53 protein-coding genes (2 of these 53 cut by a window edge) are annotated in these 55,852 nt (G+C 67.7%); 27 read left to right on the forward strand and 26 right to left on the reverse strand.

The features are described 5' to 3' along the window. Together JYG32_RS17745 and tsaE are read right to left on the reverse strand one after the other, a co-directional pair. A protein-coding gene (locus JYG32_RS17745; RefSeq protein WP_174382603.1) for an N-acetylmuramoyl-L-alanine amidase crosses the window boundary here: on the reverse strand, positions 1 to 354 show its 5' end (the start). 1,173 nt of this gene lie to the left of the window's left edge; the window shows 354 of its 1,527 coding nt (coding positions 1-354); it begins with the start codon at positions 352 to 354; its stop codon lies beyond the left edge, outside the window. Further along, positions 336 to 887: a tRNA (adenosine(37)-N6)-threonylcarbamoyltransferase complex ATPase subunit type 1 TsaE gene (tsaE, locus tag JYG32_RS17750; RefSeq protein WP_213264244.1), complete on the reverse strand. Its 552-nt coding sequence runs from the start codon at positions 885 to 887 to the stop codon at positions 336 to 338. The genes JYG32_RS17745 and tsaE overlap by 19 nt, the downstream gene beginning before the upstream one ends. 17 nt (positions 888 to 904) lie before the next feature. On the opposite strand from tsaE, the gene queG reads away from it, so the two are divergent. The 3 genes from queG (at position 905) to xerD (ending at position 3,622) form a co-directional block, all read left to right on the forward strand. After that, positions 905 to 2,140 (forward strand): tRNA epoxyqueuosine(34) reductase QueG, encoded by a 1,236-nt coding sequence (queG, locus tag JYG32_RS17755; protein ID WP_213264245.1) that lies wholly within the window; start codon positions 905 to 907, stop codon positions 2,138 to 2,140. Between the two features lie 64 nt (positions 2,141 to 2,204). Further along, the gene (locus tag JYG32_RS17760; RefSeq protein ID WP_213264246.1) at positions 2,205 to 2,675 is read left to right on the forward strand and encodes a methylated-DNA--[protein]-cysteine S-methyltransferase; all 471 of its coding nucleotides are present in this window, start codon (positions 2,205 to 2,207) and stop codon (positions 2,673 to 2,675) included. After that, a complete protein-coding gene (gene xerD, locus JYG32_RS17765) occupies positions 2,672 to 3,622 on the forward strand; it encodes a site-specific tyrosine recombinase XerD (RefSeq protein ID WP_213264247.1) in 951 nt (316 codons plus the stop codon). Before JYG32_RS17760 ends, xerD begins: the two co-directional genes overlap by 4 nt. A gap of 61 nt (positions 3,623 to 3,683) precedes the next feature. Here the strand turns inward: xerD and JYG32_RS17770 are convergent, their stop codons facing one another. Next, positions 3,684 to 5,246 (reverse strand): class I adenylate-forming enzyme family protein, encoded by a 1,563-nt coding sequence (locus JYG32_RS17770; protein WP_213264248.1) that lies wholly within the window; start codon positions 5,244 to 5,246, stop codon positions 3,684 to 3,686. A gap of 254 nt (positions 5,247 to 5,500) precedes the next feature. Here JYG32_RS17770 and ybaK point away from each other — a divergent pair, with 254 nt between their 5' ends. Further along, positions 5,501 to 5,992, forward strand: coding sequence for a Cys-tRNA(Pro) deacylase (gene ybaK, locus JYG32_RS17775; protein ID WP_174382597.1), 492 nt, complete (start codon positions 5,501 to 5,503; stop codon positions 5,990 to 5,992). A gap of 108 nt (positions 5,993 to 6,100) precedes the next feature. Continuing rightward, positions 6,101 to 6,739, forward strand: a complete 639-nt coding sequence (gene plsY, locus JYG32_RS17780; protein ID WP_174382596.1) for a glycerol-3-phosphate 1-O-acyltransferase PlsY — start codon at positions 6,101 to 6,103, stop codon at positions 6,737 to 6,739. Between the two features lie 77 nt (positions 6,740 to 6,816). Here the strand turns inward: plsY and JYG32_RS17785 are convergent, their stop codons facing one another. Next, positions 6,817 to 7,302, reverse strand: a complete 486-nt coding sequence (locus JYG32_RS17785; protein ID WP_174382595.1) for a YajQ family cyclic di-GMP-binding protein — start codon at positions 7,300 to 7,302, stop codon at positions 6,817 to 6,819. 137 nt (positions 7,303 to 7,439) lie between these two features. On the opposite strand from JYG32_RS17785, the gene murB reads away from it, so the two are divergent. The 3 genes from murB to JYG32_RS17800 all read left to right on the forward strand — a co-directional run bounded on the left by murB (position 7,440) and on the right by JYG32_RS17800 (position 10,183). Further along, positions 7,440 to 8,489: a UDP-N-acetylmuramate dehydrogenase gene (murB, locus tag JYG32_RS17790; RefSeq protein WP_213264249.1), complete on the forward strand. Its 1,050-nt coding sequence runs from the start codon at positions 7,440 to 7,442 to the stop codon at positions 8,487 to 8,489. A gap of 243 nt (positions 8,490 to 8,732) precedes the next feature. Beyond that, positions 8,733 to 9,104 carry an ArsR/SmtB family transcription factor gene (locus JYG32_RS17795; protein WP_213264250.1) on the forward strand — a complete coding sequence of 124 codons (372 nt, stop codon included), beginning with the start codon at positions 8,733 to 8,735 and terminating at the stop codon, positions 9,102 to 9,104. After that, a complete protein-coding gene (locus JYG32_RS17800; RefSeq protein WP_174382592.1) occupies positions 9,101 to 10,183 on the forward strand; it encodes an SRPBCC domain-containing protein in 1,083 nt (360 codons plus the stop codon). The genes JYG32_RS17795 and JYG32_RS17800 overlap by 4 nt, the downstream gene beginning before the upstream one ends. Before the next feature lie 99 nt (positions 10,184 to 10,282). Here JYG32_RS17800 and argF read toward each other — a convergent pair whose 3' ends face one another. Then, entirely contained in the window at positions 10,283 to 11,212 is a 930-nt protein-coding gene (argF, locus tag JYG32_RS17805; RefSeq protein WP_174382591.1) for an ornithine carbamoyltransferase, read from the reverse strand. Positions 11,213 to 11,625: 413 nt separating this feature from the next. Between argF and JYG32_RS17810 the strand changes: the two genes are divergently transcribed. Next, positions 11,626 to 11,946: a DUF3579 domain-containing protein gene (locus tag JYG32_RS17810; RefSeq protein WP_034178852.1), complete on the forward strand. Its 321-nt coding sequence runs from the start codon at positions 11,626 to 11,628 to the stop codon at positions 11,944 to 11,946. 149 nt (positions 11,947 to 12,095) lie between these two features. Here the strand turns inward: JYG32_RS17810 and rpsT are convergent, their stop codons facing one another. Beyond that, on the reverse strand, positions 12,096 to 12,368 hold the full coding sequence (rpsT, locus tag JYG32_RS17815) for a 30S ribosomal protein S20 (RefSeq protein ID WP_047898858.1): 273 nt from the start codon (positions 12,366 to 12,368) through the stop codon (positions 12,096 to 12,098). A gap of 304 nt (positions 12,369 to 12,672) precedes the next feature. Here rpsT and murJ point away from each other — a divergent pair, with 304 nt between their 5' ends. Both murJ and JYG32_RS17825 read left to right on the forward strand, forming a co-directional pair. Next, complete coding sequence (gene murJ / locus JYG32_RS17820) at positions 12,673 to 14,223, forward strand: murein biosynthesis integral membrane protein MurJ (protein ID WP_213264251.1); 1,551 nt, start codon at positions 12,673 to 12,675, stop codon at positions 14,221 to 14,223. An 8-nt stretch (positions 14,224 to 14,231) separates the two neighbouring features. After that, complete coding sequence (locus JYG32_RS17825; RefSeq protein WP_174382588.1) at positions 14,232 to 15,074, forward strand: SirB1 family protein; 843 nt, start codon at positions 14,232 to 14,234, stop codon at positions 15,072 to 15,074. A gap of 66 nt (positions 15,075 to 15,140) precedes the next feature. On the opposite strand, the gene JYG32_RS17830 is transcribed toward JYG32_RS17825, so the two are convergent. From JYG32_RS17830 to lpxK, 5 genes are all read right to left on the reverse strand, one after another. After that, a complete protein-coding gene (locus JYG32_RS17830) occupies positions 15,141 to 15,899 on the reverse strand; it encodes an SDR family NAD(P)-dependent oxidoreductase (RefSeq protein ID WP_213264252.1) in 759 nt (252 codons plus the stop codon). A 295-nt stretch (positions 15,900 to 16,194) separates the two neighbouring features. Next, positions 16,195 to 16,857: an adenylate kinase gene (adk, locus tag JYG32_RS17835; protein ID WP_213264253.1), complete on the reverse strand. Its 663-nt coding sequence runs from the start codon at positions 16,855 to 16,857 to the stop codon at positions 16,195 to 16,197. 208 nt (positions 16,858 to 17,065) lie between these two features. Next, positions 17,066 to 17,857, reverse strand: a complete 792-nt coding sequence (kdsB, locus tag JYG32_RS17840; protein WP_174382585.1) for a 3-deoxy-manno-octulosonate cytidylyltransferase — start codon at positions 17,855 to 17,857, stop codon at positions 17,066 to 17,068. Positions 17,858 to 17,981: 124 nt separating this feature from the next. After that, positions 17,982 to 18,176: a Trm112 family protein gene (locus tag JYG32_RS17845; protein WP_010090898.1), complete on the reverse strand. Its 195-nt coding sequence runs from the start codon at positions 18,174 to 18,176 to the stop codon at positions 17,982 to 17,984. Beyond that, positions 18,157 to 19,185 carry a tetraacyldisaccharide 4'-kinase gene (gene lpxK, locus JYG32_RS17850; protein ID WP_213264254.1) on the reverse strand — a complete coding sequence of 343 codons (1,029 nt, stop codon included), beginning with the start codon at positions 19,183 to 19,185 and terminating at the stop codon, positions 18,157 to 18,159. The genes JYG32_RS17845 and lpxK overlap by 20 nt, the downstream gene beginning before the upstream one ends. Before the next feature lie 450 nt (positions 19,186 to 19,635). On the opposite strand from lpxK, the gene xseA reads away from it, so the two are divergent. Together xseA and sodB are read left to right on the forward strand one after the other, a co-directional pair. Further along, a complete protein-coding gene (gene xseA, locus JYG32_RS17855; protein WP_213264255.1) occupies positions 19,636 to 21,018 on the forward strand; it encodes an exodeoxyribonuclease VII large subunit in 1,383 nt (460 codons plus the stop codon). Positions 21,019 to 21,244: 226 nt separating this feature from the next. Continuing rightward, positions 21,245 to 21,823 (forward strand): superoxide dismutase [Fe], encoded by a 579-nt coding sequence (gene sodB / locus JYG32_RS17860; RefSeq protein ID WP_114177867.1) that lies wholly within the window; start codon positions 21,245 to 21,247, stop codon positions 21,821 to 21,823. Between the two features lie 104 nt (positions 21,824 to 21,927). On the opposite strand, the gene chrA is transcribed toward sodB, so the two are convergent. Further along, positions 21,928 to 23,139, reverse strand: a complete 1,212-nt coding sequence (gene chrA, locus JYG32_RS17865) for a chromate efflux transporter (RefSeq protein WP_213264256.1) — start codon at positions 23,137 to 23,139, stop codon at positions 21,928 to 21,930. A gap of 86 nt (positions 23,140 to 23,225) precedes the next feature. After that, complete coding sequence (locus tag JYG32_RS17870) at positions 23,226 to 23,933, reverse strand: Crp/Fnr family transcriptional regulator (RefSeq protein ID WP_213265448.1); 708 nt, start codon at positions 23,931 to 23,933, stop codon at positions 23,226 to 23,228. A gap of 81 nt (positions 23,934 to 24,014) precedes the next feature. On the opposite strand from JYG32_RS17870, the gene JYG32_RS17875 reads away from it, so the two are divergent. The 3 genes from JYG32_RS17875 to JYG32_RS17885 all read left to right on the forward strand — a co-directional run bounded on the left by JYG32_RS17875 (position 24,015) and on the right by JYG32_RS17885 (position 26,290). Then, complete coding sequence (locus JYG32_RS17875) at positions 24,015 to 24,539, forward strand: DUF962 domain-containing protein (protein ID WP_213264257.1); 525 nt, start codon at positions 24,015 to 24,017, stop codon at positions 24,537 to 24,539. Then, positions 24,532 to 25,578, forward strand: a complete 1,047-nt coding sequence (locus JYG32_RS17880) for a 2-dehydropantoate 2-reductase (protein WP_213264258.1) — start codon at positions 24,532 to 24,534, stop codon at positions 25,576 to 25,578. The genes JYG32_RS17875 and JYG32_RS17880 overlap by 8 nt, the downstream gene beginning before the upstream one ends. 106 nt (positions 25,579 to 25,684) lie before the next feature. Continuing rightward, a complete protein-coding gene (locus JYG32_RS17885; RefSeq protein ID WP_213264259.1) occupies positions 25,685 to 26,290 on the forward strand; it encodes a class I SAM-dependent methyltransferase in 606 nt (201 codons plus the stop codon). A gap of 19 nt (positions 26,291 to 26,309) precedes the next feature. Here the strand turns inward: JYG32_RS17885 and JYG32_RS17890 are convergent, their stop codons facing one another. Both JYG32_RS17890 and mdtD read right to left on the reverse strand, forming a co-directional pair. Next, positions 26,310 to 27,584 (reverse strand): EAL domain-containing protein, encoded by a 1,275-nt coding sequence (locus tag JYG32_RS17890; RefSeq protein ID WP_213264260.1) that lies wholly within the window; start codon positions 27,582 to 27,584, stop codon positions 26,310 to 26,312. Positions 27,585 to 27,776: 192 nt separating this feature from the next. Further along, a complete protein-coding gene (gene mdtD, locus JYG32_RS17895; RefSeq protein WP_174384329.1) occupies positions 27,777 to 29,213 on the reverse strand; it encodes a multidrug transporter subunit MdtD in 1,437 nt (478 codons plus the stop codon). 222 nt (positions 29,214 to 29,435) lie between these two features. On the opposite strand from mdtD, the gene JYG32_RS17900 reads away from it, so the two are divergent. Beyond that, entirely contained in the window at positions 29,436 to 29,759 is a 324-nt protein-coding gene (locus JYG32_RS17900) for a DUF2917 domain-containing protein (protein WP_213264261.1), read from the forward strand. On the opposite strand, the gene JYG32_RS17905 is transcribed toward JYG32_RS17900, so the two are convergent. Then, positions 29,732 to 30,964 carry a citrate/2-methylcitrate synthase gene (locus JYG32_RS17905; RefSeq protein ID WP_213264262.1) on the reverse strand — a complete coding sequence of 411 codons (1,233 nt, stop codon included), beginning with the start codon at positions 30,962 to 30,964 and terminating at the stop codon, positions 29,732 to 29,734. The two genes, JYG32_RS17900 and JYG32_RS17905, sit on opposite strands and share 28 nt — an antisense overlap. 148 nt (positions 30,965 to 31,112) lie before the next feature. Here JYG32_RS17905 and JYG32_RS17910 point away from each other — a divergent pair, with 148 nt between their 5' ends. After that, entirely contained in the window at positions 31,113 to 32,504 is a 1,392-nt protein-coding gene (locus JYG32_RS17910; RefSeq protein ID WP_213264263.1) for a CoA transferase, read from the forward strand. A 21-nt stretch (positions 32,505 to 32,525) separates the two neighbouring features. Here JYG32_RS17910 and JYG32_RS17915 read toward each other — a convergent pair whose 3' ends face one another. Beyond that, complete coding sequence (locus JYG32_RS17915; protein ID WP_174384412.1) at positions 32,526 to 33,272, reverse strand: GntR family transcriptional regulator; 747 nt, start codon at positions 33,270 to 33,272, stop codon at positions 32,526 to 32,528. Between the two features lie 166 nt (positions 33,273 to 33,438). On the opposite strand from JYG32_RS17915, the gene JYG32_RS17920 reads away from it, so the two are divergent. Together JYG32_RS17920 and JYG32_RS39595 are read left to right on the forward strand one after the other, a co-directional pair. Next, on the forward strand, positions 33,439 to 34,284 hold the full coding sequence (locus tag JYG32_RS17920; RefSeq protein WP_174384413.1) for an aldo/keto reductase: 846 nt from the start codon (positions 33,439 to 33,441) through the stop codon (positions 34,282 to 34,284). A gap of 60 nt (positions 34,285 to 34,344) precedes the next feature. After that, positions 34,345 to 35,409 (forward strand): hypothetical protein, encoded by a 1,065-nt coding sequence (locus JYG32_RS39595; protein ID WP_213264264.1) that lies wholly within the window; start codon positions 34,345 to 34,347, stop codon positions 35,407 to 35,409. 1,126 nt (positions 35,410 to 36,535) lie between these two features. Here the strand turns inward: JYG32_RS39595 and JYG32_RS17930 are convergent. The 5 genes from JYG32_RS17930 to JYG32_RS17950 form a co-directional block, all read right to left on the reverse strand. After that, a complete protein-coding gene (locus JYG32_RS17930) occupies positions 36,536 to 37,555 on the reverse strand; it encodes a HoxN/HupN/NixA family nickel/cobalt transporter (RefSeq protein ID WP_213264265.1) in 1,020 nt (339 codons plus the stop codon). 160 nt (positions 37,556 to 37,715) lie between these two features. Further along, positions 37,716 to 39,827, reverse strand: a complete 2,112-nt coding sequence (fusA, locus tag JYG32_RS17935) for an elongation factor G (protein WP_174380052.1) — start codon at positions 39,825 to 39,827, stop codon at positions 37,716 to 37,718. 220 nt (positions 39,828 to 40,047) lie between these two features. Next, positions 40,048 to 40,548: a DUF192 domain-containing protein gene (locus JYG32_RS17940; protein WP_213264266.1), complete on the reverse strand. Its 501-nt coding sequence runs from the start codon at positions 40,546 to 40,548 to the stop codon at positions 40,048 to 40,050. A 160-nt stretch (positions 40,549 to 40,708) separates the two neighbouring features. Then, positions 40,709 to 40,927 (reverse strand): hypothetical protein, encoded by a 219-nt coding sequence (locus JYG32_RS17945; protein ID WP_072444916.1) that lies wholly within the window; start codon positions 40,925 to 40,927, stop codon positions 40,709 to 40,711. A 280-nt stretch (positions 40,928 to 41,207) separates the two neighbouring features. Further along, the gene (locus tag JYG32_RS17950; protein ID WP_089446272.1) at positions 41,208 to 41,786 is read right to left on the reverse strand and encodes a pseudouridine synthase; all 579 of its coding nucleotides are present in this window, start codon (positions 41,784 to 41,786) and stop codon (positions 41,208 to 41,210) included. A gap of 276 nt (positions 41,787 to 42,062) precedes the next feature. Here JYG32_RS17950 and icd point away from each other — a divergent pair, with 276 nt between their 5' ends. Continuing rightward, positions 42,063 to 43,319 carry an NADP-dependent isocitrate dehydrogenase gene (icd, locus tag JYG32_RS17955; protein WP_006478026.1) on the forward strand — a complete coding sequence of 419 codons (1,257 nt, stop codon included), beginning with the start codon at positions 42,063 to 42,065 and terminating at the stop codon, positions 43,317 to 43,319. Between the two features lie 281 nt (positions 43,320 to 43,600). Further along, entirely contained in the window at positions 43,601 to 45,829 is a 2,229-nt protein-coding gene (locus JYG32_RS17960) for an NADP-dependent isocitrate dehydrogenase (RefSeq protein ID WP_213264267.1), read from the forward strand. A gap of 123 nt (positions 45,830 to 45,952) precedes the next feature. On the opposite strand, the gene JYG32_RS17965 is transcribed toward JYG32_RS17960, so the two are convergent. Continuing rightward, positions 45,953 to 46,177, reverse strand: a complete 225-nt coding sequence (locus JYG32_RS17965) for a hypothetical protein (RefSeq protein ID WP_047898835.1) — start codon at positions 46,175 to 46,177, stop codon at positions 45,953 to 45,955. A 669-nt stretch (positions 46,178 to 46,846) separates the two neighbouring features. Between JYG32_RS17965 and JYG32_RS17970 the strand changes: the two genes are divergently transcribed. Further along, positions 46,847 to 48,445, forward strand: a complete 1,599-nt coding sequence (locus JYG32_RS17970; RefSeq protein ID WP_213264268.1) for a multicopper oxidase family protein — start codon at positions 46,847 to 46,849, stop codon at positions 48,443 to 48,445. Positions 48,446 to 48,626: 181 nt separating this feature from the next. On the opposite strand, the gene JYG32_RS17975 is transcribed toward JYG32_RS17970, so the two are convergent. Next, positions 48,627 to 48,830, reverse strand: a complete 204-nt coding sequence (locus JYG32_RS17975; protein ID WP_006478030.1) for a cold-shock protein — start codon at positions 48,828 to 48,830, stop codon at positions 48,627 to 48,629. Between the two features lie 544 nt (positions 48,831 to 49,374). Here JYG32_RS17975 and clpS point away from each other — a divergent pair. From clpS to JYG32_RS17995, 4 genes are all read left to right on the forward strand, one after another. Further along, entirely contained in the window at positions 49,375 to 49,689 is a 315-nt protein-coding gene (clpS, locus tag JYG32_RS17980) for an ATP-dependent Clp protease adapter ClpS (protein WP_006398529.1), read from the forward strand. Continuing rightward, the gene (gene clpA, locus JYG32_RS17985) at positions 49,686 to 51,986 is read left to right on the forward strand and encodes an ATP-dependent Clp protease ATP-binding subunit ClpA (protein ID WP_174380056.1); all 2,301 of its coding nucleotides are present in this window, start codon (positions 49,686 to 49,688) and stop codon (positions 51,984 to 51,986) included. Before clpS ends, clpA begins: the two co-directional genes overlap by 4 nt. A gap of 103 nt (positions 51,987 to 52,089) precedes the next feature. Further along, entirely contained in the window at positions 52,090 to 53,472 is a 1,383-nt protein-coding gene (locus tag JYG32_RS17990) for an amino acid permease (RefSeq protein ID WP_433960834.1), read from the forward strand. 148 nt (positions 53,473 to 53,620) lie between these two features. Continuing rightward, on the forward strand, positions 53,621 to 54,391 hold the full coding sequence (locus JYG32_RS17995) for a COG4705 family protein (protein WP_174380058.1): 771 nt from the start codon (positions 53,621 to 53,623) through the stop codon (positions 54,389 to 54,391). A 54-nt stretch (positions 54,392 to 54,445) separates the two neighbouring features. On the opposite strand, the gene dut is transcribed toward JYG32_RS17995, so the two are convergent. Both dut and coaBC read right to left on the reverse strand, forming a co-directional pair. Beyond that, the gene (gene dut / locus JYG32_RS18000; protein ID WP_174380059.1) at positions 54,446 to 54,892 is read right to left on the reverse strand and encodes a dUTP diphosphatase; all 447 of its coding nucleotides are present in this window, start codon (positions 54,890 to 54,892) and stop codon (positions 54,446 to 54,448) included. A gap of 55 nt (positions 54,893 to 54,947) precedes the next feature. Then, a protein-coding gene (coaBC, locus tag JYG32_RS18005) for a bifunctional phosphopantothenoylcysteine decarboxylase/phosphopantothenate--cysteine ligase CoaBC (protein WP_213264270.1) crosses the window boundary here: on the reverse strand, positions 54,948 to 55,852 show its 3' portion. 307 nt of this gene lie beyond the right edge of the window; the window shows 905 of its 1,212 coding nt (coding positions 308-1,212); its start codon lies beyond the right edge, outside the window; its stop codon occupies positions 54,948 to 54,950.

A 55,852-nucleotide genomic window follows, 5' to 3' on the forward strand; every position in this document is an offset into this window, starting at 1 on the left:
GACGCGCACCGACTGGATCTGCGGATCGTTCGGCGCGATCTTCGACACGAGGTCGCGCAGCGCCTGGTCGAGATCGAGGCCGCTGAGGTCGACGACGAGACGGTCGGGACCCTGCAGCAGTTGTTGGCTATTCTGCAGCGGCTGGTCGGATTCAATCGTGACGCGCGTGTAATCGCGCGCGGGCCACACACGCACGCCGAGCACCGACGACGCGTGTGCGAGCCGCGGTGCGACGAGACCGAGCACCAGCGTCGACGCGCCCGCGCGCAGGATCTGGCGGCGCCGCCAGTTATGCGTCGCGGTGGCCGCCGATTCGATCGAGCGGAACGGTTTGATCAACATCTTTCGAGACATGCCTTTCCTGAAGCGCTATACGCCCGGACGGTGAGGGCGCGGCCGTCGCCATCCACGTCGAGCGAGAAAACCAGATCGGGCACGCCGAGCAGTGCGCCCGCCTGTTGCGGCCATTCGACGAGGCAGATCGCGCTGGAATTGAAATACTCGCGAAAGCCTGCGTCGGACCATTCGGCCGGATCGTTGAATCGATACAGATCGAAGTGATAGACCTCGAGTTCCCCATCGCTGCGTTCGAGCGCGTAAGGCTCGACGAGCGTATAAGTTGGGCTGCGCACGCGTCCCTGGTGGCCGAGGCCGCGCAGGATCGCGCGCACGAGGCTCGTCTTGCCCGCGCCGAGATCGCCGACCAGCTGGATCTGCAGCCCGTCGAACGCATGCGCGCGGGCGAGATCGATGCGCGCCGCGTCGAGCGCGTGCGCGAAGCGCGTGCCGAAGGCCTCGGTCGCCGCTTCGTCGGCGAGCGCGATCACGTGCTCCGCGAACGGGGCTGGCAGCATGACGGCATGAGGCGTATGGGACGTGGCTGGCATTCTCGTAAAATAGTGCGATGAACCGATTACCGGAACTCGCCGCATCCGACAGGCCTTCGACTCGTGCCGAGGGCGCGGCGCCGTGCGCGCTCGACGAAGCGGCTTTGACTGCGCTCGCCGCTCGCATCAGGGCGTGGGGGCGCGAATTGGGTTTCGGGGCGATCGGCATCAGCGATACCGATCTCTCGGATGCCGAAGCAGGCCTCGCCGCCTGGCTGGAAGCCGGATACCACGGCGAAATGGATTATATGGCGAAACATGGGATGAAACGCGCGCGTCCGGCCGAACTTGTGGCCGGTACGCGACGCGTGATTTCCGTGCGGCTCGCCTACCTGCCGGCCGAAACGCTCGCTGCCGGCGCGCCCGACGGCGAGCCTGGCGCGCACGCGCCGCACGACTGGCGCGCACGCGAACGGGCGCGGCTCGACGATCCGCAGGCGGCCGTCGTGTCGATCTATGCGCGCGGCCGCGACTATCACAAGGTGCTGCGCAACCGGCTGCAGACGCTCGCGGAGCGCATCGAGCGCGAGATCGGCGCGTTCGGCTACCGCGTGTTCACCGATTCGGCGCCGGTGCTCGAGGTCGAGCTCGCGCAGAAGGCCGGCGTCGGCTGGCGCGGCAAGCACACGCTGCTGCTGCAGCGCGACGCGGGTTCGCTGTTCTTCCTCGGCGAGATCTACGTCGACCTTCCGCTGCCGACCGACGCGCACACGTCGCCCGACACCGCCCCCGAGGCCCCCGGCGCGCACTGCGGCAGTTGCACGCGCTGCATCGACGCGTGCCCGACCGGCGCGATCGTCGAACCGTACCGTGTCGACGCGCGCCGCTGCATCTCGTACCTGACGATCGAACTGAAAGGCAGCATCCCCGAGCCGCTGCGGCCGATGATCGGCAATCGCGTGTACGGCTGCGACGACTGCCAGCTCGTGTGCCCGTGGAACAAGTTTGCGCAGGCCGCACCCGTGGCCGATTTCGACGTGCGGCACGGCCTCGATCGCGCGACGCTCGTCGAACTGTTCGGGTGGGACGCGCAAGCGTTCGATACGCGGATGCAGGGCAGCGCGATCCGGCGCATCGGCTACGAAAGCTGGCTGCGCAATCTCGCGGTCGGGCTCGGCAATGCGCTGCGCGCAAACGCGGACCGGCTTGCGCCGCAGGCGCGCGACGCGATCGTCGCCGCGTTGCGCGCGCGGGCCGACGATCCGTCGCCCGTCGTGCGCGAGCATGTCGAATGGGCGCTGCGTGCCGCGTGAAGGCGGCGTAAAGTGTCGTCGGCGCGCGGCGGTGCCGCGCGCATCCATCGGTCAGGAGAAGGCAATGTTCAACGCAGTCATCGACGCGCCGTTCGGCAAGGTCGGCATCCGTACGGACGCCGCGGTGGTGCGCGAGATCGTCTATCTGCCCGAGTCGGTGAAGTCGGTCGATCCGGATTCGCCGCTCGCGAAGCGCGCGGTCAAGCAGATCGAACGTTATTTCGAGCGCGCGTCGGCGCGCTTCGACCTGCCGCTCGCCGAAGTCGGCAGCGCGTTCCAGCACCGCGTGTGGGACGTGATCAGCGATATCCCGCCCGGCACGGTGCTGACTTACGGCCAGGTCGCGAAGCGGATCGGCAGTGCGCCGCGGGCGGTCGGCCAGGCGTGCGGCGCGAACTACTTTCCGCTCGTGATCCCGTGCCATCGCTTCGTCGCGGCGGGCGGCCTCGGCGGCTTCGCGAACCACGACGACAACGGTTATTACCAGAAGGTGAAGCGCTGGCTGCTGGCGCACGAAGGCGTGCCGTACCGATGAGCGAACCCCTGATTTCCACCGACGCCGACGGCGATGCCGCCGCCGCATCGCCCGCGCTGCTCGCGAGCCGCGCGTCGATCGACGTGTTCTGCGATGCGCTGTGGCTCGAGCACGGGCTCGCGCGCAACACGCTCGACGCGTACCGGCGCGATCTGGTGCTGTTTTCCCAATGGCTGGCCGCGACGCACGATGCGCCGCTCGATTCGGCCGACGAGGCGATGGTGACGGGCTACATCGCCGCGCGCAGCGACGGCAAGGCGACGTCGTCGAACCGGCGGCTGTCCGTGTTCCGTCGCTATTACGGTTGGGCCGTGCGCGAGCATCGCGCGAGCGCGGACCCGACGCTGCGGATCACGTCCGCGAAACAGGCGGCCCGGTTTCCATCGACGCTGTCCGAGGCGCAGGTCGAGGCGCTGCTCGGCGCGCCCGACATCGGCACGCCGCTCGGTCTGCGCGATCGCACGATGCTCGAACTGATGTATGCGAGCGGGCTGCGCGTGAGCGAGCTCGTGACGCTGAAGACCGTCGAGGTCGGCCTCAACGAAGGCGTCGTGCGCGTGATGGGCAAGGGTTCGAAGGAGCGGCTCGTGCCGTTCGGCGAAGTCGCGCACGGCTGGATCGAGCGCTACCTGCGCGACGCGCGGCCGGCATTGCTCGGCGCACGCGCGGCCGACGCGCTGTTCGTGACCGCGCGCGGCGACGGGATGACGCGCCAGCAGTTCTGGAACATCATCAAGCGCCACGCGCAGCAGGCCGACGTGCGCGCGCACCTGTCGCCGCACACGCTGCGGCATGCGTTCGCGACGCACCTGCTGAACCACGGCGCCGACCTGCGCGTCGTGCAGTTGCTGCTCGGCCACAGCGACATCTCGACCACGCAGATCTATACGCACGTTGCGCGCGAGCGGCTGAAGACGCTGCACGCGCAACACCATCCGCGCGGCTAGCGCATCGGGCGCGCGAATCCGGCACGGCGCGGGCTTTGCCGCGTGCGCCGGCCGGCTGGCGTCAGGCCAGGTCGCGCAGCTTGTGCTTCAGCACCTTGCCGGTCGATGCGGCTGGCAACGCGTCGAGCACGCGGATGCGAGCGGGGCGTTTGTAAGGCGCCAGGCGCTCCGCGCACCATGCGTGCAATGCCGCTTCGTCCGCCGCTGCGCCCGGCACCAGCTCGACGAACGCGAGCACTTCCTCGTTGCCTTCGATCGCGCGACCGATGACGGCCGCCTGCACGACGTCCGGATGCGCGTTCAGCACCTGTTCGACTTCGACCGGATACACGTTGAAGCCGGAACGGATGATCAGTTCCTTGCTGCGGCCAGCGATCGTCACCGCGCCGTCCGCTTCCTGCCGCGCGAGATCGCCGGTGCTCAGCCAGCCGTCCGGCGACACGGCCGCGCGCGTCGCATCCGCGTTGCGGTAGTAGCCGAGCATCACGTTTGGCCCGCGCACGCGGATCTCGCCGACTTCGCCCGGCGGCACGTCGGTGCCGTCCGGCGCGACGATCCGCATGTCCACGCCCGGAATCGGTACGCCGACCGAGCTGTCGGCACGCGGCGCGTCGAGCGGCGTCTGCGTGATCGTCGGGCTGCTTTCGGTCATCCCGTAGCCGTTGTGCAGCGCCACGCCGTACACGCGCTCGACGCGCGCTTTCAGGTTCGCGTCGAGCGGCGAGCCGCCCGAATACGCGAAGCGCAGGCGCGGCGCGTGCCATGCGTGGCCGTGCGTGTGCAGGTGTTCGAGCAGCTTCGCGTGCATCGCCGGCACGCCCTGGAAGATCGTGACGCCTTCGTCGGCGAGCGCGACGCGCACGGCCTCCGGCGCAAAGCGCGGCGCGAGCCGCAGCGTCGCGCCCGCATACAGGCTGCCGAGGCAGACCGACGCGAGCCCGTACACGTGCGACACCGGCAGCACCGTGTAGACGACGTCGTCCGGCGACACGCGGCGCAGCGTGCTCGACGTCGCCGCGATGAACAACAGGTTGCGGTGCGACAGCATCACGCCTTTCGGCGCGCCGGTCGTGCCGGTCGTGTAGATCAGCGCCGCGCATTGCGCGGCACCGTCGGCGGCTACCGGTTCGCTCGGTGCGCTCGCGTCGACGTGATACGACCATGCGCCGATGTCGACCGGCAGCGCGCCGGCGGGCGTCGCGCCGAGTCGCGCCGCGTGGGCACGGGCGTCGGGCGATGCGTCCGTCGCGAACGCGATCAGCTTCGGACGCGCGTGCGCGGCGATCGCATCGAGTTCGCCGGCCGACAGCCGCGCGTTCGACACGAGCGCCCACGCGTCGACGCGGGCGACCGCGAACAGCAGCACGATCTGCGCGACGCAGTTTTCCGCGACGATCATCACGCGATCACCGCCTTGCACGCCGAGGCTCGCGAGCCGCGCGGCCGCCGCATCGACGGCCCGCGACAAGTCGCCGTACGACAGGCGGCGCGCGTCTTCGATCAGCGCCGGATGCGCGGGCGCCTGCGCGGCCCGGCGCGCGGGCACGTCGGCGATGCGGCCGGGCAGCGCGGCCAGCAGCGCTTCGACGTCGAGCGGCTCGGATGAACGGATGGACGAGGGCATGGCGTCTCCAGAAAAAGGCGGGCGGCGGCTTGACGATGTTTGCGAACGATCGTGCCATGACGGCGCGCGCGCCACAATCGGCCGATCGGGCAATAGCGCTTCGCGATGTCCGCAACGATGATGAGCGGAATCGTTGCGGCGATGTCGCCGGTCGCCCGGCGGATGGCCGCCCCGCGGAAAACGGGCCGCGAGTATACCGCCGGCGCGGGCACGCCATCGCGCGCCCGCCGGTCGTTCGCCATTAGAATGCCGCCATGAGCAAATCCAGACACGTGTCCGAAACCCCTGCGACCCAGTTGTTGCGCCGCCACGGCGTCGCATTCGGCGAGCATCCGTACGAATACGTCGAACACGGCGGCACCGGCGAATCGGCACGCCAGCTCGGCGTCGAAGAGCACAGCGTCGTGAAGACGCTCGTGATGGAGGACGAACACGCGAAGCCGCTGATCGTGCTGATGCACGGCGACCGTACCGTGTCGACGAAGAACCTCGCGCGGCAGATCGGCGCGAAGCGCGTCGAGCCATGCAAGCCCGAGGTCGCGAACCGCCACTCGGGTTATCTCGTCGGCGGCACGTCGCCGTTCGGCACGCGCAAGACGATGCCCGTCTACGTCGAGGCGACGATCCTCGAATTGCCGACGATCTACCTGAACGGCGGCCGCCGCGGCTACCTCGTCAGCCTCGCGCCGGCGGTGCTCACGTCGCTGCTCGGCGCGCAGCCCGTGCAGTGCGCGAGCGTCGACTGAGGGTTTCACCTTCGTGGCAGGCCGCGCTCGTTCGGTAGAATGGGCGCCGTTTCGGCTTGCCGCGCACAGCCGTCCCTTTACCGATACGTTGAAAGAAGAGTCCTCCGCATGCAGATCCTGCTCGCCGCCCTCGTTGCCTACCTGATCGGTTCGGTGTCGTTCGCCGTCGTCGTCAGCACCGCGATGGGCCTGGCCGACCCGCGTTCGTACGGGTCGAAGAATCCCGGCGCGACCAACGTGCTGCGCAGCGGCAACAAGAAAGCCGCGATCCTGACGCTCGTCGGCGACGCGTTCAAGGGCTGGGTTGCCGTCTGGCTCGCACGGCGCTTCGGCCTGCCCGACGTCGCGGTCGCATGGGTCGCGATCGCCGTGTTCCTCGGCCACCTGTATCCGGTGTTCTTCCGCTTCCAGGGCGGCAAGGGCGTTGCGACCGCGGCCGGCGTGCTGCTCGCCGTGCACCCGGTGCTCGGGCTCGCGACCGCGCTGACCTGGCTGATCGTCGCGTTCTTCTTCCGCTATTCGTCGCTCGCGGCGCTGGTGGCAGCGGTATTCGCGCCGGTGTTCGACGTGTTCCTGTTCGGCACGGGCCACAACCCGGTCGCGTGGGCCGTGCTCGCGATGAGCGTGCTGCTCGTGTGGCGTCACCGCGGCAACATTTCGAAGCTGCTCGCGGGGCAGGAGAGCCGGATCGGCGACAAGAAGAAGGCGGCCGCGGACGGCGGCGCGCAGGACGGCGGGAAAGCCTGACGAAGCGGCGGCTGCCGCGTGCCGGGCGCGCCGCGTGTGCGGGGCCCGGCGGGATGACGGGACGGATCGGCCCGCGATCAGTCGCGGAAGTTGTTGAAGTCGAGCGGCGTATCGGTCACGTCCTTGCGCAGCATCGCGATCACGCCCTGCAGGTCGTCGCGCTTCGTGCCCGACACGCGCACCGCGTCGCCCTGGATGCTCGCCTGCACCTTGATCTTGCTGTCCTTCACGAGCCGCACGATCTTCTTCGCGAGATCGCCCGTCACGCCTTTCTTCACGGTGACGATCTGCTTGACCTTGTCGCCGCCGATCTTCTCGACCTTGCCGTAGTCGAGAAAGCGCACGTCGACGTTGCGCTTGGCCAGCTTGCTGATCAGCACGTCCTTGACCTGGCCGAGCTTGAAATCGTCGTCGGCGAACAGCGTCAGCTCGCGTTCCTTCTGCTCGACGCGCGCGTCGGAGCCCTTGAAGTCGAAGCGCGTCGAAATTTCCTTGTTCGACTGCTCGATGGCGTTCTTCACTTCGATCATGTTCGCTTCGGAAACGACGTCGAACGATGGCATGGCATTCTCCCTTGAGATGCGGGCACCCGGCTCGCGCGCGGGCACTCGCTATAATTGCGGACTGTTTGCCATTTTACCGATGCCCCTCCGTTTGCCCAAGACCGGCCGTGCGCCGGCCCGGGCCGACGTGACCGCGAATGCCGATGCCTCCTGACGATTCCGCCCTGTCGCTGCTTCCCGACCATCCGCTCGCCGCGCACAACACGTTCGGCATTGCCGCGAACGCGCGCTTCGCCGCGCGCATCACGCATGCGTCGCAGTTCGAGGCGCTGCATCGCGACCCGCGCGTCGCGAACCTGCCGCAGCTCGTGCTCGGCGGCGGCAGCAATGTCGTGTTCACGCGTGATTTCGACGGCGTCGTGCTGCTCGACGAGATCGCGGGCCGCCGCGTCGTGCGCGAGGACGACGACGCGTGGTACGTCGAGGCCGGCGGCGGCGAGAACTGGCACGCGTTTGTCGCGTGGACGCTCGAGCACGGGATGCCGGGCCTCGAGAACCTCGCGCTGATTCCGGGCACGGTCGGCGCCGCGCCGATCCAGAACATCGGCGCGTACGGCCTCGAGATGAAGGCGTATTTCGACTCGCTGGTCGCGGTCGAGCTCGCGACGGGGCGCAGCGAGCGCTTCGACGCCGCGCGCTGCGCATTCGGCTATCGCGACAGCTTCTTCAAGCGGGAAGGACGCGGCCGGTTCGCGATCGTGTCGGTGACGTTCAGGCTGCCCAGGCAATGGACGCCGCGGCTCGGCTACGCGGACGTCACGCGCGAGCTCGACACGCGCGGCATCGCGCCCGATGCGGCGACGCCGCGCGACGTGTTCGACGCGGTCGTCGCGATCCGCCGCGCGAAGCTGCCCGATCCGCTCGCGCTCGGCAACGCGGGCAGTTTCTTCAAGAATCCGGTGATCGATGCCGCGCAGTTCGATGCGCTGCGTCCGCGCGCGCCCGATGTCGTGTCGTATCCGCAGCCGGACGGGCAGGTGAAGCTCGCGGCCGGCTGGCTGATCGACCGCTGCGGCTGGAAGGGGCGTGCGCTCGGCGCCGCAGCCGTGCACGACCGCCAGGCGCTCGTGCTCGTCAATCGCGGCGGCGCGACGGGCGCCGACGTGCTCGCGCTGGCGCGGGCGATCCAGCACGACGTGTTCGCGAAATTCGGTGTCGAGCTGGAGCCGGAGCCGGTTTGCCTGTGAGCCGGGCCACGACGCCCGCGTAACGGAACCGCGCCGGTTTTTGCCGATTCCACACGGCAAACCGTCCCTTTTTCTCGACGCGCGCCGCCGTGTCCCGCATCGCGCAGCATCGCGCCGCACCGCTCGGCGGCGAGGCGCGCGTCGTTCCGTTCCGCCGCCCGTCCATCCACGCCGTCGCGTCATCGCGGCCGCCACACCCGTCATCCCCTTGACTCTCATTTAACCGTGAGGTTAAATGAAATCATGCGTTCCACATCCGATTCCCTTTCTGCGGTGTTCTCTGCGCTGGCCGACCCCACCCGGCGCGCGATCCTGGTGCGGCTGGCCGAGGGCGCGGCGCCCGTCAGCGAGCTGGCCCGGCCGTTCGACATGTCGGCGCCGGCGATTTCGAAGCACCTTCGCGTGCTGTCGGAGGCGGGGCTGATCGAGAGGGAAGTCAATGCGCGCTGGCGAATCTGCCGGTTGCGCGCGGACGGGATGCGCGATGCGCATGGATGGCTCGAAGCCTATCGGCAATATTGGGAAGAGAGCCTCGATCGATTGACGGCGTTCGTCGAATCGTGCGCGGGCGGCACGGCCGGCGACGACGCCTCACCTCGGCGGGAGAAGTCATGAGTCAGGCAGCGACGTTTCATCTCGAATTGAACCGGTTCATCCGCGCACCGCGCGAACGTGTTTTCGACGCGTTCACGAACGAAACTGCGCTGGCGACCTGGCATTGTCCGCGCGGGATGAGCGTGATCGAAGCGAGCGCCGACGCGCGGGTCGGCGGCAAGTACCGCATCGTGATGGGCGGGCGCGACGGTTCGCGCCACATCGCGGGCGGCGAATACCAGAAGGTCGATCGCGTCGACTTTCTGGCATACACATGGGCGTGGGAGGCCGGGTCGATGCCGGCCGACCTGAAGACGCTGATCGAGGTCACGTTCACCGACAAGGACGGTGGCACGCATCTGCACATGCGTCACAGCGGTTTTCCGGGCGAGGCCGAGCGCGATTCGCACATGGGCGGGTGGCAATCGGTGTTCAACCGGCTCAGCGATCTGCTGGACCCGGAAGGCAGCGCGGGTACCGTCGTCGTGATCGGCGATCCGCGCAGCAGCTATTGCCGGACCGTGCGCATGGCGCTCGCGGAAAAGGGCGTCGCGTACACGTTGCAGCCGCTGCCGCCGCATTCGCCGGAAGTGCTCGCGCACAACCCGTTCGGACGCATCCCGGCATTCTGCGACGGTCCGATCGAGTTCTACGAAACGCGTGCGATCCTCGGCTATATCGACGAAGCGTTCGACGGCCCGAGCCTGCTGGCCCAGTGGGGCGCCACCGCGCATGCGCGCGGCGAGCAATGGATCAGTCTGATCAACTGCCACGCGTACGACGCGATGGTGCGCCGCTACGTGCTGCAATACGTCTTCCCGAAAGGCGAGGGCGGCCAGCCCGATCGCGCGGTGATCGACGCGGCGCTGCCTGAAATCGACAAGCATCTGCAGGTGTTCGACGCGGCGTACGGCGGTCGCGATTACCTGGTCGGCAGCGAGTTGTCGATGGCGGATCTGTTCCTGGCGCCGATCCTGGCTTACGTGGGCATGTTCCCCGAAGGGGCGGAATTGCTGCGGAAATACCCGAACGTCACGCGTGCGCAGGCGGTGATGCGTGAGCGGCCAAGCTTCGCCGCGACACAGCCGACGCCGGGCTGACGGGGGCATCGGCATGAGCGCGCATGCCGCGCGGGTGGCGGGAAAATAAAAAGCGCCGGGCTGTGCCGGCGCTTATCGCTTGCGACGAGGCCGCGCGCGTCAGTGCTTCAGCCGGCCGAGCAGCAGGAACTCCATCAGCGCCTTCTGTACGTGCAGGCGGTTTTCCGCCTCGTCCCACACGACGCTCTGCGGGCCGTCGATCACGCCGGCCGTCACTTCCTCGCCGCGGTGCGCGGGCAGGCAGTGCATGAACAGCGCGTCAGGGTTCGCGTGGCCCATCATTTCCTCGTCGACGCACCAGTCGGCGAACGCCTTCATCCGCGCTTCGTTCTCGGCTTCGAAACCCATGCTCGTCCAGACGTCGGTCGTGACGAGATCGGCGCCCTTGCACGCTTCGTTCGGATCGTCGAACACCTCGTAGAACGGCGCGCTGTCCGGCGCCACGAGCTTCATGTCGAGCGCATAGCCCGGCGGCGTCGACAGGCGCAGCTTGAAGCCGAGGATCTGCGCGGCTTCGATCCACGTGTAGAGCATGTTGTTCGCATCGCCGACCCACGCGACCGTCTTGCCGGCGATCGGGCCGCGGTGTTCGTAGTACGTGAAGATGTCGGCGAGCACCTGGCACGGGTGGTATTCGTTCGTCAGGCCGTTGATCACCGGCACGCGGGAGTTTTCCGCGAAGCGCTTGATGACCTCCTGCTCGAACGTGCGGATCATGATGATGTCGACCATCCGCGAGATGACCTGCGCGGAATCCTCGACGGGCTCGCCGCGGCCGAGCTGCGTGTCGCGCGTGCTCATGAAGACGGCGTGGCCGCCGAGCTGGAAGATCCCGGCCTCGAACGACAGGCGCGTGCGCGTCGAGCTCTTCTCGAAGATCATCGCGAGCGTGCGGTCGTGCAGCGGGTGATAGGTCTCGTAGTTCTTGAACTTGCGCTTCAGGATACCCGTGCGTTCGAGCACGTACTCGTAGTCTTCCAGCGAGAAATCCTTGAACTGCAGGTAGTGACGAATGGTTTTGGCGGTCATGAAGCGAAATACGACGGGTTTCACCCGGCAGCGAGGCCGGACGGCGCCGCCGTCGGGTGTGGATAACTCAAAGCAGCATAAAGGATTTTCTGTGCTTTGACGAGCCGCGGAGCGAAGCGGGGCGCGATCGCCGCGCGCGGCCGGCGGCGCGGGAAGGGGGCCGTCGGGACGACGCGCGATGGCGCGCTGCGGTATAATCCAAAAGTTTTCTCCAGCCCGGCAGGCAAGCCTCCTCGCGCTCTGCCGGACACAAGCCGTGCGCTGCACAAATCCGGTGCAGCACGCCGGCGGCGCGCATCGACATCCTGTTTTCGGGATATCGGAATGCTTGTGCCGCCGCGCATTCCAGCTTTGTGTTCGCGTATCCAGGCGCCATCGCCTGGGCATCGCCGGGCCGTCACTTGGGTAACCACATGGCTGAAACCCCTCCGACCGAATTTTTCATCCAGGGCATCACGAAAGACGGGAAAAAGTTTCGCCCGAGCGACTGGTCGGAACGTCTGGCCGGTGTGATGGCCTGCTTCGGGCCGGGGGCCAGCGGGCCGAATGCGCGTCTCAAGTATTCGCTGTACGTGCGCCCGACGATGCTCGGCGACCTGAAATGCGTGATCCTCGATTCGCGGCTGCGCGACATCGAGCCGATGGCTTTCGATTTCGTGCTGAATTTCGCGAAGGACAACAACCTCGTCGTCACCGAGGCGTGCGAGCTGCCGGACTACGGCGCGAAGAAATGATGCCGACGGGCGAGGGCGCCTGGTGCGCCCGCCCTGGCTGTCGTCAGCCGGCGTGATGTCCGGACGACAGACGACAAAAAAGCCCGCCTAGGCGGGCTTTTTTGCGATCGCAGGAAACAGGAACGCCCGCGCGAGCGGGCGCACCGGATTTACGCTGCTGCCTGCAGACCCTTGACGGCTGCGGCCAGGCGGCTCTTGCTGCGAGCGGCCTTGTTCTTGTGAACGATCTTCTTGTCGGCGATCGTGTCGATCGTCTTCACGGCAGCCTTGAACAGATCGGCAGCCTTTGCGTGGTCGCCGGCTTCAACAGCCTTGCGAACCGACTTGATCGCGGTACGGAATTTCGAGCGCAGCGCCGAGTTGTGCGAGTTTGCCTTCGCGGCCTGGCGGGCGCGCTTGCGTGCTTGTGCGGAGTTAGCCATGACGGTTCCTTATCCTGTCCTGTTTCCAGAGCTTGGAGCCTGACGGCCAAGCGCTGCTTTTCGATCCGTCCCCTGAGAACGATTGCCCAGGGGCGCATAAAAAAACGGTGATTTTAACCGAGGCCGGGACATGGAGACGGCAGTTGCCGTGCATGTACGAGCCCAGAAACCGGCGATTATAGCAACAAAATCAAGCGAGTGGCAAGTTCAACGTGATGCCCGCCGGGTGGGCGGCCGGCGGCGTGCGCGCTTTTCGGCATCGGCCGCTGGCCGGGCCGCGCAACGTCCGTATAATAAGTGCCCCATGAATCTATTCCGAGCCCTGCTGACGGTCAGCGGCTTCACGCTGCTGTCGCGCGTGACCGGACTGGCCCGCGAGACGCTGATCGCCCGTGCGTTCGGCGCCAGTCAATACACCGACGCATTCTACGTCGCCTTCCGTATCCCGAACCTGTTGCGGCGTCTTTCTGCGGAAGGCGCGTTCTCGCAGGCGTTCGTGCCGATCCTCGCCGAGTTCAAGAACCAGCAGGGGCACGATGCGACGAAGGCGCTCGTCGACGCGATGTCGACCGTGCTTGCGTGGGCGCTTGCCGTGCTGTCGGTCCTCGGGATCGCCGGCGCGTCGTGGGTCGTGTTCGCGGTCGCGTCCGGCCTGCACACAGACGGCCAGGCGTTCCCGCTCGCGGTCGCGATGACGCAGATCATGTTCCCGTACATCGTGTTCATCTCGCTGACGACGCTCGCGTCCGGCGTGCTGAACACGTACAAGAGCTTCTCGCTGCCCGCGTTCGCGCCGGTGCTGCTCAACGTCGCGTTCATCGCCGCGGCCGTGTTCGTCGCGCCGCACCTGAAGGTGCCGGTGTTCGCGCTCGCGTGGGCCGTCATCGTGGGTGGCGTGCTGCAGTTCCTCGTGCAACTGCCGGGCCTGAAGAAGATCGACATGGTGCCGCTGATCGGACTCAATCCGCTGCGCGCACTGCGTCACCCCGGCGTGAAGCGCGTGCTCGCGAAGATGGTGCCCGCGACGTTCGCGGTGTCGGTCGCGCAGCTTTCGCTGATCATCAACACCAACATCGCGTCGCGGCTCGGGCAGGGCGCCGTGTCGTGGATCAACTACGCCGACCGCCTGATGGAATTCCCGACGGCGCTGCTCGGCGTCGCGCTCGGCACGATCCTGCTGCCGAGCCTGTCGAAGGCGCATGTCGACGCCGATTCGACCGAATATTCGGCGCTGCTCGACTGGGGGCTGCGCGTCACGTTCCTGCTCGCGGCGCCGAGCGCGCTCGCGCTGTTCTTCTTCGCGACGCCGCTGACCGCGACCCTCTTCAACTACGGCAAGTTCGACGCGCATACCGTCACGATGGTCGCGCGTGCGCTCGCGACCTACGGGATCGGCCTGGTCGGCATCATCCTGATCAAGATCCTCGCGCCGGGCTTCTATGCGAAGCAGGACATCAAGACGCCCGTGAAGATCGCGATCGGCGTGCTGATCGTCACGCAGATCTCGAACTACGTGTTCGTGCCGCTGATCGGCCACGCGGGCCTCACGCTGAGCATCGGCGTCGGCGCGTGCCTGAACTCGCTGCTGCTGTTCCTCGGGCTGCGCAAGCGCGGCATCTACCAGCCGTCGCCGGGTTGGCCGCGCTTCTTCATGCAGCTCGTCGGCGCGACGCTGGTGCTCGCGGGCGTGATGCACTGGTTCTCGATCAGCTTCGACTGGACCGGGATGCGCGCGCAGCCGCTCGATCGCATCGTGCTGATGGCCGCGTGCCTCGTGCTGTTCGCTGCACTATATTTCGGTATGTTGTGGGTGATGGGCTTCAAATACGCTTACTTCAGAAGGCGCGCCAAGTGACGACCGCAATGACCCGCGTCCTCGACTACTTCAGCACGCTCGTGGCGGACGACGACAGCCTGCCCGTCACGGAGGCCGCGTTGTCGCTGGCGCAGGACGCGTATCCCGACCTCGACCTGCAGGGCACGCTGGCCGAACTCGACATGCTGGCGGCGCGGCTGCGCCGGCGGCTTACCGACGATGCGGACCTGAAAGGCCGCGTCGCCGCGCTGAACGATTTCTTCTTCCGCGAGCTCGGCTTCGCGTGCAATCACAACGATTACTACGACCCCGATAACAGCCACCTGAACGCCGTGCTGAAGCGGCGGCGCGGGATCCCGATCTCGCTGTCGGTGCTGTACCTGGAGCTCGCCGAGCAGGTCGGCGTGCCGGCGCGCGGCGTATCGTTCCCCGGCCATTTCCTGCTGCGCGTCACGCTGCCGGACGGCGACCTGATCATCGATCCGACCAATGGCCATTCGCTGTCCGAAGCCGAGATGGTCGAGATGCTCGAGCCGTACGTCGCGCGCGCGGCCGGCGCGGTCGACAGCGCATTGCGCGCGCTGCTGCAGCCCGCGACGAGTCGCGAGATCATCGCGCGGATGCTGCGCAACCTGAAGACGATCTATCTGCAGACGGAACGCTGGCAGCGGCTGCTCGCGGTGCAGCAGCGGCTCGTGATCCTGCTGCCCGAGCACCTCGACGAGGTGCGCGACCGCGGTTTCGCGTATGCGCGGCTCGACTACCTGCGCCCCGCGCTCGAGGATCTCGAGCAGTATCTCGGCGAGCGGCCGGAAGCGGACGACGCGACCGTCGTCGAGTCGCAGGTGACCGAATTGCGGCAGCGGATGCAGCGCGACGGCGAGGACTGAGCCGGCCGCGCGACTGCCGGAACCCGGAATGAAACGCCCGCATCGCGGGCGTTTTTTCATGCGCGCTTACTTCGGCTGCATCCGGATCGCGCCGTCGAGGCGGATCACTTCGCCATTGAGCATCGGATTCTCGACGATCTGGCGTACCAGCATCGCGTATTCGGCCGGTTTGCCGAGCCGCGGCGGGAACGGCACCATCGCGCCGAGCGCGTCCTGCACGTCCTGCGGCATGCCGAGCAGCATCGGCGTCTCGAACAGGCCGGGTGCGATCGTCATCACGCGGATGCCGTGGCGCGACAGGTCGCGCGCGATCGGCAGCGTCATGCCCGCGACGCCGGCCTTCGAGGCCGCGTACGCGGCCTGGCCGATCTGTCCGTCGAACGCGGCGACCGACGCGGTGCTGACGATCACGCCGCGCTCGCCTTCCGCGGTCGGCGCGCTCGCGGCCATCGCGGCGGCCGCGAGCCGGATCATGTTGAACGTGCCGACGAGGTTCACGTTGATCGTCTTCGCGAATACGTCGAGCGGATGCGCGCCGTCCTTGCCGACGGTCTTCGCGGCCGGCGCGATGCCCGCGCAGTTCACGAGGCCGCGCAGCGTGCCCGCGCGCGTCGCCGCGTCGACGGCTGCCTGCGCGTCGGCCTCGCTCGACACGTCGCACCGTACGAAGATGCCGCCCAGCTCGGTCGCGAGCGCGACGCCTGCCGCCTCGTTCAGGTCGGCGAGCACGACCTTGCCGTCTGCCTGCGCGAGCATCCGCGCCGTTCCGGCGCCGAGGCCCGATGCGCCGCCCGTGATCAGAAAGACGTTGCCGCGAATCTCCATGACTGTCTCCTTTGTCGACCGCCCTTGGCGCTTCAGCGCTTAGGGAGGTCCCATGCAAAAGCGGTCGACCGCCCTTGGCGCTTCAGCGCTTGGGGAGGTTCCATGCAAAGCGGTTGTGCTGTCCGATGCGAAGCGATCGGTTCAAAAGCCGTGCGCCGGTTGGCGGGCGCATGCATTCGACCGATTGTACGGGGCGCCATTGCGCGGCGGCGAGACAAGAACGATCGTGCGAATCTCGGTCGGGCGAAAAAAAAAGCCGCCCGGACAGGGCGGCTCGCGGTGCGCGACGCAGTGCTTACTTCAGTGCGTCGAACGCGCGCTCGCGGATTTCCTCGACGCTGCCGAGGCCCGAGATCTTGCGATACTGCGGCGCCTTCAGGCCGTTTTCCTCGCCGCGCTGCGCCCAGTCGCCGTAGTACTTGATCAGCGGCTTGGTCTGCGCTTCGTACACTTCGAGACGCTTCTTGACGGTTTCTTCCTTGTCGTCGTCGCGCTGGATCAGCGGTTCGCCCGTTACGTCGTCGTGGCCCTCGACCTTCGGCGGGTTGAACTTGACGTGGTAGGTGCGGCCCGATGCCGGGTGCGTGCGGCGGCCGCTCATGCGCTCGATGATTTCCGAGAACGGCACGTCGATTTCGAGTACGTAGTCGATCGCGACACCGGCGTCCTTCATCGCATCGGCCTGCGCGATCGTGCGCGGGAAACCGTCGAACAGATAGCCGTTCGCGCAATCGGATTCCTTCAGGCGCTCCTTGACGAGGCCGATGATCAGGTCGTCGGTCACGAGCTTGCCTTCATCCATGAAACGCTTCGCTTCGATGCCGAGCGCCGTGCCGGCCTTCACGGCCGCGCGCAGCATGTCGCCCGTCGAGATTTGCGGGATGCCGAACTTTTCCTTGATGAAGTTTGCCTGGGTGCCCTTTCCCGCGCCGGGCGCGCCCAACAGGATCAAACGCATGGTGATATCTCCAAGTATGTAGATTCGTGTGGCGAGACGCAAAGGCGTCGGCGACAGCGGGCGCGGGGCTTGCCTGGCGCGTGGCGGACCGGTCTGACGCGGCGCGTCGGCTTCGGCGACGCGCGGCTGCCGGCAGGGCCGCGGGCGGGGTCAAGCGAGGACGCGCTGGTCGCGGACGGCTCGCACAATCGCCTGATTATGCCACGGGTTATTTTGAACCCGGCTGAAAAAGGGCCTGCACGCGCGCGAGATCGGCCGGCGTGTCGATGCCGGCTTCGGGCGCGGACTCGGTGATCAGCACTGCGATGCGCTCGCCGTGCCAGAGCGCGCGCAGCTGTTCGAGCTGCTCGGCCTGTTCGATCGGCGCCTGCGCGAGCGACGGATACGTGCGCAGGAAACGCGCGCGATATGCATAGAGGCCGATGTGCCGGTAGACCGGAAATGCAGGGGCCGGCATCGCCGCGACGTCCGGCCAGTGCGGCTGGTACGCATCGCGGCTCCACGGAATCGGCGCGCGCGAGAAGTACAGCGCGACGCTCTGCGCGTCGAGCGCGACCTTCACGACGTTCGGGTTGAACACGTCGGCCGCGTCGTGGATCGGGTGGGCCGCGGTCGCGATCGCGCAGGCCGGATGCGCGGCCAGGTGCGACGCTACGTCGCGCACGAGCACGGGGTCGATCAGCGGCTCGTCGCCCTGCACGTTGACGACGACGGTGTCGTCGCTCCACCCGAACGTCGCCGCGACTTCCGCGAGGCGGTCGGTGCCGGACGGATGATCGGCACGCGTCAGCACCGCTTCGAAGCCGTGATCGCGCGCCGCATCGAGCACGCTCTGCGCGTCGGAGGCGACGAGCACCTGCTGCGCGCCTGCTTCGCGCGCGCGCTCGGCGACGCGCACGACCATCGGCTTGCCGCCGAGATCGGCGAGCGGCTTGTTCGGGAGGCGCGTCGACGCGAGCCGGGCGGGAATGACGGCGATGAAGGGTTGCGGGTGAGTCATCGGGGGAGCGGTGAGAAGGACGGGGCGGGTGGCGTGTCCGGAGCCGGTCGCCCGGCGGCGTTCGGCGACCCGGCCGGGGCCGGGTCGCCTTCGAATCGTTGCGCCGCTCGAGCGGCCTGGCGGCTTAGCGGCCGGCCGGGTCGACCGGCGTGCCTTCGACGGTCTGGCGCGCTTCGTCGACGAGCATCACGGGGATGCCGTCGCGGATCGGGTAGGCGAGCTTGTCCGCGTTGCAGATCAGCTCCTGCGCGGCACGGTCATAGTGGAGCGGGCCTTTGCAGATAGGGCACACAAGGATTTCAAGCAGGCGAGCGTCCACGGAGTTTCTCCACAACGAGGGCAATGAGGCGAGGGTCGAGCGCGGCTTCGACGGGGACGACCCAGAGTCGAGCGTCGCGCCAGGAAGCGCCCAATTTTACTGCATCCTTCTCGGTGATCAGGATCGCATCGACGGCGTCGTCGACGAACGGATTGTCGGCGAACGCGTAGTGGTCGGGCAGCGCGCGCGTCGCCGGCGCGAGGCCGGCCGCGCGCAGCGTCGCAAAAAAGCGTTCCGGCGCGCCGATGCCGGCCGCGGCGAGCACGCGCTCGTGCGCGAACTGCGACAGCGGGCGGCGCAGCGCGGGCTGGTCGAGGTGCCACGCGGCGCCCGGCGCAAGCGCGAGCGCGTAGGTGTCGGGCCACGGCGGCAGCGCGCCGCTGTACGGATCGTTGACGAGCGTGGCGTCGCGGTGCCGCGACAGCGGCTCGCGCAGCGGGCCGGCCGGCAGCAGGAAGCCGTTGCCGCCGAGCCGGTGGTCGAACACGACGAGCTCGACCGTGCGCGCGAGGCGGTAGTGCTGCAGGCCGTCGTCGCTGACGATCACGTCGACGTCCGGATGCGCGGCGCGCAGCGCCTGCGCGGCCGCGACGCGGTCGGGGCACACCCAGACGGGCGCGCCGGTGCGGCGCGCGATCAAGAGCGGTTCGTCGCCGGCCGCGCCCGCGCGCGACGCGGGCGTGACGGCGGTCGGCGCTTTCACGTTCGCGCCGTAGCCGCGCGACACGACGCCGGGCGTGAAGCCGGCCGCGCGCAACGCGTCGACGAGCGCGATCACGGTCGGCGTCTTGCCGGTGCCGCCGACGGTCACGTTGCCGACCACGACGACGGGCACGCCGACGTCGACCGGCTTCTTCCAGCCCTGCGCATAAGCGGTGCGCCGCAGCGCCGCGCACAGGCCGAACACGCATGCGAACGGCGTGAGCGCCCACGCGAGCGCGCCGCGCCTCTGCCATTCGCGTGTCAGGCGCGTTTCGAGCCGGGCGAGCGGGCCGCCGGGCGCGCTCATCGGGCCGGGCGCGGCGCGTCGTGCGCCGCGGCGTGGGACGGATTCGTCAAGGCGGGTTCTCCGTTGGGCGGCGCATGCCGCGGGGTCTGCGGAAGGCGGCACTCTAGCGCGCCGCATGCGGACGCGGCAAGCGCGACCGGCCGACGCAGCCCGCGGGGCCGGATCGCAAAGGGCTGTGGATAACTATGTGAAGAACTCCCCGGTCGATGGCCTCAAACGCCCGCCGGGCGGGCATCGAATCGGATGAGAATCATTCCGAAAGGTTTAAAAAACTATAAAAATCAATGCGTTATAGCGAATCGTCTGGTTTTTTTCGCGGTTTTAAAGCGTTTCACGCGGACGATTGCCAAAGTGTGGACACCTTCTGCGCGTCGCGATGCATGCGGTCGGCGCTGGACGCCGCGCGCGTGTCGGACTATCGTGTCGCCGCCAGCATTCATCCGACCGTCCATGCCTTCCGACTCCCCTTTTGCCGCACCGGGCGCGACCCGCGGCGGCGACGAAGTGATTCCCGTTTCGGCGCTCAATCGCGCGATTTCGACGATGCTCGAGCGCTCGTTTCCGCTGCTGTGGATTTCGGGCGAAGTGTCGAATTTCACGCGCGCCGCGAGCGGCCACTGGTATTTCTCGATCAAGGACCAGCAGGCGCAGATGCGCTGCGTGATGTTCCGCGGCCGTGCGCAATACGCGGAATTCACGCCGCGCGAAGGCGACCGGATCGAGGTGCGCGCGGTCGTCACGATGTACGAGCCGCGCGGCGAAGTGCAGCTCAACGTCGAGGCCGTGCGGCGCACCGGGCAGGGGCGCCTGTACGAAGCGTTCCTGCGGCTGAAGGCGCAGCTCGAGAGCGAGGGCCTCTTCGCGCCCGAGCGCAAGCGGCCGCTGCCGGCCCACCCGCGCGCGATCGGCATCGTCACGTCGCTGCAGGCCGCCGCGTTGCGCGACGTGCTGACCACACTCGCGCGCCGCGCGCCGCACATTCCGGTGATCGTCTATCCGGCGCCCGTGCAGGGTGCCGGTTCCGCCGAAAAGCTCGTCGCGGCCGTCGAGGCCGCGAATGTGCGTCGCGAGGTCGACGTGCTGCTGGTGTGCCGCGGCGGCGGCTCGATCGAGGATCTGTGGTCGTTCAACGACGAAGCGCTGGCGCGCGCGATCGCGGCGAGCGAGCTGCCGGTCGTCAGCGGCGTCGGGCACGAAACCGATTTCACGATCGCGGACTTCGCGGCCGACGTGCGCGCGCCGACGCCGACCGGCGCGGCCGAACTCGCGAGCCCGCAGCGCGCGCTGCTGCTGCGCGAGGTCGGCGAGCGCCAGCGTGCGCTCGCGCGCGGCATGGAGCGCCGGCTCGAACAGCGCGCGCAGCAGCTCGACTGGCTTGCGCGCCGGCTCGTGAGCCCCGCCGAGCGGCTGCAGCGGCAGCGCACGCACGTCGAGCAGCTCGCGGTGCGGCTCGCGTCGGCGGCGTCGCGGCCGGTACGCGATGCACGCGCGCGTTTCGCGCTCGCGCAGTTGCGCTGGCAGCGCGCGCGGCCCGATCCGTCACAAGCACGCCAGGTGCTCGCGGGGCTGTCGCAACGTCTTGCGGTTGCATTGCAGCGCCGTCACGAACGCGACACGGCACGTGTGTCAGCCTGTGCGGCACGGCTCGAGGTGCTGAGCCCGCAGCGCACGCTCGAGCGCGGCTATGCGGCGCTCATCGATGCGCAGACGGGCCGCGCGGTGCGCGCGCCGAACGCGCTGAAGCCGCAGCGTCGCCTGACCGTGCATCTTGCCGACGGCTCGGCCGACGTAACGCTTGCCGACGTGCAGCCGCGCCTCACCGATACGATCTGACGTTAACCGGCGCAAGCGAAGCGACGGGTCGAAACGAGTATCCTGCGGACGGGAACGGATGCTGCGCGTCGCCGGCTCGTCCTGCCGGACGTTGCGCAAACATCGCTTTTCCGCATACCGCGGATAAATGGCCCGTGAGTTTGCGGGGTTATTCGTCCTCGCCTACAATCGGACGCTCGGCAGCATTCAACACAAGCCCCCCTACATACTCAACGAAGGAATCGCCATGGCTCATACGCTCCCGCCGCTCCCGTACGCTGAAGACGCACTCGCGCCGACCATCTCGCTCGAGACGATCCAGTACCACTACGGCAAGCACCATCAGGCTTATGTGACGAACCTGAACAATCTGATCCCGGGCACGGAATTCGAAACCCTGTCGCTGGAAGAGATCGTGAAGAAGTCGTCGGGCGGCATCTTCAACAACGCCGCGCAAATCTGGAACCACACGTTCTTCTGGAACAGCCTGTCGCCGAACGGTGGCGGCGCACCGACGGGCGCGCTGGGCGATGCGATCAACGCGAAGTGGGGTTCGTACGACGCATTCAAGGAAGCGTTCACGAAGGCTGCAGTCGGCACGTTCGGTTCGGGCTGGGCATGGCTGGTGAAGAAGGCTGACGGTTCGCTCGACATCGTGTCGACGAGCAACGCAGCGACGCCGCTGACGACCGCCGACAAGGCACTGCTGACGATCGACGTGTGGGAACACGCGTACTACATCGACTACCGCAACGCACGTCCGAAGTTCGTCGAAGCGTTCTGGAACATCGTGAACTGGGACTTCGCAGCGAAGAACTTCGCGTAAGGTCCGGCGCCTGCGCGCCGCTATGGCGCGCGGTACCCAGAAAAAGCCCTCGAAACGAGGGCTTTTTTGCTTTTGTCCGGCAGGATCGTGCCGTTCTTGCCGGATCAGGCGACCAGGCCGAGCACCCAGCCGAGCGCAGCGCTCGCGATCACGACGGCCCACGGCGGCACGCGCCAGAACACGAGCGCGACGAATGCGACGAGCGCGGCGGCCAGGTCGTGCGGCGCCACGATCGTGTCGGTCCAGACCGGGTGATAGAGCGCGGCGAGCAGCAGCCCGACGACGGCCGCGTTCACGCCCGCGAGCGCGGCCTGCATGCGCGTGCTGCGGCGCAGGTTCTCCCAGAATGGCGCGGTGCCGCCGACGAGCAGGAACGACGGCGCGAAGATCGAGACGAGCGCGATTGCGCCGCCGAGCCAGCCGTTCGGCGCATCGCGCAGCGAAGCGCCGAGGAATGCCGCGAACGTGAACAGCGGCCCCGGCACGGCCTGTGCGAGCCCGTACCCGGCGAGGAACGCCGAATCGCCGACCCAGCCGGGCGCGACCACGGCCGCCTGCAGCAGCGGCAGCACCACGTGCCCGCCGCCGAACACGAGCGCGCCCGTGCGGAAGAACGCATCGACGACGGCGAGCGTATCGGAGCGGAGCGCGCGGGCCGCGAACGGCAGCGCGACGAGCAGCGCCGCGAACAGCGCAAGCCACAGCACGCCCACGCGGCGCGATACGTGCAGCGGCAACGGCTCGTGGGCGTCGCGCGCCGGTTGCGGCAGTAGCACGAGGCCGGCTGCACCGGCCGCGACGATTACTGCAACCTGCGTCCACGCGGCCGGCGCGAGCAGCACGACGCACGCGGCCACGGCCATCAGCGTGACGCGGCGCGCATCCGGGCACAGCGTACGTGCCATGCCCCAGACGGCTTGTGCAATCACCGCAACCGACACGATGCGCAGCCCGTGCAGCGCGCCGGCTCCGATCGGCGTGCCCGTCGCGTGAACGCCGAGCGCGAACGACATCATCAGCAGCGCCGACGGCAGCGTGAAGCCGAGCCACGCGGCGAACATTCCCGCATAGCCGGCGCGCGCAAGGCCGATCGCCATCCCGACCTGGCTGCTCGCCGGCCCCGGCAGGAACTGGCACAGTCCGACGAGATCCGCATACGTGCGTTCGGTGAGCCAGCCGCGCCGCGTGACGAATTCGGCGCGAAAGTAGCCGAGATGTGCGACCGGGCCACCGAACGACGTGAGGCCGAGCCGCAGGAACGCGACGAACACCGGCCACGGATGACGGGAAGGGGCGGGGACGGTCGACGTGTTCAAGACGGGGCGCGGGGCGGATGGACGAGCCGCCACGATAGCGCAACGCGGCGACGGCGGGGTGTCGCGTGGCGGCCGTTGCGCGGCGTTCAGTGCGTACCGTCGCCCAGCCCGCTCGCGCGGCGCAGCGCGTCGATGTCGACGAGTTCGATCTCGCCGACATGCAGCCGCACGACGCCGTCGGCCTGCAGCGCCTTCAGCAACTGGTTGGTGGTCTGCCGCGTCAGCGACAGCATCGACGCGAGCGTTTCCTGCGACAGCCGCACGCGCGTGCGCCCGGCGCTGATACCGCCATAGCCTTCGGCGATCATCAGCAGGCGCGCGGCGAGTCGCTGCGCGGCCGGCATCACGCTCATCGCTTCGACGGTCAGGAAGCTCAGGCGCAGCTTTTGCGCCATCAGCAGCGCGAACTGCCGCCAGTATTGCGGCGTCGCGTCGAGCATGACGAGCAGCGCGGCCTGCGGGACGTGCAGCAGCAGCGCGTCGTCGAGCGCGATCGCGTCGTGCGTGCGCGGCTGGCCGTCGAACAGCGCGATTTCGCCGAACCATGTGACGGGCTCGGCGACCGTCAGCAGCGCTTCCTTGCCCTGCGGGTCGACCGCACCTATCGTGAGTGAACCGGCCAGTACCGCGTACAGCCCGCACGGCGGGTCGCCGCGCCGGAACAGCGCGTGGCCGGCCGGCAGGCGCCGCAGCACCGCACGGGCGAGCAGGTCCGCGCGCAACGCGAGCGGCAGCGCGGCGAACCACGGGTTCGCTTCGATCTGCGGCAGGTAGGGGGCGAGCGACGAGGGCATGGGCACGCGATGTCGGGTAGCTGACAGAGGTTCTCGGGCGTGACGCGCATCATAGCGCTCGGCGACCGACCAGGAGACGCGATGAAGACGCTCGAAGACCATCTTTCCCAGTATGCGGCCTACCATCGCGACGCGCGCAACATCGCGACGCATCTGGTCGGCATCCCGATGATCGTGTTCGCGGTCGAGGTGCTGCTGTCGCGGCCGGCGATCGGGATGCTGGCCGGCATCGCGCTGTCGCCGGCGCTGCTGCTTGCGATCGCGTTCGCGGTGTTCTACCTGCGTCTCGACCTGCGGTTCGGGATCGTGATGACCGCGCTGTTCGCGCTCGGCCTGTGGGCCGCGCGGGCGCTCGCGTTGCTGCCGACCGCGCAATGGCTCGCGATCGGCATCGGCGCGTTCGTCGTCGGCTGGATCGTGCAGTTCGTCGGGCACTGGTTCGAAGGGCGCAAACCCGCGTTCGTCGACGATCTGGTCGGCCTGATGGTCGGACCGCTGTTCGTCGTCGCCGAAGTCGCGTTCTTCGCGGGGTTGCGCGGCGACGTGCGCCGCGAAGTCGAGCGGCGGGCCGGGCCCGTGCGTGGCGGCGCGCACTCGCATGTCTGATGCGCCGGTCTGCGTGTTCGGCGCGGGCGCCGTCGGCTGCTATCTCGGCGGCCGGCTCGCGGCAGCCGGCGCGAACGTGACGCTGGTCGGCCGCGCGCGGATCGGCGACGCGATTCGTCTGCGCGGGCTCACGCTGACCGGCCAGCGCGGCTATCGTGCGACGCTCGCGCCGGCCGATGTCGCGTTCGCGACCGATCCGGCTGCGGCGGCCGCCGCGCGGCTCGTGCTCGTCGCGGTGAAGTCGGCCGCGACGCGTGACGCGGCCGCGCAGCTTGCCGGCGTGCTGCGGCCCGGCACGATCGTGATCAGCTTCCAGAACGGCCTGCACAATGCCGACGTGCTGCGCGACGCACTGCCGCAAGCGATCGTGCTGGCCGGGATGGTGCCGTTCAACGTGATCGAGCGCGGGCCCGGCGCGTTTCACCAGGGCTCGGCCGGCGCGCTCGCGGCCGATGCGTCGCCCGCGCTGCAGCCGTTCACCGGCGCATTCGCGCGCGCCGGGCTGCCGCTCGCGCTGCATCGCGACATGCCGGCCGTGCAGTGGGCGAAGTTGCTGCTCAACCTGAACAATGCGGTCAATGCGCTCGCGAACCTGCCGCTGCGCGACGAACTCGCGCAACGTGCGTACCGCCGCTGCGTCGCACTGGCCCAGCGCGAAGCGCTGCACTGGCTCGCGCGGGCCGCGATCCGCCCGGCGCGGCTGACGCCGTTGCCGGCCGCGTGGATTCCGGCCGTGCTCGATCTTCCCGACGCGGCTTTCCGCGTGCTCGGCGGCCGGATGCTTGCGATCGATCCGCTCGCGCGTTCGTCGATGTCCGACGATCTCGCGGCGAGCCGTGCGACGGAAGTCGAGTGGATCAACGGCGAGATCGTGCGACTGGCCACGGGTTTTGGCGCGCAGGCGCCCGTCAACGCGCGACTGTGCGCGCTCGTCCATGACGCGGAAGGCGCCGCGGCCCGTCCGGCGTGGCGCGGCGACGCGCTGTGGGCCGAGCTGACCGCACCGGCGCCGCGCGCGGGCGCCGTGCGAGCCGCGTAGGGGCGGGATTTACCCGCCGTCGCGCGGGCCGTGCGTGCGACGTCACGTCAGCCGCGCAACGGCTAAGATGGGGGACGTCTTACGACGCCTATGCGGAGCAATCGCCATGGTGGATCGCCCGACTCTCGACGCCTACGATGCCCATGCCGCGCAATATGCGCAGGACTGGCTCGACCAGGCCGCGCCCGACGACATGTACGCGCTGCTCGAACAGCATTTCTCGCCGGGGCCGACCGCCGACGTCGGCTGCGGAGCGGGGCGCGACACGGCCTGGCTCGCTTCGCGCGGCTTCGACGTGCGCGGCTACGACGCGAGCGCCGCGCTGCTCGACGAGGCGCGGCGGCGCCATCCCGACCTGAGCTTCGAACTGGCCGCGCTGCCGGCGCTGGCCGGCGTGCCGTCCGGCGCGTTTCGCAACGTTCTGTGCGAGACGGTCGTCATGCACCTCGAACAGGCGGACGCGGCGGCCGCCGCCGCGCGGCTGGCCGATCTCCTGATGCCGGGCGGCACGTTGTACCTGAGCTGGCGGGTGGCCGGAATCGGCGCGCTGCGCGACGAGCGCGGCCGCCTCTATACGCCGCTCGACTCGGCACGGATGCATGCGGCGCTCGGTGCCGGCACGCACGTGATCGACGAGCATGAAGTCGTCAGCGCGTCGTCCGGCAAGCGCGTGCACCGGCTGATCGTGCGCAAGGCGGCCGCTGCCGCGTGAAAGCAGCGCGCCGTCGCGTTCATTCGCGGTTGAGCGCCGCTTCCCAGTTGATGTCGACGCAGAGCACCTGCATGCCGGCCGCGACGGGTGCGGCGATCGACGCGGTCACGCACAGGTGTGCCTCGTTGATCGACAGGTACGGCGGCGTCAGATGCACGCGGCCCGGCGCGCGCATTGCGTCGATGAAGTACGGGCGGCGCTCCCAGCTCGCGCCTTCGGAATGCAGCAGCGGCCGGAAGCGCTTGGCGCGCTGCGACACGCTGCCGCGTGCGAGCACGTTGTCGCCGATCTGGCGCCCCGATGCGTCGAGCAGGAAGCAGCGCGCGGTCTCGGGCAGCCCGAGCACCGCGGCGGCCGCGTCGATGAGCGATTCGCCCGCGCCAAGCTTCCGGCTTGCCTTCTCCAGCGCGGCGACATACGGCGCGAGCCGTTCCGCCTGCTTGCGCTCGCGTTGCGCGACGCGCCGCCGCAACGCGGCCGACAGCGTGTCCATGCAGCCGGCGGCGGCCTGCGGCTGCACCGGGTCGACGCTCGGCCCCGCGAAATACTGGCCCTGCACGAAATCGACGTTGCACTCGAGCGCGATCATTGCGTCGCGCTCGGTCGCGAGGCCGCCCATCAGCACGAGCTGGCCGGATTCGTGCAGCAGCGACACGAGCCCCGGCAGCACGCGTTCGAGATGCGAGTGTTCGCTCGCCTGCGCGAGGATGCCGCGGTCGAGCGTGACGATGTCGGGATGCAGGTGCCACACGCGGTCGATGTTCGAATGCTTCGCGCCGAACCCGCCGAGCGCGATCAGGAAGCCGGCCTTGCGCAGCCCGTCGACGATCGCCGCGTAGCGCGGCGTCTCGCCGCCCGCCTGCTCGGGCACCTCGAGCACCACGCGGTGCGGTGGCAGCCCGAGCGCCTTCAGGTTCGCGAGCAGCGCGTCGCCGTAGATGGTGTCCATCAGCGCGGCCGGATGCAGGCTCAGGAAGAGCCATTCGTCGTGACTGTCGAACGCGTGGAAGTTGCCGAGATGCAGCGATTCGGCGAGCCGGCCGAGTTCGAGCAGGTCGCCGCGCCGTGCCGCCTGCGTGAACACCTCGTGCGACGCCACCTGGTGGCTTTCCTCGTCGTGCGCACGCAGCGAGGCGTGATAGCCGATCGCGCGGCGGTGCGACACCGAGAAAACGGGCTGGAACACGCTGAACACGGTGTAGCCGCCGTACAGCACGGTGCGCCGGTTCCCGTCGTCGCCGGCGACGGGGCGGGGCGGCTGAAAGCCGGGGGGATCGATTTCGATCATGCTCATGATGTCGGCCGAAGGAAGACTGCCAGTTTACCTAGAGAATAGGCGAGCAAGAAGCATGCACGGCGTCGCGTCACATGCGGCGGCCCGTCGCGGCGGGAGGACGGGGCATCGCAGCGCGCAGCGCAGGGGCGGGGTGCACCGTGATGGTGCGCGCGGTGGCGGTACGGCGCCCGAAACGGCGCGCGCCGCGCGTCATGCGCGCTCGGACGGGTCCGTCTTGCGCGCGCCGCCGCGGATCTCGGGCGCGAGCTGCGCGAAGATCCATGCGGATGCGGCCGTGATGATCCCGACGCAGATGAACGTCGCATGGAACGCGGGCAGCGTGTTGCTCGGCGTCACGGTGCGCAGCATGCCCGTGAACGTCGCGAGCAGCGCGCCGGCGACCGTGACGCCGAGGCTCATCGACAGCATCTGCACGAGCGAGAACAGGCTGTTGCCGCTGCTTGCGCCACCCGTGCCGAGGTCCTTCAGCGTCAGCGTGTTCATCGCGGTGAACTGCATCGAGTTGAAGCCGCCGAACAGCGCGAGGTGCACGACCTTCACCCACACGGGCACCGTGTCGCGCATCAGCGCGAAGCTCGCCATCATCACGCCGACCATGATCGTGTTCGCGAGCAGCACCTTGCGGTAGCCGTGCTGCGTGATCAGGCGCGTGATGATCCGCTTCGAGAACATCCCGGCCGCCGCCACCGGCAGCATCATCAGCCCGGCCTCGAACGCCGAATAGCCGAGGCTCACCTGCAGCAGCAGCGGGATCAGGTACGGCATCGCGCCGCTGCCGATCCGCGCGAACAGATTGCCGAGCAGCCCGACGCTGAACGTGTGGATCCTGAACAGTTCGAGCGAGAAGATCGGTTGCGGCGCGCGCACCGCATACAGCCCGTACGCGACGAAGCACGCGAGGCTCAGGATCAGCAGCACGAGCACGGCTGCGTGCTGCATGCCGAGATCGGCGAGCCCGTCGAGCGACAGCGAGATCGCGACCATGCCGATCGTCAGCAGCAGATAGCCCTTCAGGTCGAAGCGGCCGACGGCCGGGTTGCGCGAATCGGGCATCGAATAGAAGGTCGCGATGCAGCCGGCGACGCCGACCGGCACGTTGATCAGGAAGATCCAGTGCCACGACGCGATCTTCACGAGCCAGCCGCCGAGCGTCGGCCCGATCAACGGGCCGATCAGGCCGGGAATCGCGACGAACGACAGCGCGGACAGGTAGCGTTCGGCCGGAAAGGTGCGCAGCACCGCGAGCCGCCCGACCGGCAGCAGCATCGCGCCGCCGACTCCCTGCACGACGCGGAACGCGACGAGCTGCGTCAGCGTATGCGCGTTCGCGCACAGCAGCGAGCCGAGCGAGAAGACCAGGATCGCGCTGAAGAACACGCGCCGGGTGCCGAACGTATCGGCGAGCCAGCCCGACACGGGGATCATCACCGCCATCGTCAGCGAGTACGCGATCACGACCGATTGCATCCGCAGCGGCGATTCGCCGAGGCTCGCGGCCATCGACGGCAGCGCCGTATTGACGATCGTCGAATCGAGCGTCTGCATGAAGAAGCCCGTCGCAACGAGCCAGAGCATCACGGTGAGGTTCTTTTCGCCGGGAGCGGCGGCGGGCGGGCGTTGGAACATGAAGGCGGGGCGGTGGCGCGGGACAGCCGACATTGTAGGGAAAGCCGCCGCGCCGTGCAGTTTCGGTACGGGCGCAGCGCAGCGCGAAGTCCGGCCGCGGATCCCCGTCCCCGTCGGTTGCCCAGTACAGTTCAGCCAAAAGTGTCTGCAGGCGTATCTGTTCGTGTGCTGCCACTGTCCGAAATACTGGTGCCATCGAACCCGTGCGACCAGGAGGCTGCCATGCGCGAACTGCGATTCTATGTGATGGACGGTGACGAGCCGGCCGGACGGTGGCGGATCGTCGATCGCACCGTACTCGAGGTCGCCGAAGGCGACGCGTGGGTGACCGTCGAGGGCCGGCCCGACGACCATTGGCTCGGTGCCGGCGATTCGCTGACGTTGATGCCCGGCATGCGCGTGTGGGTCAGCGCGGGGCTGCACGGCGCGACGTTCGCGTTCGGTCCGCTCGCGGCGCCGGCCGCACGCGCCGCGCAGGCGTGGTGGCGGCCGCTCGTCGCGTGGCGCAACGGCCGGCGTCACGCGGCCGCGTCGCTGCCGACGTAGCGTGCCCGGGGCCGGATCAGCTTGCCGTCCGCGTATTGTTCGAGCGCATGCGCGATCCAGCCGGCCGTGCGGCCGGCTGCGAACAGCGTGAACGCCGCGCCGTCCGGCAGCGCGAGCGTGCGCTCGAGCACCGCGAGCGCGAAATCGATCGCCGGACGCAGGCCCGTCGCCGCTTCGACACGCGCGGCGAGCGTGCGTGCCATGCGTAGCGCCGGGCGGTCGGGCACCGCCGCGTGCAGCGCATCGAGCAGCGCCAGCGCGCGCGGATCGCCGTCCGGATAGAGCGGGTGCGCGAAGCCGGACAGTTCCGTGCGGCCGCCGTCCGCGCGTTCGTCGTGCGCCAGCCGCAGCGCGAGGTAGCGATCGAGGTCGGCGGCGCGGGCCGCTTCGTCGAGCAACGTGCCCGCGCGGAACGTCTCGCCGCCGTGGCGCGGCCCCGACAGCGCCGCGAGCCCGCCCGCGATCGCACCGAACAGGTGGGTGCCGGTCGACGCGATGCAGCGCACCGCAAAGGTCGACGGATTCAGTTCGTGATCGGCGCACAGCACGAGCGCGCGGCGCAGCAGGTCGGCTTCGTCGCGCCGTCGCACGCGCCACGCGGCAGCGAGCTGCCGGTGCACGGGCGCGTCGCCCGCCGCGATGCCGGCGAGCGCCGCCGTCGCGACACGCAGCAGCAGCGTGGCCGAATCGAGTTGCGCGTCGCGCCCCTGCGCCCACAGGCGCGGCAGCGCCGCGGCCGCGGCCGGCAGCAGCACCAGCGTGCGTTCGAGCGGCGCGAGATGCGCCCAACGACGCGCCCAGTCGTCCCACTGCGCGGCGTCGAAACCGGTCGACGCGAGCGACGCGGCGGCAAGCCGTGCGGGCGGACAGTCCCAGAGCCTCGCGGCCGTTTGTTCCAGTGTCGCCTCGTCGGCAAGCGCGATCGCATCGGCGCCGCGGTAGCGCAGGCGGCCGTCGGCGATCTGGGTGATCCGCGATTCGAGCACCGGCACGCCCCAGTCGAGCGACCGCTCGGCGACGCCGCCCGCGCGTTTCGCGTCGGCGCGGCGGCGCGCGAGCAGGCGCACCTCGTCCGCGTCGTAGCGGCGGCGCTTGGTCGCGCCGTCGGGCAGCGAGCGCAGCAGGCCGCGGCTCACATACGCATAGAGGGTGCTCACGCTGACGCCGAGGGTGCCGGCGGCTTCCTGCGCGCTGAGGGATGTCATGCCGGTCGCTCCTGTCGGGGCGCATGAAGCGCGGCCCCGCTACAACTATTCGTTATGTATTGATTCGCGCAATCAAGATTGATCGCGCCTGTCGCGAATTCTAGACTCGATTCCATCTCCCCTCCGACGCTGAGGCGCTCACTTCACCATGACACCCGAACTCGCATTGACGCATCTGTGGCAACTCGCACACGGCGACCGCGGCGCGCTGGCCCGCGCGACCGTGACGGGGCAGGACCCGACGCTGCCGTCGACGCTCCATGTCGGCACGCTTGCCGCGGCAACGATCGCGGCCGCCGGGCTCGCGGCGGCCGAATGCCACCGGCTTCGCACGGGCGTCGCGCAATCCGTCGACGTGTCGGTGCGCGACGCGCTCGTCGCGTTCCGCAGCGAACGCTACCTGCGCGTGGACGATGGCCCGCCGCCGGAGTTGCGTCATCCGGTGACGGGCTTCTTCGAGACGCGCGACGGGCGCTGGATCCAGTTGCACGCGAACTTCCCGCATCACCTGCACGGGATCCTCGACGTGCTCGGCTGCTGCGCGCAGCCGGCCGACGTCGCCGCGGCGATCCGCACGTGGGACGGTGTGGCACTCGATACCGCGCTGGCCGAGGCCGGCCTGTGCGCGGCATTGATCAGAACACCTGATGAATGGGCGGCGCACGAGCAGGCGCGCGCGATCGCGTCGCTGCCGCTGTTCGAGATCGAGCGGATCGGCGACGCGCCGGTCGAGCCGATCGGCTGCGGCGAGGCCGGCCAGCCGCTCGCGGGCGTGCGCGTGCTCGATCTCACGCGCATCATCGCGGGGCCGGTCGCGGGCCGCACGCTGGCGTCGCACGGTGCGCAGACGCTGCTCGTCAACGGCCCGCACCTGCCGAACATCGAGCCGCTCGTGATCGACAACGGGCGCGGCAAGCGTTCGACGTGGATCGACCTGCGCGACGCGGCAGGCATCGATACGCTGCACGCACTCGCGCGCGACGCGGATGTGTTCCTGCAGTCGTACCGGCCCGGCGCGCTCGCGGCGCGCGGTTTCGCGCCGCAGGCGCTGGCGGAGCTGCGGCCCGGCATCGTCTGCGTTTCGGTGTCCGCATACGGGCATGCGGGACCGTGGGCGAAGCGGCGCGGTTTCGACAGCCTCGTGCAGTCGGCGAGCGGGATCGCATGGCAGGAGCAGCAGGCCGCGCACGCGGACGAGCCGCGCCATCTGCCGTGCCAGGCGCTCGATCATGCGACGGGTTATCTCGCGGCGTTCGGCGCGATGATCGCGCTCGCGCGGCGGGCGCGCGAAGGGGGGAGCTGGCACGTGCGGCTGTCGCTCGCGCAGACGGGGCGCTGGCTGCAGTCGTTCGGCGCCGTGCCGGACGGCTTGCAGGCACCCGATCTCGCGGCTGCCGACGTGCGCGACCGGATCGACCGTATCGCGTCGCCGTTCGGCACGATCGACGCCGTGCGGCCGGCCGAGCGGTTGTCGGCGACACCGCCGTCGTTCGCGCGGCCGCCCGTGCCGCTCGGCACCGACGATGCGCGCTGGTCGTGAGTGCCGGCGGCGCGGCTCGCGTTACTTGCGCAGCTCGACGACGAAGTCGTAGTAGTCGTTGCGGCAGTAGGTATCGGTCAGCTCGATCGCGCGCTGGTCTGACGTATAGCCGATCCGCGTGATCAGCAGCAGCGCGTCATGCGGCGCGATGCCCATTTGTTCGGCGATCTCGTCGGTCGCGTTGACCGCGCGGAAATGTTGCAGCGCGCGCACGATCGGCGTGCCGCGCGCTTCGAGATAGCTGTACAGCGAACCGCCGATCGCCTGCGGATCGGGAATCAGCGTCGCGGGGAAGGTCGAGTTCTCGACGGCCATCACGATGCCGTCTGCGAGGCGCAGGCGCTTCAGGCGCGTGACCGACGCGGCCGGCGACAGCCCGAGCTGGATCACCTCGTCGCGGTTCGCGGGCTGGATCTCGCGTGCAAGCCATTGAGAACTCGGCTTGAAGCCGCGGCGCTCGAGCATTTCGCTGAAGCTCGACAGCCGCGACAGCGGATCCTCGTAGCGCGGCTGGATGAAGTTGCCCGCGCCTTGCGTGCGGCGGATCAAGCCCTGCTCGACGAGCAGCGCGATCGCCTTGCGTGCGGTGATGCGCGACACGCCGAGCGCATCGGACAGCACGCGCTCGGACGGCAGTGCCTCGCCGGCCGTCCAGCGGTTGTCGTGGATCGCGTCGCCGAGCTTGCGGGCGAGTTGCAGGTAGAGCGGCGTGTCGTTGTCTGGGTCGGGGCGCAGGTCCTGCCAGCGGTCGTCCGTGGGTGACTTCATGGAGTGGGTATCGATCAGGTTGCGGCCATTCTAAGTCATCATGCGGCGCCGTTATAGCCGGTTTTTGCCGTGCAATAGGCCGCCGGCGCGCCGATTGACTACACTGACGTGTCGTATTCGATGCTTCGGCCGCCGCGTGCGGCCCACCATCCGCAGCGAGGAGCGCATGACAGACACGATCGCCACGGTCGTCCTGCCGGACGGCGAGACGATTCCGAAGCTCGGCCAGGGCACTTGGGAAATGGGCGAGCGGCCGGCCCGCCGCGCGGACGAGATCGCCGCGTTGCGCGAAGGTGTCGAACTCGGGATGACGCTGGTCGACACCGCCGAGATGTACGGCGAAGGCGCGACCGAGGCGCTCGTCGGCGAGGCGCTCGCCGGGCTGCGCGACGACGTGTTCCTCGTCAGCAAGGTCTATCCGCACCATGCGGGCCGGCGCGGCGTCGTCGCCGCGTGCGATGCGAGCCTCAAGCGCCTGCGTACCGATCGCCTCGACCTGTACCTGCTGCACTGGCGCGGCTCGGTGCCGCTCGAGGAGACGGTCGAGGGCTTCGAGGCGCTGCGGCGAGCGGGCAAGATCCGTCACTGGGGTGTGAGCAACTTCGATACGGCCGACATGGCCGAGCTCGTCGACGACGCAGGCGGCGGCGCGTGCGCGACCAACCAGATCCTCTACAACATCGCGCGGCGCGGCCCGGAATTCGACCTGCTGCCGTGGTTGGCCGAACAGCGGATGCCGGCGATGGCGTACAGCCCGGTCGATCACGGGCGGCTGCCGAAGCGCTCGCCGCTCGACGAGATCGCGCGGCAGCGCGGTGTGTCGGTGATGCACGTCGCGCTGGCATGGGTACTCGCGCAGCCGGGTGTATTCGCGATCCCGAAGGCGTCGCGGATCGAACATGTGCGCGACAACCGTGCCGCGCTCGATTTCGTGTTGAGCGATGACGAGCGCGCGCAGCTTGACGCGTACTTCCGTCCGCCGCGCAGCAAGCGCGCGCTCGAGATGCTCTGACGGCACCCGGCCGGGCAACGCTTCCGGTCAGTGGTTGCCTCCGGACGATCCGCCGTTGCCGTGACCGCCGCCGTTGCCGTTGCCAGTGCCGTTGCCATTGCCGTTGCCATTGCCGACCCCGTTGGCACCGCCATTGCCCGCGCCACCACTGCCGTTGCCATTGCCATTGCCGTTGCCGTTGCCGCCGCCATTGCCGTGGCCACCGTTGCCGCCGGCACCACTGCCGTTACCGCCACCGTTACCCGCGCCGCCATTGCCGTTGCCGCCGCCATTGCCGTGGCCACCGTTGCCGCCGGCACCACTGCCGCTACCACCACCGTTGCCCGCGCCGCCAGTGCCGTTGCCACCACCATTGCCGTGGCCACCGTTGCCGCCGGCACCACTGCCGTTACCGCCACCGTTACCTGCGCCGCCAGTGCCGTTGCCGCCGCCATTGCCGTGGCCACCGTTGCCGCCAGCACCACTGCCGTTACCACCGCCGTTACCTGCGCCGCCATTGCCGTGGCCACCGTTGCCGCCGGCACCACTGCCGTTACCACCGCCGTTACCCGCGCCGCCAGCGCCGTTGCCACCGCCACTGCCGTGGCCACCGTTGCCGCCGGCACCACTGCCGCTACCGCCACCGTTACCCGCGCCGCCAGCGCCGTTGCCACCGCCACTGCCGTGGCCACCGTTGCCGCCAGCACCACTGCCGCTACCGCCACCGTTACCCGCGCCGCCAGCGCCGTTGCCACCGCCACTGCCGTGGCCACCGTTGCCGCCAGCACCACTGCCGCTACCGCCACCGCTACCCGCGCCGCCAGTGCCGTTGCCACCGCCATTGCCGTGACCACCGTTGCCGTGGCCACCGCCGTCACCGTCGCCATGACTGCCGCCACCGTTGCCGTGGCCACCGCCGTCACCGTCGCCATGACTGCCGCCACCGTTGCCGTGGCCATTGCCATCACCGGCGCCGTTGCCGCCGCCATTGCCGTGGCCGCCACCGTCACCATCGCCATGGCCACCACCACCGTTGCCGTGACCACCGTCGTCACCACCGCCGTGACCGCCGCCGTCACCGCCGCCGTCACCGCCGCCGTCACCGCCGCCATGGCCACCATGTCCGCCATGGCCTCCGCTACCTGAGGTACCGCCACCCGAAGTGCCGCCACCCGAAGTGCCGCCACCCGAGGTACCGCCACCCGAGGTACCGCCACCCGAAGTGCCGCCACCCGAGGTACCGCCACCCGAAGTGCCGCCACCCGAGGTACCGCCACCCGAGGTACCGCCACCCGAGGTGCCGCCACCCGAAGTGCCGCCACCCGAGGTGCCGCCACCTGAAGTACCGCCACCTGAAGTACCGCCACCTGAAGTACCGCCACCCGAGGTGCCGCCACCCGAGGTGCCGCCACCCGAAGTACCGCCACCCGAAGTGCCACCACCCGAAGTGCCACCACCCGAAGTGCCACCACCCGAAGTGCCGCCACCCGAGGTACCGCCACCCGAAGTGCCGCCACCCGAAGTGCCGCCACCCGAAGTGCCGCCACCCGAAGTACCGCCACCCGAGGTGCTTCCACCCGAACCACCGTCGCCGGACGCATTTCCTCCGCGACCCGTACCGCTCGTACCGCCGGACGTTGCGCCTGTCGCTCCGCCGACACCAGCAGGTCCGACAGCGCCGTTCCCGTTATTTCCTCCGCTACCGCTACCGGGACTGCCGCCACTACCGCTCGCACCATGACCGCCACTTCCACCGCCGGCATAGACATGCGCCGCGCATGCAGCCGGATTGGCTGCACACGACGAAGCGTCCTCGACCAGCGTCATGACGGTGTCCGCGCTGGCAACCGCGTCGGGCGCGGAGTCAGGCGCGGTGTTCTGCGCGACTGCATACGAGCAGCAGCACGCAAACGCGGCTGCGGCGATCAAGGTCGCGCGATAGCACCGTCCCGCCGCGCGGAACGGCTGTTTCGTCTTAAGCATCATGGCCTCCCCATGCGCGCGATGCCTCGTTGCCGCGCGGCTATCTACGTGTGGTGCAGGGGGCCAGCAAAGATTCGTTGTCCTTTCGGCGGCCGATTACCTTCGTGCTGGCGCTTGAAGCCAGCCGCGAACGCGGATCGGCACGCGGGCCCGCCTTGCGAAGCCCTATCAGCGAGATTCGTGCCACCGGCCGCTTACGCCCGTGGCGCAAGGCGCGCGCATGCATGCGACGGCGCATGAGGCGTCGATGCGGGCGTTTTGTTTCCGAAATGAAACGTCTGAGCGATGCTCAGCGCGCCGGTGCGTCGGCCGCGCGCTGCCAGCGGTGGAACAGGATCGATGCGATCCAGCAGACGAGGAACAGCGCGACGATGCCGTAGCCGATCGAGCCGAAGCGTTCGCCGAGCGCATCGAGCGCATCGAGCGCGTCGCGCACGGGGCCCGTCAGCGACAGCTTGTCGGCGAGCAGGCCGGCCGCCTCGATCCCGCCGATCGCAAGCGCGACGGCCGCCGACACGAACGTGATGCTCGCGTTGTAGAGCAGTTTGCGCTGCGGATCGTCCATCGCCCAGCCGTACGCATGAATCATCAGCACGTTGTCGGTCGAGTCGATCAGCGTCATGCCGGCCGTGAACAAGGCGGGAAACAGCATGACGGTATAGACCGGCAACCCCTGGCTCGCCTGCGCGGCGGCAATCGCGAGCAGGCCGATTTCGGTTGCAGTATCGAAACCTAGCCCGAACAGCACGCCGACCGGATACATGTGCCAGCTCTTCGACACGAACCGGAACAGCGGGCGCAGCAGCCGCGACACGAGTCCGGCCGGGCGGTGCACATGCGCGGCGCCGTGCGCATGCTCCGGCGCGCCGCGATAGCGCCGCCATACGTCACGCAGGATCATCAGGTTCACACATGCGAGTACGAGCAGGAAGGTCGCCGACACCGCCGTTCCGATCGTGCCGCCGATCTCGCGGAACGCATCGAACCGGTCGCGCAGCGCGAACGCGGTCAGCGCGATGCCGAGCGTCGCGGCGATCACGATCGTCGAATGGCCGAGCGAGAAGAACAGCCCGACGCTTACCGGACGCTGGCCATCCTGCATCAGCTTGCGCGTCGCAACGTCGATTGCGGCGATGTGATCGGCGTCGACCGCATGACGCAGCCCGAGCCCGTACGCGATCGCCGCGGTGCCAAGCAGCAGCGGATGGTCGTGCAATACCGCGAGCGCCCACAGCCAGACGGCGACGTTCGCGGCGATCAGGCCGGCATAGAGGACCAGCAGGCGGCGCAGGGCAGGGGTGGGCGGCATCGGTGCGGTTCCATCTGACGAATCGCGATGCATTGTGGCATGCGCAAAAAACGCGTGGCGTACCGATCAAAAAGCCGCGAGCCGTGCGCATCGGACAAAAAAAGCCCGTCCGGACGAACCGGACGGGCCTTGCACGCGGCAGGGCGCAGTCGCCCGGCGCTTACTTCGTCTTCGCGCTGATCACGCCTTCCGATACGTTGGCCGGCGTTTCCGCGTAGTGCTTGAACTCCATCGTGTACGTCGCGCGGCCCTGCGTTGCCGAACGCAGCGACGTCGAATAGCCGAACATCTCCGCGAGCGGCACCTCGGCGCGCACGAGCTTGCCGCCGCCGCCCGCGATGTCCTCCATCCCCTGCACGATGCCGCGCCGGCTCGACAGGTCGCCCATCACGTTGCCCATGAAGTCCTCGGGCGTTTCGACCTCGACCGCCATCATCGGCTCGAGCAGCACGGGCTTCGCACGGCGCATCGCTTCCTTGAACGCCATCGAGCCGGCCATCCGGAACGCGTTTTCGTTCGAGTCGACGTCGTGGTACGAACCGAACGTCAGGTGCACCTTCACGTCGACGACCGGGTAGCCCGCGAGCACGCCGCTCTTCAGCGTTTCGGTGATGCCCTTGTCGACGGCCGGGATGAATTCGCGCGGAATCACGCCGCCCTTGATCTCGTCGAGGAACTCGTAGCCCTTGCCCGGGTTCGGCTCGAGCGTGATCACCGCATGGCCGTACTGGCCGCGGCCGCCCGACTGCTTGACGAACTTGCCCTCGACATCGGACGCCGTCGTGCGCACCGTCTCGCGATACGCGACCTGCGGCTTGCCGACCGTCGCTTCGACGCCGAATTCGCGCTTCATCCGGTCGACCAGGATTTCGAGGTGCAGCTCGCCCATCCCCGAAATGATCGTCTGGCCGGACTCTTCGTCGGTCTGCACGCGGAACGACGGGTCTTCCTGCGCGAGGCGGTTCAGCGCGAGGCCCATCTTTTCCTGGTCGGCCTTCGTCTTCGGCTCGACGGCCTGCGAGATCACCGGCTCCGGGAATTCCATCTTCTCGAGGATGATCGGCTTGGTCGGGTCGCACAGCGTGTCGCCGGTGGTCGCTTCCTTCAGGCCGACGGCCGCCGCGATGTCGCCTGCGCGCACTTCCTTGATTTCCTTGCGCTCGTTCGCATGCATCTGCAGGATCCGGCCGAGCCGTTCCTTCTTGTCCTTCGTCGCGTTGAGCACCGTGTCGCCGGATTCGACGACGCCCGAATACACACGGAAGAAGATCAACTGGCCGACGAACGGGTCGGTCATGATCTTGAACGCGAGCGCCGAGAACGGCTCGTCGTCGCTCGGATGACGTTCCGCCGGCTTTTCCGGATCGGCGAAGTCGTGGCCGAGGATCGCCGGCACGTCGACCGGCGACGGCAGGTAGTCGATCACCGCGTCGAGCATCGCCTGCACGCCCTTGTTCTTGAATGCGCTGCCGCACAGCATCGGCACGATCTCGTTCGCGATCGTGCGCTTGCGCAGCGCGCCCTTGATCTCGTCCTCGGTCAGCGACTCATGGTCGTGCAGATACTTCTCGAGCAGTTCCTCGCTCGCTTCCGCCGCGGCCTCGATCATCTTCTCGCGCCATTCGTGCGCGAGCTCGACGAGATTCGCGGGGATCTCCTCGTACGTGAACTTCACGCCCTGGCTTTCGTCGTCCCAGACGATCGCCTTCATCTTCACGAGATCGACGACACCCTGGAAATGATCTTCCGCGCCGACCGGAATCTGGATCGGCACGGCGATGCCCTTCAGGCGCTCGCCGATCTGCCGCTGCACGCGGAAGAAGTCGGCGCCGACGCGGTCCATCTTGTTGACGAACGCGATGCGCGGCACCTTGTACTTGTTCGCCTGGCGCCACACGGTTTCCGACTGCGGCTGCACGCCGCCGACCGAGTCGTAGACCATGCACGCGCCGTCGAGCACGCGCATCGAACGCTCGACCTCGATCGTGAAGTCGACGTGCCCGGGCGTGTCGATGATGTTGATCCGGTGTTCCGGATAGTTGCCGGCCATGCCCTTCCAGAAGGCCGTGGTCGCCGCCGACGTGATCGTGATGCCGCGTTCCTGCTCCTGCTCCATCCAGTCCATCGTGGCCGCGCCGTCGTGCACTTCACCGATCTTGTGGCTCACGCCGGTGTAAAACAGGATGCGCTCGGTCGTCGTGGTTTTGCCGGCATCGATGTGAGCGCTGATCCCGATATTGCGATAGCGCTCGATGGGGGTTTTGCGGGGCACGTGAACCTCCTGGTGGTTCGGATCGTAAGCGGGGCGGCTGGGCCGGCCCGGGCTGGAACAAGACAGACTTAAAGCATAGCGCTTGCGCGTGGCTTTTGCAGATGCGGCCGGCACCGGCGGAATCAAGGCGGGCGTCGCCGCCGGCAGGCGAAAAAAAAGCCGGCGCGCAACGGGCGGCCGGCTTCGGTCGGTGCGCGGCGCAAGGCCGCGGCGCTCGCCGTTACTGGGCCTTCGGCAGGCCGTCGAGCTTCATGCCGGGCTTGATGCCCTTCGCCGCGAACCAGCCCTTGCTCATTTCGAGCGCATAGACGCCGTTGTTGCGCGGGCAGTGGTTGTCGGTCGTCTCTGCCTTCATCTCGTCGATGTCGGTGATCGTGCCGTCCGCGCGGATGAACGCGATCGACAGCGGGATCAGCGTGTTCTTCATCCAGAAGCAATGCACGGCATTCTCGTTGAAGACGAACAGCATGCCTTCGTTCGGCGCGAGCTGCGAACGGTACATCAGCCCCTGTTCGCGGTCGGCGTCGTTCGCGGCGACAGCCGCGTCGATCACGTACATGCCGGCGCGCAGCTTCACGTGCGGGAACTCGCCCGGCTGCTTGGCGCCGGGCGGCATCTGCGCGCTGGCGGCCTGCATGCCGAGCGCGAGGACGGCGAGCGCGGCGGGAAACACGGCGGCGCGCGCAAGGCGGCCGAGCGACGAGCGCAGGGAGAATTGCACAGCAAGGCTCCTATCTGGAAAACGAGACCCGCATGGTACGCGATGCGCGCTGGCGGGCACAAAAAAGAAAAAGGCAGATCGCCTTGCGGTGACCTGCCTTTCAACGCCGTAAGAACGGCAGAACTGCGTGTTCTTGACTGCGTTATTACAACTAGCTTGCTTAGTTCGAAGCAGCTGCCGGGGCTTCGGCTTCGCTCGCTGCCTTCTTAGCAGCGTGGTGCTTCTTGGCAGCGTGGTGCTTCTTGTGCGTTGCCTTCTTCGCCGGTGCCGAAGCAGCTTCTGCCGGAGCAGCAGCAGCCGGAGCGGCCGGAGCCGAAGCTTGTGCGAAAGCAGCCGTTGCGAAGAGACCAGCGACCAGAGCGGCGATCAGTTTGTTCATGTTGTGTTCCTCAGCTTTAGTTAATTAACCAAATGACCCGGCATAGGAGTCATGACGTCTAACGGTGCCATCCACCTTTCGGTTGACAGACGCTCCGAGAAATTTCTCATTGCGCTGCGGGCGCCGAATCGTATTCGAAGAAAACGTCGCTTTCGTGACGCAAACACGGGTTCGGCTGCCAATGCCGGATAGCTCAGGGTGGCATCTGCGTGATTTAACGCGCGATCTTCGCAGGCGGTTGACGAAAAAGATGACGAAAAATTCGCGCGTCCCGAATCCGTCATCCGGCGGGCGCGAAACCGTCCCACGGCGCGCGTGGCGGTAGCGCGATTGTTTCGCCTGGCGCAATGCCGAGCGCGAATATGTCGAGCGCACCGATGCCGACGCGCACCAGACGCAACGTCGGGAAGCCGACGGCCGCCGTCATCCGGCGTACCTGCCGATTCTTGCCTTCGGTGATCGCGAGCTCGATCCACGTGGTCGGGATCGCTGCGCGGTAGCGGATCGGCGGATTGCGCGGCCACAGCGTGTCGGGCGGCTCGATGAACTCGGCGCGGCACGGGCGCGTCACGTAGTCGCCGAGATCGACGCCGCGTGCGAGCGCCTTCAGGTCGGCCGGGCCCGGCGCGCCCTCGACTTGCGCCCAGTAGCGCTTGACGAGCTTGTGGCGCGGCTCCGCGATGCGCGCCTGCAGCGCGCCGTCGTCGGTCAGCAGCAGCAGGCCCTCGCTGTCCGCGTCCAGCCGGCCGGCCGCATAGACACCGGGCGTTTTTACCCAGTCGCCGAGCGACGGTCGCGTCTCGTGCGCGGAAAACTGGCAAATCGTGCCGAACGGCTTGTTGAGGGCGATCAGGTTCATGGCAGGGCGCCCGCCCGGCGTGCCGCGGGAAGCGGGGCGGGCGGTCTATGGCAAATGGCGGAATCTTAATGCATAATACGGAACGGCAAGTCCTCTGTCTTATATAAGACATAAGTGAGGTCTTGATACGCAGTGCCGCGCTTCGTGCCGAAGTGCCCGGTTGGGGCGCTAGAATAGCGGCTCGCTGTTGCCGTCACGGGGTGGCCATGCCGCGCCCCCGCCGCGCGCGCAGCTTCGACCAGCATCACCTGCTCAGCCACGTCACTGGAGTCGATCATGCCGTATCAGCACATCAAGGTTCCGGAAGGCGGTGACAAGATCACCGTCAACAAGGACTTCTCGCTCAACGTTTCCGATCAGCCGATCATTCCCTATATCGAAGGCGACGGTACGGGCTTCGATATCACGCCGGTCATGATCAAGGTCGTCGACGCGGCGGTCGCGCATGCCTACAAGGGCAAGCGCAAGATCCACTGGATGGAGATTTTCGCGGGCGAGAAGGCGACGAAGGTGTACGGTCCGGACGTGTGGCTCCCGGACGAAACGCTGCAGGTGTTGAAGGAATACGTGGTGTCGATCAAGGGGCCGCTCACGACCCCGGTCGGTGGCGGCATCCGTTCGCTGAACGTCGCGCTGCGCCAGGAACTCGACCTGTACGTGTGCCTGCGCCCGGTCCAGTACTTCAAGGGCGTGCCGTCGCCGGTGCGCGAGCCGCAAAAGATCGACATGGTGATCTTCCGCGAGAACTCGGAAGACATCTACGCGGGCATCGAATGGGCCGCGGGCTCCGAGCAGGCGAAGAAGGTGATCAAGTTCCTGCAGGACGAGATGGGCGTGAAGAAGATCCGCTTCCCGGAAACCTCGGGGATCGGCGTCAAGCCCGTGTCGACCGAAGGCACCGAGCGTCTCGTGCGCAAGGCGATCCAGTACGCGATCGACAACGATCGCAAGTCGGTCACGCTGGTGCACAAGGGCAACATCATGAAGTTCACGGAAGGCCTGTTCCGTGACGCCGGCTACGCGCTGGCCCAGAAGGAATTCGGCGGCGAGCTGATCGACGGCGGCCCGTGGATGCGCGTGAAGAACCCGAAGACGGGCAACGAGATCGTGATCAAGGATTCGATCGCCGACGCGTTCCTGCAGCAGATCCTGCTGCGCCCGGCCGAATACGACGTGATCGCGACGCTGAACCTGAACGGCGACTACATCTCCGACGCACTGGCCGCGCAGGTCGGCGGCATCGGGATCGCGCCGGGCGCGAACCTGTCGGATTCGGTCGCGATGTTCGAGGCGACGCACGGCACCGCGCCGAAGTACGCGGGCAAGGATTACGTGAACCCCGGTTCCGAGATCCTGTCGGCGGAAATGATGCTGCGCCATCTCGGCTGGACGGAAGCGGCCGACACGATCATCGCCGCGATGGAGAAGTCGATCCTGCAGAAGCGCGTCACGTACGACTTCGCGCGTCTGATGGAAGGCGCGACGCAGGTGTCGTGCTCGGGCTTCGGCGAAGTGCTGATCGAGAATATGTAAGACCCCTTGCGGGGTGGGCCGGAGCGTTTCCGGCCGCCCCGGCGCCACCTGCCGGCGCCGGGGCGTTTCGTGGATGGCAGGTTTGGTTTGACAGGGCGGTCCGGCGTGCGGGCCGCGGCGCCGCGAAGCGGCCCGGAGGCCCTGCAAGGTAGAACATGACGGCCCTCGCAACACCATCGCCCGGCTGAACCCGGCGCCCCTTTCGCGACCGACCCGGTCGCTCCCCGCCGGTTATCCGCCGGCGCTCCTCAGTCCCACTTTCACGTAGCAACGCATTGACCATGTCCACTTCGCCCAAGATCATCTACACCCTCACCGACGAGGCGCCCGCGCTCGCGACCTATTCGCTGCTGCCGATCGTCAAGGCCTTCACGCGCTCGTCCGGCGTCGCCGTCGAAACGCGCGACATCTCGCTCGCCGGCCGCATCGTCGCGGCATTCGCAGACGTCCTGCCGCCGGAGCAGAAGGGTTCCGACGATCTGGCCGAGCTGGGCCAGCTCACGCTGAAGCCGGAAGCGAACATCATCAAGCTGCCGAACATCAGCGCGTCGGTGCCGCAGCTCAAGGCCGCGATCGCCGAACTGCAGGCGCAGGGCTACAAGCTGCCGGCCTATCCGGAAGATCCGTCGACGGACGAAGAGAAGGCCGTCAAGGCCCGCTACGACAAGATCAAGGGCAGCGCGGTGAACCCGGTGCTGCGCGAAGGCAACTCCGACCGCCGCGCGCCGCTGTCGGTCAAGAACTACGCACGCAAGCATCCGCACAAGATGGGCGCATGGCAGGCCACGTCGAAGGCGCACGTCGCGCACATGAGCGAAGGCGACTTCTACGGCAGCGAGAAGTCGGCGCTGATCGCCGATGCCGGCAGCGTGAAGATCGAACTCACGACGGCCGACGGCGCGAAGAAGGTCCTGAAGGAACAGACGGCCGTGAAGGCCGGTGAAGTCATCGACGCATCGGTGATGAGCCGCAACGCGCTGCGCAGCTTCATCGAAGCGCAGATCGCCGACGCGACGGCGCAGGACGTGCTGTTCTCGGTGCACCTGAAGGCGACCATGATGAAGGTCTCCGATCCGATCCTGTTCGGCCATTTCGTGTCGGTGTTCTACGGCGACGCGCTCGCGAAGCACGCGGACGTGCTCGCGCAGGCCGGCTTCAACCCGAACAACGGGATCGGCGACCTGTACGCGCGCCTGAAGGACCTGCCGGCCGACACGCGCGAAGCGATCGAAGCCGACATCAAGGCCGAATACGCCGTGCGCCCGCGCCTCGCGATGGTCAACTCGGACAAGGGCATCACGAACCTGCACGTGCCGAGCGACGTGATCGTCGACGCGTCGATGCCGGCGATGATCCGCGAATCGGGCTGCATGTGGGGCCCGGACGGCGCGCTGTACGACGCGAAGGCCGTGATTCCGGATCGCTGCTACGCGGGCGTCTACCAGGCCGTGATCGAGGACTGCAAGCAGCACGGCGCATTCGATCCGGTCACGATGGGCAGCGTGCCGAACGTCGGCCTGATGGCGCAGGCGGCCGAAGAATACGGTTCGCACGACAAGACGTTCCAGATCCCGGCGGACGGCGTCGTGCGCGTCACCGATGAAGCCGGCAACGTGCTGCTCGAGCACGCGGTCGAGTCGGGCGACATCTGGCGCATGTGCCAGACGAAGGACGCGCCGGTGCAGGACTGGGTCAAGCTCGCGGTGAACCGCGCCCGCGCGACCGGCGCACCGGCCGTGTTCTGGCTCGATCCGGCGCGCGCGCACGATGCGCAGATCATCGCGAAGGTCGAACGCTACCTGAAGGATCACGACACGAACGGCCTCGACATCCGCATCATGACGCCGGAAGACGCGACCCGCTTCTCGCTCGAGCGCATCCGCGCGGGCAAGGACACGATCTCGGTCACCGGCAACGTGCTGCGCGACTACCTGACCGACCTGTTCCCGATCATGGAACTCGGCACCAGCGCGAAGATGCTGTCGATCGTGCCGCTGATGGCCGGCGGCGGGATGTTCGAAACGGGTGCGGGCGGTTCCGCGCCGAAGCACGTGCAGCAGTTCGTCGAGGAAGGCTTCCTGCGCTGGGATTCGCTTGGCGAATTCCTCGCGCTGGCTGCATCGCTCGAACACCTCGGCCACGCGTACCAGAACCCGAAGGCAGTCGTGCTCGCAAAGACGCTCGACCAGGCGACCGGCAAGTTCCTGGACGAGAACAAGTCGCCGGCGCGCAAGGTCGGCGGCCTCGACAACCGCGGCAGCCACTTCTACCTGTGCCTGTACTGGGCGCAGGCACTCGCCGAGCAGACCGAGGACGCCGCGCTGAAGGCGCAGTTCGAAGGCGTGGCGAAGGCGCTGTCCGACAGCGAAGCGCGCATCCTGGAGGAACTGGCGGCTGCGCAGGGCAAGCCGCAGGCCATCGGCGGCTACTACCGTCCGGACGTCGACCTGACGAGCCGGGCGATGCGCCCGAGCGCGACGCTGAACGGCATCGTCGACGCGGTCGCCTGACGCCGGCCGCGCAATCGCGCGGGCCAATACGTGTGTCGGCGCGGCGGGTTCTACCGTCCGCCGCCCGATACAAAAGAAAAACGCCCCGGACGCCCGGGGCGTTTTTCGTTGCAGGCTTGCCATTCAGACGTGAACGATTTCCCACTCGGCGATTTCGTGCGGCACCTCGAGCGTCGCCGTGTCCATTTCGGACAGTTGCGGGCAGTCGCCGCGAGAGATGTGGTCGGCTGCCACTTCGGGGCACGAGAACGCGCCGAGCAGGGCGTTGCCGAACGTCGCTTCCCAGCCGCCGTTACCCGGCAGGATGTAGAACGACCCGAGCGCTGAACCAAAGCGAAATCCCTTCATTTCCGTTCTCCCTTTCTGATCACAAGCGATTCTGTTGTGCCGTCTGCCGGCTCGGCCGGCTGTGGCCCGACTGGCTGCCTGCGCCGGGTTCCGTATCGAACGTCGTGGCGAAGCGTCAGTGCATGGAACAAAGTCTACGTCCGTGGCCCGGTCGGATGGTGCGCGTAGAACAGCTTCTCGAAACAAAAAAATATCTTTTAAAAACAATGATATATTTCTTGCGTTTTGTATTGCGGAACGTTTTTTGGCATCGCGAAACGGGAAATTTGTGCCCTGCACCACGAATTTTTACAACGCAGGGACTTGTTCCGTATCGTGAAATATTCATGGTTTCGCGGGGGGATGACGCGACGATCGCCAATGCGGGGACGAACGGCAGGCGCCAAGCGGTCGTCCGGAGGCCGTCATCGGAGCGGATAAATGGCCGCGATCGTTGGCGAAGGGCAGCGCGTCACTGATCGGCGCTGCCGTCGACGCGTGTCGATTCCGGCGCGGTAGCGCCGCGCACTGCGGCGTATCGCCGCCCGACCGGCGGCGGCGCGTTTCGACAGGGGCCTGCAGTTATGATGACGCGGGCATCAGGTTTCGCGTCGCGCATCGGCATTCCAGCCGGCCGACGCGGGCGTCGCGGCTGCCGCGCGACGCAGCATGGATAACGAGGAACGATTGATGATACGGAGAACCTTCCTGTCGCGCGCTATCGGCTTCGCGGTCGCGTCGCTGTTCGCGCGCACCGCGTGGGCGCAGCATGCCGGTCATGTGGGCATGGCCGGCATGGATTCGATGGACGACATGCCCGGCATGTCGGGGATGTCGGGTCACGCGCAGCACGGCAAGCCCGCGCCGGCCGCGCTCGCGGCCGCCGACGCGTTGCCGGCCGGCGCACCGCTCGCGGCGTTGCGCACGCTCGCGAACGAAAGCCGCGAGCCCGGCACGTTCCGGGCCACGCTGGTGGCGCAGCCCGTTGCGCGGCCGATGCTGCACGGTGCGCGGCCGACCACCTTCTGGCAGTTTGGCGCGGGCACGCAAGGCCCCGTCGTCGGCCCGCTGATCGATGTGCGCGAGGGCGATACGGTCGAGATCAAGTTCGTGAACAGGCTGCCGCAGCCGTCGACGATCCATTGGCACGGCCTGCCCGTGCCGCCCGACCAGGACGGCAATCCGTCCGATCCCGTCGCGCCCGGCGCGTCGCGCGTGTACCGCTTCACGCTGCCGAAGGGCAGCGCCGGCACCTACTGGTACCACCCGCATCCGCACATGATGACGGCCGAGCAGGTGTTTCGCGGGCTGGCCGGCCCGTTCGTCGTGCGCGCAGCGGACGATCCGCTCGCCGGCTGGCCCGAGCGCAACCTGTTCGTGTCGGACCTGAAGCTTGCGCACGACGGCACGATTGCACCGAACGACATGATGGACTGGATGAACGGCCGTGAAGGTCAGTTCGTGCTGGTCAACGGCGCACGCCGGCCGCGGATCGACGTCGCCGGCGACGAACGCTGGCGCGTATGGAATGCGTGCAGCGCGCGTTACCTGCGCGTCGCGTTCGACGACGGCCGCGCGTTCGAGCACGCGGGCACCGACGGCGGGCTGTTCGACGTGCCGCGCCGCGTGACGTCGCTGCTGATTGCGCCGGGCGAGCGCGCGGAGTTGCTGGTGCGCGCGGGCGATCGCGCGTCGCGCGCGGTGCTGCAGGCGGCCGAATACGACCGCCGCAAGATGGCGATGTCGCACGACGACGGCCACGGCAGCCTGCCGCCCGATCCGGCGCTGGCGCTGGCCGATGTCGCGTTTGCACCCGCCGAGGCGCGCGCGCTGCCCGCCACGCTGCGCGCGGTACCGCCGCTGGGCGAACCGGTTGCGCACAAGACGGTCGCGTTCGGCGAGGAAATGGACATGGACGCGATGATGAAGGGTGCGGCGCACGGCCGCCCGGCGGGCATGCGCTTCACGATCAACGGCGAGACCTACGCGCAGCACCGCGCGACGCTGACGAGCCGCCGCGGCGACGTCGAGCGTTGGGAGATCCGCAATGCCACCGACATGGATCACCCGTTCCACCTGCACGGTACGCAGTTCCAGGTGATCGAGCGCGCGTCGGGCGGCTCGCGCACGAGCGAACCGTTCCGCGCATGGCGCGATACCGTGAACGTGCGCAGTGGTGAAACCGTGACGATTCTCGTCACGCAAGACATGCCCGGCGAGCGCATGTTTCATTGTCACATTCTCGAACACGAGGATCTCGGCATGATGGGCACGCTGAAGGTCGTGTAACGAAGTGGTGAATGTGTTTCACGTGCGGGATCGATATTCGATCTGCGTGCGTGACAAGACAATGCGTGTTCGATTAACGGGATTGAACGAAAAGGCCGGCCAATCGATTATCGATTGGCCGACCTGAAAAAAAGAAACCCGGCGCAATGCGCCGGGTTTCTTCGTCCGATATCCGATGCCTTTATGCGGCCTGGATGTTCGACGCTTGCTTGCCCTTCGGTCCTTGAACGACGTCAAAGCTCACCTTCTGGCCTTCCTTCAGCGTCTTGAAGCCATTCATGGTGATAGCCGAGAAGTGCGCAAACAGATCCTCACCGCCCTCGTCGGGAGTGATGAAACCGAAGCCCTTCGCGTCGTTGAACCACTTAACGATACCAGTTGCCATACCTACTTCCCCTGTCACACAGTCGCTGCTACTTACCACGAGCACGCTCGAAAAGCTAAACGACCGGAAACTGCAGCCGTTCCCCCCTCACAAGCTCACCTCGGCCTCTTTCATTTCGCCAACCGGCAATTTGAAAAAAGTGCCAGCTTGATTGTTGGCGCTCTTTATTGGAGTGTCAAGAGGAATTTTTAGACGTATAGAGGGCCGTTGTAAAGAACCCATTTTCAGGGTTTTTCCGGCTTTGCTTGGCTGCATGCGGCCAAGCGCGGGGACTTGAAAAGCCGCATAATCGGCTCATATACCAGGCTCGAGTGACACGCGTTCGAGTCGTCCCGGCTTGTGGGATACTGGATGCGGATACGACGTTCCGGTGCGATTCCCCCTGACGGTTCGTGTTCCGCGCCACGCGTGAAAGCCGGCACCGCAGCCGGCTTTCGTATGGCGCGAAGACGATCGCGTGTTCCGGGATACCGGGGAGGGCGCCGGCCGGTCGGTCGGGTAATGGCAGGATTGCGGGCCTGTCCGAGTTGTTTAGAATGGGTGTATGGCGATTATCCCGGACAAGCAGGACAGCACCGTCCTGGAACGCAAGCAGCAGAAGCTCAAGCCGCCTTCGATGTACAAGGTGGTGCTGCTGAACGACGACTTCACGCCGATGGAATTCGTCGTGATGGTGGTCCAGGAGTATTTCAAGAAGGATCGCGAGACGGCCACGCAGATCATGCTGAAGGTCCATCGCGAAGGGCGAGGAGTTTGTGGGGTCTATACGCGGGACATCGCGTCGACCAAGGTTGAGCAAGTCGTTACCCATGCGCGGCAGGCCGGGCATCCGCTGCAGTGCGTGATGGAGGAAGCATGATTGCCCAGGAATTGGAAGTCAGCCTGCACATGGCGTTCATGGAAGCACGTCAGGCGCGCCATGAGTTCATTACGGTCGAGCATCTGCTGCTGGCCCTGCTGGATAATCCGACCGCAGCCGAGGTGTTGCGCGCGTGCGCGGCAAACATCGAGGACCTGCGTCAGAACCTGCGCAATTTCATCCACGACAACACACCTACCGTCCCGGGCACCGACGATGTCGATACCCAGCCGACGCTCGGTTTCCAGCGCGTGATCCAGCGCGCGATCATGCACGTCCAGTCGACGTCGAACGGCAAGAAGGAAGTGACCGGCGCGAACGTGCTGGTTGCGATCTTCGGCGAGAAGGATTCGCACGCGGTGTACTACCTGCAGCAGCAGGGCGTCACGCGCCTCGACGTCGTGAACTTCATTTCGCACGGCATCGCGAAGACGAACAACGGCGAGGCCGCCAAGTCGACCGACGCGAACGCGGAAAGCGAGGACGCGAATGCGCAGAAGGAAACGCCGCTCGCGCAGTTCACGCAGAACCTGAACCAGATGGCGAAGGACGGCCGCATCGATCCGCTGATCGGGCGCGAGCCCGAAGTCGAGCGCGTCGTGCAGGTGCTGTGCCGCCGCCGCAAGAACAATCCGCTGCTCGTCGGCGAAGCCGGTGTCGGCAAGACCGCGATCGCGGAAGGGCTCGCCTATCGCATCACGCGCGGCGAAGTGCCGGACATCCTCGCGAATGCGCAGGTCTATTCGCTCGACATGGGCGCGCTGCTCGCAGGCACCAAGTATCGCGGCGATTTCGAGCAGCGCCTGAAGACGGTGCTGAAGGAGCTCAAGGAGCGTCCGCACGCGATCCTGTTCATCGACGAAATCCACACGCTGATCGGCGCGGGCGCCGCGTCGGGCGGCACGCTCGATGCGTCGAACCTGCTGAAGCCGGCGCTGTCGTCGGGCACGCTCAAGTGCATCGGCGCGACCACGTTCACCGAATATCGCGGCATCTTCGAGAAGGATGCGGCGCTGTCGCGGCGCTTCCAGAAGGTCGACGTGAGCGAGCCGACCGTCGAGCAGACGGTTGCGATCCTGCGCGGCCTGAAGTCGCGCTTCGAGGAGCATCACGGCGTCAAGTATTCGTCGGGTGCGCTGTCGGCCGCGGCCGAGCTGTCGGCGCGCTTCATCACCGACCGTCACCTGCCGGACAAGGCAATCGACGTGATCGACGAGGCGGGCGCAGCACAGCGCATCCTGCCGAAGTCGAAGCAGAAGAAGACGATCGGCAAGAGCGAGATCGAGGAAATCATCTCGAAGATCGCGCGCGTGCCGCCGCAAAGCGTGTCGCAGGACGACCGCAGCAAGCTGCAGACGCTCGACCGCGACCTGAAGAGCGTCGTGTTCGGCCAGGATCCGGCGATCGACGCGCTCGCGGCGTCGATCAAGATGGCGCGCGCGGGGCTCGGCAAGATGGACAAGCCGATCGGCGCGTTCCTGTTCTCCGGCCCGACGGGCGTCGGCAAGACCGAAGTGGCGCGCCAGCTTGCGTTCACGCTCGGCATCGAGCTGATCCGCTTCGACATGTCGGAATACATGGAGCGTCACGCGGTGAGCCGCCTGATCGGCGCGCCGCCGGGCTACGTCGGGTTCGACCAGGGCGGGCTGCTGACCGAAGCCGTCACGAAGAAGCCGCATTGCGTGCTGTTGCTCGACGAAATCGAGAAGGCGCATCCGGACATCTACAACGTGCTGCTGCAGGTGATGGACCACGGCACGCTGACGGACAACAACGGCCGCAAGGCGGATTTCCGCAACGTCATCATCATCATGACGACGAACGCGGGCGCCGAGTCGATGCAGAAGGCGACGATCGGCTTCACGACGCGCCGCGAAACGGGCGACGAGATGACCGACATCAAGCGCCTGTTCACGCCGGAGTTCCGCAACCGCCTGGATTCGATCATCAGCTTCCGCTCGCTCGATGAGGAAATCATCATGCGCGTGGTCGACAAGTTCCTGATCCAGCTCGAGGAACAGCTCCACGAGAAGAAGGTCGACGCGCTCTTTACCGACGCGTTGCGCAAGCATCTCGCGAAGCACGGCTTCGACCCGCTGATGGGCGCGCGGCCGATGCAGCGGCTGATCCAGGACACGATCCGTCGCGCGCTGGCCGACGAACTGCTGTTCGGCAAGCTCGTCAACGGTGGACACGTGACGGTCGACGTCGACGAAAACGACAAGGTGCAGTTGTCGTTCGACAAGCTGGCGAATCCGCCGCACAAGCCGAACGAAGAGACGGTCGAAGTCGAGTAAGCGATAATTCGTTGTTCATGCGAACGGCGCGGGAAGGTCTCCGCGCCGTTTCGTTTTATCCGGCGCCGGCGGCGCAATGGTGGTGCAGGGGAGTGGTAACGCAGTGACACAACAACAACAACGTTCGTTCGACAGCATCGTCGCGCGCGAACAAGGATTGCGCCACGCGCTGACGTCCGGGCAGATGGCGATGATCGCGATCGGCGGCGCGATCGGCACGGGGCTGTTCCTCGGCAGCGGGTTCGCGATCGGGCTCGCCGGCCCGAGCGTGCTGGTGTCGTATGCGATCGGCGCGTTGATCGCGCTGCTGCTGATGGGCGCGCTCGCGGAAATGACCGTCGCGCATCCGACGGCCGGCTCGTTCGGCGCGTATGCCGAACACTACGTCGGCCCGCTCGCGGGCTTTCTGGTGCGTTATGCGTACTGGTTCGCGGTCGTGTTCGCGATCGGCACCGAGATCAGCGCGATCGCCGTGTTCATGAAGTACTGGTTTCCGGGCGTGCCCGGCTGGTACTGGGTGATCGGCTTCTCCGCGCTGCTGATCGCCGTGAACCTCGCGAGCGTCACGCTGTACGGCTCGGTCGAATACGCGTTCTCGCTGCTGAAGATCGCGGCGATCGTCGTGTTCATTTTGCTCGGTGCGTATTTCGTGTGGTCGGCGCCGGCCGCATCGGGCATCGGCTTCGCGAACTACACCGCGCACGGCGGCTTCATGCCGAAGGGGCCGTGGGGCACCTGGGTCGCGGTGATCGTCGCGATCTTCAGCTACATGAGCATCGAGGCCGTCGCGATCGCGGCCGGCGAAGCGCGCGATCCGCAGCACGCGGTCACGCGCGCGTTCCGCTCGACGGTGTTCCGGCTCGTGCTGTTCTACCTGCTGACGCTGTCGCTGATGCTCTCGATCGTGCCGTGGACGCAGGCCGGCACCAACGAAAGCCCGTTCGTGAAAGTGATGGCCGCGACGCACGTGCCGTACGCGGCGGGCGTGATCAACTTTGTGTTGCTGATCGCGGCGCTGTCGGCGATGAACAGCCAGCTCTACGTGACCACACGGATGATGTTCAGCCTGTCGCGCGCACGGCTCGCGCCCGCGGTATTCGGCCGGCTCGGCACGAACGGTGTGCCGCGCGCGGCGCTGTGGATCTCGACGAGCGGCGTCGCGGTGGCGGCCGTGCTGGTCGCGCTGGCACCCGACACGGCGTTCACCGTGATGATGGCGATCGCGATGTTCGGCGCGCTGTTCACGTGGCTGATGATCTTTGTCACGCACCTGCGCTTTCGTTCGCGGTATCGCGGCCCCGCGCTCGCGTTCCGGATGTGGGGTCACCCGTTCGGCAGCCTGCTCGGCGCGGGGCTCGTCGCGGCGATCCTGTTCACGACCGCGTTTACGCGCGAATTCCGGATGACGATGGTGGTCGGTGTCGTGTTCGCCGTGCTGCTGACGCTCGCGTATGCGCTGCACTACCGGCACCGGCACGCACGCTGACGCGGCCAACCACGGTCGCGCTCGCCGGCCATCCCGATCCTCACGTTCGCTAAGGTTCCGTTAAGCCTGCGGCGACTAACATTCGATCCTGCCTGCAATGCGGGCCGGCACGCGCCGGCTTGCCGCTTTCCTGTAAAAAGGGGTTCGAATGAACAAACTTCCCGAAATCACGCTTGCGTTCTGGATCATGAAGATCTGCGCGACGACGCTCGGCGAAACCGGTGGCGACCTGCTGTCGATGACGCTGAACGTCGGCTACGCGGTGAGCTCGATCCTGCTGTTCGGTTTCTTCCTCGTGACGCTGGGCGCGCAGCTCAAGACGACGCGTTATCGCCCCACGATCTACTGGGCCGTGATCGTCGCGACGAGCACGGCCGGCACGACGATGTCCGACTTCATGGACCGTACGCTCGGCCTCGGCTATGCGGCCGGCTCGTCGATCCTCGTCGCGATCCTGCTGGCAATCTTCGCGGTCTGGCGACTCAGCGGCGAATCGCTGTCGGTCGACCTGATCCGCACGCGCAAGGTCGAGCTGCTGTACTGGATCGCGATCCTGTTCTCGAACACGCTCGGCACCGCGCTCGGCGACTTCCTCGCGGACAGTTCGGGGCTCGGCTTCGGCGGCGGCGCGCTGCTGATCGGCGGCCTGCTTGCGGTGATCGTGCTCGCGCACTATTTCACGCGGATTTCGGGCGTGTTCCTGTTCTGGGCCGCGTTCGTGCTCACGCGTCCGTTCGGCGCGACGGTCGGCGACCTGCTGACGAAGCCGGTTGCGAAGGGCGGGCTCGCGCTCGGTACGGTCGGCTCGTCGGCCGTGCTGCTCGGCGTGCTGGCCGCGCTGGTGATCTATGCAAGCATCGCGCAGGCCCGGCGACGCGAACTGGTGCCCGCGCGGATCGCGCAGCCGGTAAGCGAATGACGGCGAACGGAACAAGCAAAAGGGGCCGCGGCCCCTTTTTTTATGTTGCGTCGCTCAGTGGCGGCCGGTGCTGCCGAAGCCGCCTTCGCCGCGATCGCTTTCCGCGAAGTCGTCGACGATATTGAACTGCGCCTGCACGACCGGCACGATCACGAGTTGCGCGAGCCGTTCGAACGGGTTCAGCACGAACTCGGTCTGGCCGCGGTTCCACGTCGAGATCATCAACTGGCCCTGGTAGTCGGAGTCGATCAGGCCGACGAGGTTGCCGAGCACGATCCCGTGCTTGTGGCCGAGGCCCGAGCGCGGCAGGATCAGCGCCGCATAACCGGGATCGGCGACGTGGATCGCGAGGCCGGTCGGTACGAGCGTCGTTTCGCCCGGCTGCAGCGTGACCGGTGCGTCGAGGCATGCGCGCAGGTCGAGGCCGGCGCTGCCGGTGGTCGCGTAGGCGGGCAGGTAGTCGCGCATGCGCGCGTCGAGAATCTTCAGGTCGAGTTTCATGCGGTCGTCGAATCGGTCGGGAAGGGCGCGGCGGCGACAGCCGCCGCGCGGGAGATCAGATCAGGCGGTTGTCGGGCAGGCGCTTCGCGATTTCCGCGACGAGCGCATGCGCGAGTTCGTCCTTCGGCGCGCGCGGCAGGCGTGTGAGGCCGGCGGCTTCGAACAGCACGACTTCGTTGTCGTCGCGACCGAACGTCAGCGGCCCGAGGTTGCCGACGAGCAGCGGCACGTTCTTGCGTTTGCGCTTCTCGTCGCCGTGCACGTCGAGGTCGCCGCTTTCGGCCGCGAACCCGACGCAGAACGGCGGATCGGGCAGCGCCGCGACCGACGCGAGGATGTCGGGGTTCTCGACGAATGCGAGCGCCGGCATCTTGCGGTCGGCCGTCTTCTTCATCTTGTGCTCGGCCGGCTGTGCGACGCGCCAGTCGGCGACCGCGGCCACCGCGATGAAGATGTCGGCATCGGCGACGGCATGCATCACCGCGTCGTACATCTGCTGCGCGGTTTGCACGTCCTGGCGGTAGACGCCCCACGGTGTGTCTAGCGCGACCGGCCCCGCGACGAGATGCACGTCGGCACCGGCCTGCTGCGCGGCGCGCGCGAGCGCGAAGCCCATCTTGCCGCTCGAGCGGTTCGTGAGGCCGCGCACGGGGTCGAGCGGTTCGAACGTCGGGCCGGCCGTGATCAGCACGCGCCGGTGCGCCAGCACCTTCGGCGCGAAGTGCGCGACGATCGCTTCATAGATCGCCTCGGGCTCGAGCATGCGGCCGTCGCCGACTTCGCCACACGCCTGCGCGCCCGAATCGGGGCCGAGCACCGACACGCCGTCCGCGCGCAGTTGCGCGACGTTGCGCTGCGTCGCCGGGTTTTGCCACATCTGGCGGTTCATCGCGGGAACGACGAGCAACGGACAGTCGCGCGCGACGCACAGCGTCGACAGCAGATCGTCTGCGAACCCGT

This window comes from Burkholderia pyrrocinia (assembly GCF_018417535.1).
Lineage (GTDB): Bacteria > Pseudomonadota > Gammaproteobacteria > Burkholderiales > Burkholderiaceae > Burkholderia > Burkholderia pyrrocinia_E.

Bases quoted from the DNA above. Each gene is read 5' to 3' on its own strand.
- JYG32_RS17870 (WP_213265448.1), bottom strand. From the start codon at position 23,933: ATGCCCTCGTCGCTCGCCCCCTACCTGCCGCAGATCGAAGCGAACCCG.
- JYG32_RS17890 (WP_213264260.1), bottom strand. From the start codon at position 27,584: ATGAGCATGATCGAAATCGATCCCCCCGGCTTTCAGCCGCCCCGCCCC.
- JYG32_RS17910 (WP_213264263.1), top strand. From the start codon at position 31,113: ATGACACCCGAACTCGCATTGACGCATCTGTGGCAACTCGCACACGGC.
- JYG32_RS17810 (WP_034178852.1), top strand. From the start codon at position 11,626: ATGGCTGAAACCCCTCCGACCGAATTTTTCATCCAGGGCATCACGAAA.
- sodB (WP_114177867.1), top strand. From the start codon at position 21,245: ATGGCTCATACGCTCCCGCCGCTCCCGTACGCTGAAGACGCACTCGCG.
- JYG32_RS17825 (WP_174382588.1), top strand. From the start codon at position 14,232: ATGACCCGCGTCCTCGACTACTTCAGCACGCTCGTGGCGGACGACGAC.
- murJ (WP_213264251.1), top strand. From the start codon at position 12,673: ATGAATCTATTCCGAGCCCTGCTGACGGTCAGCGGCTTCACGCTGCTG.
- ybaK (WP_174382597.1), top strand. From the start codon at position 5,501: ATGAGCAAATCCAGACACGTGTCCGAAACCCCTGCGACCCAGTTGTTG.
- JYG32_RS17930 (WP_213264265.1), bottom strand. From the start codon at position 37,555: ATGCCGCCCACCCCTGCCCTGCGCCGCCTGCTGGTCCTCTATGCCGGC.
- JYG32_RS17770 (WP_213264248.1), bottom strand. From the start codon at position 5,246: ATGCCCTCGTCCATCCGTTCATCCGAGCCGCTCGACGTCGAAGCGCTG.
- JYG32_RS17830 (WP_213264252.1), bottom strand. From the start codon at position 15,899: ATGGAGATTCGCGGCAACGTCTTTCTGATCACGGGCGGCGCATCGGGC.
- adk (WP_213264253.1), bottom strand. From the start codon at position 16,857: ATGCGTTTGATCCTGTTGGGCGCGCCCGGCGCGGGAAAGGGCACCCAG.
- JYG32_RS17945 (WP_072444916.1), bottom strand. From the start codon at position 40,927: ATGAACAAACTGATCGCCGCTCTGGTCGCTGGTCTCTTCGCAACGGCT.
- xseA (WP_213264255.1), top strand. From the start codon at position 19,636: ATGCCTTCCGACTCCCCTTTTGCCGCACCGGGCGCGACCCGCGGCGGC.
- JYG32_RS17795 (WP_213264250.1), top strand. From the start codon at position 8,733: ATGCGTTCCACATCCGATTCCCTTTCTGCGGTGTTCTCTGCGCTGGCC.
- dut (WP_174380059.1), bottom strand. From the start codon at position 54,892: ATGAAACTCGACCTGAAGATTCTCGACGCGCGCATGCGCGACTACCTG.
- tsaE (WP_213264244.1), bottom strand. From the start codon at position 887: ATGCCAGCCACGTCCCATACGCCTCATGCCGTCATGCTGCCAGCCCCG.
- murB (WP_213264249.1), top strand. From the start codon at position 7,440: ATGCCGATGCCTCCTGACGATTCCGCCCTGTCGCTGCTTCCCGACCAT.
- JYG32_RS17975 (WP_006478030.1), bottom strand. From the start codon at position 48,830: ATGGCAACTGGTATCGTTAAGTGGTTCAACGACGCGAAGGGCTTCGGT.
- clpA (WP_174380056.1), top strand. From the start codon at position 49,686: ATGATTGCCCAGGAATTGGAAGTCAGCCTGCACATGGCGTTCATGGAA.
- kdsB (WP_174382585.1), bottom strand. From the start codon at position 17,857: ATGACTCACCCGCAACCCTTCATCGCCGTCATTCCCGCCCGGCTCGCG.
- JYG32_RS17960 (WP_213264267.1), top strand. From the start codon at position 43,601: ATGTCCACTTCGCCCAAGATCATCTACACCCTCACCGACGAGGCGCCC.
- argF (WP_174382591.1), bottom strand. From the start codon at position 11,212: ATGACCGCCAAAACCATTCGTCACTACCTGCAGTTCAAGGATTTCTCG.
- JYG32_RS17800 (WP_174382592.1), top strand. From the start codon at position 9,101: ATGAGTCAGGCAGCGACGTTTCATCTCGAATTGAACCGGTTCATCCGC.
- JYG32_RS17950 (WP_089446272.1), bottom strand. From the start codon at position 41,786: ATGAACCTGATCGCCCTCAACAAGCCGTTCGGCACGATTTGCCAGTTT.
- JYG32_RS17905 (WP_213264262.1), bottom strand. From the start codon at position 30,964: ATGACATCCCTCAGCGCGCAGGAAGCCGCCGGCACCCTCGGCGTCAGC.
- mdtD (WP_174384329.1), bottom strand. From the start codon at position 29,213: ATGTTCCAACGCCCGCCCGCCGCCGCTCCCGGCGAAAAGAACCTCACC.
- icd (WP_006478026.1), top strand. From the start codon at position 42,063: ATGCCGTATCAGCACATCAAGGTTCCGGAAGGCGGTGACAAGATCACC.
- JYG32_RS17995 (WP_174380058.1), top strand. From the start codon at position 53,621: ATGAACAAACTTCCCGAAATCACGCTTGCGTTCTGGATCATGAAGATC.
- lpxK (WP_213264254.1), bottom strand. From the start codon at position 19,185: ATGAGCGCGCCCGGCGGCCCGCTCGCCCGGCTCGAAACGCGCCTGACA.
- JYG32_RS17880 (WP_213264258.1), top strand. From the start codon at position 24,532: ATGTCTGATGCGCCGGTCTGCGTGTTCGGCGCGGGCGCCGTCGGCTGC.
- clpS (WP_006398529.1), top strand. From the start codon at position 49,375: ATGGCGATTATCCCGGACAAGCAGGACAGCACCGTCCTGGAACGCAAG.
- JYG32_RS17900 (WP_213264261.1), top strand. From the start codon at position 29,436: ATGCGCGAACTGCGATTCTATGTGATGGACGGTGACGAGCCGGCCGGA.
- plsY (WP_174382596.1), top strand. From the start codon at position 6,101: ATGCAGATCCTGCTCGCCGCCCTCGTTGCCTACCTGATCGGTTCGGTG.
- JYG32_RS17785 (WP_174382595.1), bottom strand. From the start codon at position 7,302: ATGCCATCGTTCGACGTCGTTTCCGAAGCGAACATGATCGAAGTGAAG.
- JYG32_RS17760 (WP_213264246.1), top strand. From the start codon at position 2,205: ATGTTCAACGCAGTCATCGACGCGCCGTTCGGCAAGGTCGGCATCCGT.
- xerD (WP_213264247.1), top strand. From the start codon at position 2,672: ATGAGCGAACCCCTGATTTCCACCGACGCCGACGGCGATGCCGCCGCC.
- JYG32_RS17970 (WP_213264268.1), top strand. From the start codon at position 46,847: ATGATACGGAGAACCTTCCTGTCGCGCGCTATCGGCTTCGCGGTCGCG.
- rpsT (WP_047898858.1), bottom strand. From the start codon at position 12,368: ATGGCTAACTCCGCACAAGCACGCAAGCGCGCCCGCCAGGCCGCGAAG.
- JYG32_RS17915 (WP_174384412.1), bottom strand. From the start codon at position 33,272: ATGAAGTCACCCACGGACGACCGCTGGCAGGACCTGCGCCCCGACCCA.
- queG (WP_213264245.1), top strand. From the start codon at position 905: ATGAACCGATTACCGGAACTCGCCGCATCCGACAGGCCTTCGACTCGT.
- JYG32_RS17920 (WP_174384413.1), top strand. From the start codon at position 33,439: ATGACAGACACGATCGCCACGGTCGTCCTGCCGGACGGCGAGACGATT.
- JYG32_RS17885 (WP_213264259.1), top strand. From the start codon at position 25,685: ATGGTGGATCGCCCGACTCTCGACGCCTACGATGCCCATGCCGCGCAA.
- JYG32_RS17875 (WP_213264257.1), top strand. From the start codon at position 24,015: ATGAAGACGCTCGAAGACCATCTTTCCCAGTATGCGGCCTACCATCGC.
- JYG32_RS17965 (WP_047898835.1), bottom strand. From the start codon at position 46,177: ATGAAGGGATTTCGCTTTGGTTCAGCGCTCGGGTCGTTCTACATCCTG.